This is a genomic window from Bacillus sp. PK3-067 (genome assembly GCF_056738645.1).
Map to the genome: position 1 here is coordinate 5,363,054 of NZ_CP096490.1, position 57,671 is coordinate 5,420,724.

At 35.1% G+C, this 57,671-nt stretch carries 51 protein-coding genes, 4 tRNA genes and 1 pseudogene (2 of these 56 running past the window's edge); 9 read left to right on the top strand and 47 right to left on the bottom strand.

Going from position 1 to position 57,671, the window contains the following annotated elements; genetic code table 11:
* Positions 1-1,261: the 3' portion of an MBOAT family O-acyltransferase gene (locus M1D73_RS27615; RefSeq protein WP_000232078.1), read on the top strand. It extends 134 nt beyond the left edge of the window; the window shows 1,261 of its 1,395 coding nt (coding positions 135-1,395); its start codon lies beyond the left edge, outside the window; it ends in the stop codon at positions 1,259-1,261.
* Between the two features lie 12 nt (positions 1,262-1,273).
* Positions 1,274-2,491, top strand: coding sequence for an alginate O-acetyltransferase AlgX-related protein (locus M1D73_RS27620; protein WP_098212635.1), 1,218 nt, complete (start codon positions 1,274-1,276; stop codon positions 2,489-2,491).
* 51 nt (positions 2,492-2,542) lie between these two features.
* Here M1D73_RS27620 and M1D73_RS27625 read toward each other — a convergent pair whose 3' ends face one another.
* A complete protein-coding gene (locus M1D73_RS27625; RefSeq protein ID WP_000659635.1) occupies positions 2,543-3,412 on the bottom strand; it encodes a TetR/AcrR family transcriptional regulator in 870 nt (289 codons plus the stop codon).
* Positions 3,413-3,552: 140 nt separating this feature from the next.
* On the opposite strand from M1D73_RS27625, the gene M1D73_RS27630 reads away from it, so the two are divergent.
* The gene (locus M1D73_RS27630) at positions 3,553-6,669 is read left to right on the top strand and encodes an efflux RND transporter permease subunit (protein WP_121868360.1); all 3,117 of its coding nucleotides are present in this window, start codon (positions 3,553-3,555) and stop codon (positions 6,667-6,669) included.
* 28 nt (positions 6,670-6,697) lie between these two features.
* Here the strand turns inward: M1D73_RS27630 and msrB are convergent, their stop codons facing one another.
* The 7 genes and pseudogenes from msrB to lytS all read right to left on the bottom strand — a co-directional run bounded on the left by msrB (position 6,698) and on the right by lytS (position 12,902).
* Positions 6,698-7,096 (bottom strand): peptide-methionine (R)-S-oxide reductase MsrB, encoded by a 399-nt coding sequence (msrB, locus tag M1D73_RS27635; protein ID WP_228492134.1) that lies wholly within the window; start codon positions 7,094-7,096, stop codon positions 6,698-6,700.
* A gap of 147 nt (positions 7,097-7,243) precedes the next feature.
* Positions 7,244-7,663 (bottom strand): annotated as a pseudogene (msrA, locus tag M1D73_RS27640) (peptide-methionine (S)-S-oxide reductase MsrA); the annotation flags it as partial.
* A 91-nt stretch (positions 7,664-7,754) separates the two neighbouring features.
* Positions 7,755-8,798, bottom strand: coding sequence for an AI-2E family transporter (locus M1D73_RS27645; RefSeq protein ID WP_001166010.1), 1,044 nt, complete (start codon positions 8,796-8,798; stop codon positions 7,755-7,757).
* Positions 8,799-9,122: 324 nt separating this feature from the next.
* Positions 9,123-9,815, bottom strand: coding sequence for an antiholin-like protein LrgB (gene lrgB / locus M1D73_RS27650; RefSeq protein ID WP_098212636.1), 693 nt, complete (start codon positions 9,813-9,815; stop codon positions 9,123-9,125).
* A gap of 35 nt (positions 9,816-9,850) precedes the next feature.
* A complete protein-coding gene (gene lrgA / locus M1D73_RS27655) occupies positions 9,851-10,282 on the bottom strand; it encodes an antiholin-like murein hydrolase modulator LrgA (protein ID WP_000104900.1) in 432 nt (143 codons plus the stop codon).
* A 132-nt stretch (positions 10,283-10,414) separates the two neighbouring features.
* Positions 10,415-11,155 carry a LytR/AlgR family response regulator transcription factor gene (locus M1D73_RS27660; protein ID WP_017657608.1) on the bottom strand — a complete coding sequence of 247 codons (741 nt, stop codon included), beginning with the start codon at positions 11,153-11,155 and terminating at the stop codon, positions 10,415-10,417.
* The gene (lytS, locus tag M1D73_RS27665) at positions 11,133-12,902 is read right to left on the bottom strand and encodes a two-component system sensor histidine kinase LytS (RefSeq protein WP_000933565.1); all 1,770 of its coding nucleotides are present in this window, start codon (positions 12,900-12,902) and stop codon (positions 11,133-11,135) included. Before lytS ends, M1D73_RS27660 begins: the two co-directional genes overlap by 23 nt.
* Before the next feature lie 326 nt (positions 12,903-13,228).
* On the opposite strand from lytS, the gene M1D73_RS27670 reads away from it, so the two are divergent.
* On the top strand, positions 13,229-14,527 hold the full coding sequence (locus M1D73_RS27670) for an MFS transporter (RefSeq protein ID WP_001103412.1): 1,299 nt from the start codon (positions 13,229-13,231) through the stop codon (positions 14,525-14,527).
* A gap of 52 nt (positions 14,528-14,579) precedes the next feature.
* Here the strand turns inward: M1D73_RS27670 and M1D73_RS27675 are convergent, their stop codons facing one another.
* Entirely contained in the window at positions 14,580-16,148 is a 1,569-nt protein-coding gene (locus M1D73_RS27675) for a BCCT family transporter (RefSeq protein ID WP_001242454.1), read from the bottom strand.
* A gap of 360 nt (positions 16,149-16,508) precedes the next feature.
* Entirely contained in the window at positions 16,509-17,579 is a 1,071-nt protein-coding gene (locus M1D73_RS27680; RefSeq protein WP_000047627.1) for a nitric oxide synthase oxygenase, read from the bottom strand.
* 217 nt (positions 17,580-17,796) lie between these two features.
* Here M1D73_RS27680 and sodA point away from each other — a divergent pair, with 217 nt between their 5' ends.
* Positions 17,797-18,423: a superoxide dismutase [Mn] gene (gene sodA, locus M1D73_RS27685; RefSeq protein ID WP_000094042.1), complete on the top strand. Its 627-nt coding sequence runs from the start codon at positions 17,797-17,799 to the stop codon at positions 18,421-18,423.
* An 88-nt stretch (positions 18,424-18,511) separates the two neighbouring features.
* Here sodA and M1D73_RS27690 read toward each other — a convergent pair whose 3' ends face one another.
* The 4 genes from M1D73_RS27690 to trhA form a co-directional block, all read right to left on the bottom strand.
* Complete coding sequence (locus M1D73_RS27690; RefSeq protein WP_033689455.1) at positions 18,512-19,399, bottom strand: NAD-dependent epimerase/dehydratase family protein; 888 nt, start codon at positions 19,397-19,399, stop codon at positions 18,512-18,514.
* 99 nt (positions 19,400-19,498) lie between these two features.
* Positions 19,499-20,089, bottom strand: a complete 591-nt coding sequence (locus M1D73_RS27695; RefSeq protein ID WP_000542569.1) for an AmiS/UreI family transporter — start codon at positions 20,087-20,089, stop codon at positions 19,499-19,501.
* Positions 20,090-20,534: 445 nt separating this feature from the next.
* Positions 20,535-21,551 (bottom strand): UDP-glucose 4-epimerase GalE, encoded by a 1,017-nt coding sequence (gene galE, locus M1D73_RS27700; RefSeq protein WP_000996540.1) that lies wholly within the window; start codon positions 21,549-21,551, stop codon positions 20,535-20,537.
* Between the two features lie 184 nt (positions 21,552-21,735).
* Positions 21,736-22,383 carry a PAQR family membrane homeostasis protein TrhA gene (trhA, locus tag M1D73_RS27705; protein ID WP_000995363.1) on the bottom strand — a complete coding sequence of 216 codons (648 nt, stop codon included), beginning with the start codon at positions 22,381-22,383 and terminating at the stop codon, positions 21,736-21,738.
* A 164-nt stretch (positions 22,384-22,547) separates the two neighbouring features.
* On the opposite strand from trhA, the gene M1D73_RS27710 reads away from it, so the two are divergent.
* Positions 22,548-23,108 (top strand): DUF1836 domain-containing protein, encoded by a 561-nt coding sequence (locus M1D73_RS27710; protein ID WP_000427879.1) that lies wholly within the window; start codon positions 22,548-22,550, stop codon positions 23,106-23,108.
* A 40-nt stretch (positions 23,109-23,148) separates the two neighbouring features.
* On the opposite strand, the gene M1D73_RS27715 is transcribed toward M1D73_RS27710, so the two are convergent.
* Positions 23,149-24,594: a DEAD/DEAH box helicase gene (locus M1D73_RS27715; RefSeq protein ID WP_000039351.1), complete on the bottom strand. Its 1,446-nt coding sequence runs from the start codon at positions 24,592-24,594 to the stop codon at positions 23,149-23,151.
* 475 nt (positions 24,595-25,069) lie between these two features.
* Between M1D73_RS27715 and guaC the strand changes: the two genes are divergently transcribed.
* Both guaC and pepF read left to right on the top strand, forming a co-directional pair.
* Entirely contained in the window at positions 25,070-26,053 is a 984-nt protein-coding gene (guaC, locus tag M1D73_RS27720; RefSeq protein WP_000432447.1) for a GMP reductase, read from the top strand.
* A 136-nt stretch (positions 26,054-26,189) separates the two neighbouring features.
* A complete protein-coding gene (gene pepF, locus M1D73_RS27725) occupies positions 26,190-28,007 on the top strand; it encodes an oligoendopeptidase F (protein WP_098212638.1) in 1,818 nt (605 codons plus the stop codon).
* 39 nt (positions 28,008-28,046) lie between these two features.
* On the opposite strand, the gene M1D73_RS27730 is transcribed toward pepF, so the two are convergent.
* The 25 genes from M1D73_RS27730 to M1D73_RS27850 all read right to left on the bottom strand — a co-directional run bounded on the left by M1D73_RS27730 (position 28,047) and on the right by M1D73_RS27850 (position 49,531).
* Positions 28,047-28,925 carry a radical SAM/SPASM domain-containing protein gene (locus tag M1D73_RS27730; RefSeq protein ID WP_000713633.1) on the bottom strand — a complete coding sequence of 293 codons (879 nt, stop codon included), beginning with the start codon at positions 28,923-28,925 and terminating at the stop codon, positions 28,047-28,049.
* 219 nt (positions 28,926-29,144) lie between these two features.
* Positions 29,145-31,163, bottom strand: a complete 2,019-nt coding sequence (locus tag M1D73_RS27735; protein WP_000253115.1) for a GAF domain-containing sensor histidine kinase — start codon at positions 31,161-31,163, stop codon at positions 29,145-29,147.
* A gap of 68 nt (positions 31,164-31,231) precedes the next feature.
* On the bottom strand, positions 31,232-31,711 hold the full coding sequence (gene rlmH, locus M1D73_RS27740; protein WP_001027000.1) for a 23S rRNA (pseudouridine(1915)-N(3))-methyltransferase RlmH: 480 nt from the start codon (positions 31,709-31,711) through the stop codon (positions 31,232-31,234).
* Between the two features lie 59 nt (positions 31,712-31,770).
* Positions 31,771-31,956, bottom strand: a complete 186-nt coding sequence (locus M1D73_RS27745) for a CxxH/CxxC protein (protein ID WP_001052827.1) — start codon at positions 31,954-31,956, stop codon at positions 31,771-31,773.
* 53 nt (positions 31,957-32,009) lie between these two features.
* Positions 32,010-33,185, bottom strand: a complete 1,176-nt coding sequence (locus M1D73_RS27750) for a S1C family serine protease (RefSeq protein ID WP_000008033.1) — start codon at positions 33,183-33,185, stop codon at positions 32,010-32,012.
* A gap of 63 nt (positions 33,186-33,248) precedes the next feature.
* Complete coding sequence (locus M1D73_RS27755; protein WP_000522837.1) at positions 33,249-34,043, bottom strand: MBL fold metallo-hydrolase; 795 nt, start codon at positions 34,041-34,043, stop codon at positions 33,249-33,251.
* Positions 34,027-34,869 (bottom strand): two-component system regulatory protein YycI, encoded by an 843-nt coding sequence (locus M1D73_RS27760; protein WP_000383740.1) that lies wholly within the window; start codon positions 34,867-34,869, stop codon positions 34,027-34,029. Before M1D73_RS27760 ends, M1D73_RS27755 begins: the two co-directional genes overlap by 17 nt.
* Entirely contained in the window at positions 34,850-36,166 is a 1,317-nt protein-coding gene (locus M1D73_RS27765; RefSeq protein WP_000061560.1) for a YycH family regulatory protein, read from the bottom strand. The genes M1D73_RS27760 and M1D73_RS27765 overlap by 20 nt, the downstream gene beginning before the upstream one ends.
* Complete coding sequence (gene walK, locus M1D73_RS27770) at positions 36,163-38,004, bottom strand: cell wall metabolism sensor histidine kinase WalK (RefSeq protein WP_000755367.1); 1,842 nt, start codon at positions 38,002-38,004, stop codon at positions 36,163-36,165. The genes M1D73_RS27765 and walK overlap by 4 nt, the downstream gene beginning before the upstream one ends.
* A gap of 3 nt (positions 38,005-38,007) precedes the next feature.
* Positions 38,008-38,715: a cell wall metabolism DNA-binding response regulator WalR gene (gene walR / locus M1D73_RS27775; protein ID WP_000971865.1), complete on the bottom strand. Its 708-nt coding sequence runs from the start codon at positions 38,713-38,715 to the stop codon at positions 38,008-38,010.
* A 281-nt stretch (positions 38,716-38,996) separates the two neighbouring features.
* Positions 38,997-39,069: transfer RNA gene (locus tag M1D73_RS27780), tRNA-Phe, on the bottom strand.
* A gap of 41 nt (positions 39,070-39,110) precedes the next feature.
* Positions 39,111-39,186 (bottom strand) — tRNA-Asp (locus M1D73_RS27785).
* Positions 39,187-39,207: 21 nt separating this feature from the next.
* A tRNA-Glu gene (locus tag M1D73_RS27790) sits at positions 39,208-39,279 on the bottom strand.
* A gap of 13 nt (positions 39,280-39,292) precedes the next feature.
* A tRNA-Lys gene (locus M1D73_RS27795) sits at positions 39,293-39,368 on the bottom strand.
* 143 nt (positions 39,369-39,511) lie between these two features.
* Entirely contained in the window at positions 39,512-40,801 is a 1,290-nt protein-coding gene (locus M1D73_RS27800) for an adenylosuccinate synthase (protein ID WP_000100238.1), read from the bottom strand.
* A gap of 215 nt (positions 40,802-41,016) precedes the next feature.
* Positions 41,017-42,378: a replicative DNA helicase gene (gene dnaB / locus M1D73_RS27805; RefSeq protein WP_001286148.1), complete on the bottom strand. Its 1,362-nt coding sequence runs from the start codon at positions 42,376-42,378 to the stop codon at positions 41,017-41,019.
* Positions 42,379-42,405: 27 nt separating this feature from the next.
* A complete protein-coding gene (rplI, locus tag M1D73_RS27810) occupies positions 42,406-42,852 on the bottom strand; it encodes a 50S ribosomal protein L9 (RefSeq protein ID WP_000864228.1) in 447 nt (148 codons plus the stop codon).
* Positions 42,849-44,822 carry a DHH family phosphoesterase gene (locus M1D73_RS27815; protein WP_001113785.1) on the bottom strand — a complete coding sequence of 658 codons (1,974 nt, stop codon included), beginning with the start codon at positions 44,820-44,822 and terminating at the stop codon, positions 42,849-42,851. Before M1D73_RS27815 ends, rplI begins: the two co-directional genes overlap by 4 nt.
* 78 nt (positions 44,823-44,900) lie before the next feature.
* A complete protein-coding gene (locus M1D73_RS27820) occupies positions 44,901-45,836 on the bottom strand; it encodes a YybS family protein (RefSeq protein ID WP_000814840.1) in 936 nt (311 codons plus the stop codon).
* 79 nt (positions 45,837-45,915) lie between these two features.
* Positions 45,916-46,149, bottom strand: coding sequence for a 30S ribosomal protein S18 (gene rpsR, locus M1D73_RS27825; RefSeq protein ID WP_000918873.1), 234 nt, complete (start codon positions 46,147-46,149; stop codon positions 45,916-45,918).
* A gap of 45 nt (positions 46,150-46,194) precedes the next feature.
* Entirely contained in the window at positions 46,195-46,707 is a 513-nt protein-coding gene (gene ssb, locus M1D73_RS27830; RefSeq protein ID WP_000981966.1) for a single-stranded DNA-binding protein, read from the bottom strand.
* 26 nt (positions 46,708-46,733) lie between these two features.
* Positions 46,734-47,024: a 30S ribosomal protein S6 gene (gene rpsF / locus M1D73_RS27835; RefSeq protein WP_001233778.1), complete on the bottom strand. Its 291-nt coding sequence runs from the start codon at positions 47,022-47,024 to the stop codon at positions 46,734-46,736.
* A 191-nt stretch (positions 47,025-47,215) separates the two neighbouring features.
* The gene (ychF, locus tag M1D73_RS27840; protein WP_000524657.1) at positions 47,216-48,316 is read right to left on the bottom strand and encodes a redox-regulated ATPase YchF; all 1,101 of its coding nucleotides are present in this window, start codon (positions 48,314-48,316) and stop codon (positions 47,216-47,218) included.
* Between the two features lie 115 nt (positions 48,317-48,431).
* Positions 48,432-48,629, bottom strand: coding sequence for a DUF951 domain-containing protein (locus M1D73_RS27845; protein WP_000435485.1), 198 nt, complete (start codon positions 48,627-48,629; stop codon positions 48,432-48,434).
* A 20-nt stretch (positions 48,630-48,649) separates the two neighbouring features.
* Positions 48,650-49,531, bottom strand: coding sequence for a mechanosensitive ion channel family protein (locus tag M1D73_RS27850; protein ID WP_000364814.1), 882 nt, complete (start codon positions 49,529-49,531; stop codon positions 48,650-48,652).
* A gap of 259 nt (positions 49,532-49,790) precedes the next feature.
* On the opposite strand from M1D73_RS27850, the gene yyaC reads away from it, so the two are divergent.
* Complete coding sequence (gene yyaC, locus M1D73_RS27855; RefSeq protein WP_001020714.1) at positions 49,791-50,387, top strand: spore protease YyaC; 597 nt, start codon at positions 49,791-49,793, stop codon at positions 50,385-50,387.
* Positions 50,388-50,407: 20 nt separating this feature from the next.
* On the opposite strand, the gene spo0J is transcribed toward yyaC, so the two are convergent.
* From spo0J to jag, 7 genes are all read right to left on the bottom strand, one after another.
* A complete protein-coding gene (gene spo0J / locus M1D73_RS27860) occupies positions 50,408-51,259 on the bottom strand; it encodes a stage 0 sporulation protein Spo0J (RefSeq protein ID WP_001051832.1) in 852 nt (283 codons plus the stop codon).
* Positions 51,252-52,013: a sporulation initiation inhibitor protein Soj gene (soj, locus tag M1D73_RS27865; RefSeq protein WP_000516114.1), complete on the bottom strand. Its 762-nt coding sequence runs from the start codon at positions 52,011-52,013 to the stop codon at positions 51,252-51,254. The genes spo0J and soj overlap by 8 nt, the downstream gene beginning before the upstream one ends.
* A 190-nt stretch (positions 52,014-52,203) precedes the next feature.
* Positions 52,204-53,076: a nucleoid occlusion protein gene (gene noc, locus M1D73_RS27870; RefSeq protein ID WP_121868361.1), complete on the bottom strand. Its 873-nt coding sequence runs from the start codon at positions 53,074-53,076 to the stop codon at positions 52,204-52,206.
* 105 nt (positions 53,077-53,181) lie between these two features.
* Entirely contained in the window at positions 53,182-53,901 is a 720-nt protein-coding gene (gene rsmG, locus M1D73_RS27875; protein ID WP_001019628.1) for a 16S rRNA (guanine(527)-N(7))-methyltransferase RsmG, read from the bottom strand.
* Between the two features lie 21 nt (positions 53,902-53,922).
* On the bottom strand, positions 53,923-55,812 hold the full coding sequence (gene mnmG / locus M1D73_RS27880) for a tRNA uridine-5-carboxymethylaminomethyl(34) synthesis enzyme MnmG (RefSeq protein ID WP_000541031.1): 1,890 nt from the start codon (positions 55,810-55,812) through the stop codon (positions 53,923-53,925).
* 46 nt (positions 55,813-55,858) lie between these two features.
* A complete protein-coding gene (gene mnmE, locus M1D73_RS27885) occupies positions 55,859-57,235 on the bottom strand; it encodes a tRNA uridine-5-carboxymethylaminomethyl(34) synthesis GTPase MnmE (RefSeq protein ID WP_000393757.1) in 1,377 nt (458 codons plus the stop codon).
* 226 nt (positions 57,236-57,461) lie between these two features.
* Positions 57,462-57,671, bottom strand: the final stretch of a protein-coding gene (jag, locus tag M1D73_RS27890; protein ID WP_000111516.1) for an RNA-binding cell elongation regulator Jag/EloR. The gene runs 408 nt beyond the window's last position; the window shows 210 of its 618 coding nt (coding positions 409-618); its start codon lies off the right edge, out of view — the gene reads right to left on this strand; its stop codon occupies positions 57,462-57,464.

Genomic DNA, 57,671 nt, shown 5'->3' on the forward strand with positions numbered 1-57,671 from the left:
CATTTATGTTTTTCTAATGCTATTCTCTATCCTTGTTAACTATTGGTTTGGGATTTTATTAGGGAATAGTCGCTTCACAAATGGTCAAAGAAAATTATTACTAACGTTTGCAATTGTAATGAACATCGCTATTTTAGGATATTTTAAATATGCAAACTTTTTAGTAGATAATATTAACTCTATCTTACATACCAATATTGTTCTTGAAAAAATACCTTTACCAATTGGCATTTCATTTTTCACGTTCCATGCGATGAGTTATATTATCGATATTTATAAGAAAAAAGTCGATGCTCAACGGAATATCTTTGATTTGGCCTTATACTTTACTGTATTTCCACAGTTAGTAGCAGGACCAATTGTTCGTTATAATACAATTTCTCACCAATTACACCAGCGAACTGTTGATGCCGACAAATTCTCTGAAGGTGTCCGCCGATTTATTATTGGTTTGGGTAAAAAAGTTTTAATTGCTAACCAATTAGGTGTTATAGCCGATGAAATCTTCTCAATGAATCCTTCTGATATGAGTGTATCATTAGCTTGGATGGGAGCCATTGCCTATACGCTACAAATTTACTTTGATTTTTCTGGATATAGTGACATGGCAATTGGATTAGGAAAGATGTTTGGATTTGATTTTCTAGAAAACTTTAATTATCCATATATCTCAAAATCCATTTCTGAATTTTGGCGTCGTTGGCATATTTCGCTCGGTTCTTGGTTCCGTGATTATGTCTATATTCCACTTGGAGGAAATCGCGTTACAACTTGGAAAGTTTATCGTAACCTCTTCATCGTATGGGGACTAACCGGTTTTTGGCATGGTGCTAGTTGGACCTTTATGATTTGGGGTATTTATTACGGAATTCTAATTGCACTTGAAAAAGCTGGACTCGAAAACCTGCTTCAAAAATTATGGAGTCCTCTTCAACATATTTACGTGATGTTTTTAGTTATTATTGGATGGGTGTTTTTCCGTGCAGATAACTTCAGTTATTGCTTTGAATTCCTAAAATCCATGTTCGGATTTAACAGTCCGTTAACAGATATTAACAGTTACTTCTATATAATGAATTATTGGGGAATTTTCTTATTAGCTATTATTACTGCAGCACCCGTATTCCCATGGTTACAAAAAATGTTATCGACAAAAAGATTTGCTGTTTTATCGCCAGTATATTATTTAAGTATTCTAGTCATTGTTTTAGTATTCCTAACAAATGCAACTTATAATCCATTTATTTATTTCCGTTTTTAAAGGAGGTTCACTATGAAAAAATTTCAAAACCTCACTTTAATAATGGGGTTCCTTACAGTTATTTTTGGGGTGGGTATTTGGACAGCAAAAGTTATCCTTATAGATAAAAAAACATTTTCTGAGTTTGAAAACAGGAACTTAGCTATTAGACCTGCTGTAAATGCTTCTACTATAAAGACTGGAGAGTTATTCAAGGGTATCGAAACATACTTTACAGACCATGTTGGACCTAGGGATCTCTTTCTTGAAAGCTATATAAAATTCCAACTCTCTATGAATCGAACATTTGTAAATAACATTCATGTTACAAACGATCAATTTATTTTTAATAGACCTAATATGGAAAATCATTTAAATGATGTTGATGCTGGTGTTCAGGAATTAAAAACTTTGAAAAAAGATTTTCCACAAACAGAATTCTATTTCTCTTTAGTTCCTAGTAAGCAGACAGCGTTACAGTATAAGCTTCCCTCTTACCTAAACCTTGGTTACGAACAAATTCTTAGGGATCACCTTGCTGAGAAATTGACAGCAACGAAATTCCCTATTATTGATGTATTACCAATGTTTAAAGAAAGATTTACTAAAGAAAAACTAGAACGAATGTATTTAACTACAGATCATCATTGGAATATGGAAGGTGCCTTTTATGCATATGAGGATACGATGAACTTTATTAATTCTCATTCAAATAAATATAAAGGACAACCAATAAAGAAAGACGACTACACTATTAACTGGGAAAAACCGAAAGGAAAGTTTGTTGGTAGCTGGAATAATCAATTGTACCGCTTAATTGATACTTCATCCGTACAAATCCCATATGTCCGCTATAATTTCGGTGACTCTTGGGACGACTACACAGTTTACTACGGTGCTATTAAAGATAATACCGCTAAAGAATCAATGACTCAGTTTTACGGAAAAGAAAAAGATGTTCCTGCTCCTGGATATGCTAATGTTTATCAAACAGATTTCCCTGAAATAAACATCATTAATACAAAGGCAGACAATGATTTACACCTTGTTATCTTAAAAGATTCGTATGCTGATGCTACATATCCTTTATTCGCACGTAATTTTGCTAAAACAACTTTTATTGACCCTCGTTACACGCAAGGAAAAAGTGTGAAACAGCAACTAGAAGAACAAAATGCAGATATTGTATTGTTTATATACAACGACACCAACGTTTATGGTGACATGTATAAATTTCAAAATGTAAAATAAATACTATTTTCAACTTTAATCAGTGGGAATGAAATCCCACTGATTAAAGTCTCAATTTATATAGTAATATCGAGCTAACCTCAATCTAAAATCCTTCAAATCATTATACGCTTCTAAATTCGCTAACATCCCTCGAATAACTGGAATCCTTGGATTTGGCACTCTCATTTCGGATTCTAAAACATCTAAAGTAACTAAAACCTCATCATTTTCTAGTTGGTCTGCTAATGTTCGTTTTAATATAATAATTTCATTTAAAAAATGCTCTTTTACTTGTTCTTTAATAAGCTCTGAGCTACAAAAAAATTCTCCCATTTTTGCTTCATTTAAAACAGGCCCTTCCGAAGATTCTAGAAGCCCTTCTACTAAATCGTCTACTCTTTTTAAAATAAATGAGGCAACATGAATGAAATCAATTTTTGGTTCATTTAAAATAATCAATTGTAAATAACCATGGCATATACCTTCTACCATAATTACTAAATCCAATAAATATGGCATAACCTTTTCACCATAAATGGACAATAAACTATTCCGATAAAATGCATGAGACTCTAACTTCATCCGCATCATAAATTCTTCCACTTCTTTATTAAACGGAATGGCATTTTCTCTTGCATGCATAATAATAAACTCTTTATGTTTTTGCACATCAGTAAACTGAAAGTATAATTGCTTTTCAAATTTTTCACGTGGTAATAAAGGCTCTTGTTCAATATCCAGCATTTTCTTTTGGATTTTGTCATAATAATATCGAAGTGTCGCTAATAAAAGCTCATCTTTCGATTTAAAATATAAGTAAAAAGCTCCCTTAGATATACCACTAGCTGTCACAATTTCCTGCACTGATGTCGCATTTACACCCTTAGTAGCAAATAACTTCATAGCCGATTCTATAATTAAACGCTCTTTTTCTTTCATATCTTCTCTCCTAAATTTAATCTCGCATCTTATTATAAATGTATTATACCATCTCTTTTTATTGACGATTGACCGAACGGTCAGTTATATTATGTATTAGACTGACCAGTTGGTCAATATAATAAAAAGGGAGCGCAAACATGAACAAAATCATCAATTTCTCGTTAAAAAATAAGTTCGCAGTTTGGCTACTAACCATTATTGTTACTATTGCGGGGATCTACTCTGGACTCAATATGAAGCTGGAAACAATCCCTGATATTACAACACCGATTGTGACAGTAACTACGGTCTATCCTGGTGCTACACCAGAAGAAGTAGCTGATAAAGTTTCAAAGCCGATGGAAGAACAACTACAAAATTTAAGCGGTGTTAACGTTGTGAGTTCATCATCTTTTCAAAACGCATCTTCTATTCAAGTAGAATACGATTTTGATAAAAATATGGAAAAAGCAGAAGCAGAAATTAAAGAAGCTCTCACAAATGTAAAACTCCCAGAAGGTGTTAAAGATCCTAAAGTTTCACGAGTAAACTTCAATGCCTTTCCAGTTATTTCGTTAAGCGTGGCAAGTAAGAATGAATCTTTAGCTACCTTAACTGAAAATGTAGAAAAAAATGTTGTACCAGGATTAAAAGGACTTGATGGTGTTGCATCTGTTCAAATTGCTGGCCAACAAGTAGATGAAGTACAGCTTGTCTTCAAGAAAGATAAAATGAAAGAACTAGGACTAAGTGAAGATACCGTAAAAAATGTGATTAAGGGATCGGATGTATCTTTACCACTTGGCTTATACACATTTAAAGACATGGAAAAATCAGTTGTTGTAGATGGCAATATTACAACGATTAAAGCGTTAAAAGAACTTAAAATCCCAGCTATACCTTCCTCACCTAACGGTCAAGGTAGTCAAAATGCTGGCGCTGGTGCACAAACGCCGCAAATGAATCCAGCTGCTATGAACGGGATTCCAACAGTTACATTAGACGAAATTGCTGACATTAAAGAAGTTGGGAAAGCAGAATCTATTTCTCGAACAAATGGAAAAGAAGCAATTGGAATTCAAATTGTGAAGGCCTCTGATGCAAATACAGTTGATGTTGTAAATGCAGTAAAAGATAAAGTAAAAGATCTTGAGAAAAAATATAAAGATTTAGAGATCATTTCAACATTCGACCAAGGTGCACCTATTGAAAAATCAGTTGAAACAATGCTGAGCAAAGCAATTTTCGGTGCTATCTTTGCGATTGTTATTATTATGCTGTTCCTACGAAATATTCGAACAACGTTAATTTCTGTCGTTTCAATACCACTTTCTTTATTAATTGCTGTTTTAGTCATAAAGCAAATGGATATTACGCTTAACATTATGACACTTGGAGCAATGACCGTTGCTATAGGCCGCGTTGTCGATGACTCAATTGTTGTTATTGAAAATATTTACCGACGTATGTCGTTATCAGAAGAGAAATTACGTGGAAAAGATTTAATTCGTGAAGCTACGAAAGAAATGTTTATCCCAATTATGTCTTCCACCATTGTAACAATTGCTGTATTTTTACCGCTTGGACTAGTAAAAGGTATGATTGGTGAAATGTTCTTACCATTCGCCTTAACTATCGTCTTTGCTTTATTAGCATCATTACTAGTAGCAGTTACAATCGTACCGATGCTAGCTCATTCCTTATTTAAGAAAGAGAGCATGAGGGAAAAAGAAGTACATCATGAAGAAAAACCAAGTAAATTAGCAAATGGATATAAACGCATACTTGCATGGGCTTTAAATCACAAAATTATTACATCAAGTATCGCTGTCCTTCTATTAGTTGGTAGCCTTGCACTTGTACCAGTTATCGGTGTAAGTTTCTTACCTTCTGAAGAAGAAAAAATGATTATTGCAACATATAATCCTGAACCAGGTCAAACGTTAGAAGACGTTGAAAAAATTGCAACAAAAGCTGAGAAGCACTTCCAAGATAATAAAGACGTCAAAACAATTCAGTTCTCATTAGGTGGAGAGAATCCAATGAGTCCTGGTCAATCAAACCAAGCAATGTTCTTCGTGCAATATGATAACGACACGAAAAACTTTGAAAAAGAGAAAGAACAAGTCGTTAAAAATTTACAGAAGATGTCTGGCAAAGGCGAATGGAAAAACCAAGACTTCGGAGCAAGTGGCGGTAGTAACGAAATTAAACTATACGTTTATGGAGATAGCTCAGAAGACATTAAGCCTGTCGTAAAAGATATTCAAAATATCATGAAGAAAAATAAAGACTTAAAAGATATAGATTCTAGTATTGCAAAAACATATGCAGAGTACACTTTAGTCGCAGATCAAGAAAAGCTGAGTAAAATGGGCTTAACGGCTGCTCAAATTGGAATGGGACTTTCTAATCAACATGATCGCCCTGTTCTGACAACAATTAAAAAAGACGGTAAAGATATCAATGTATATGTAGAAGCTGAAAAACAAAATTATGAAACAATCGATGACTTAACAAATCGCAAAATTACAACACCACTTGGTAATGAAGTAGCTGTGAAAGATGTTATGAATGTAAAAGAAGGTGAAACATCGAATACAGTAACACACCGAGATGGACGTGTTTATGCAGAGGTTAGTGCCAAATTAACATCTGATGACGTTTCAAAAGCATCTGCTGCAGTACAAAAAGAAGTAGATAAAATGGATCTTCCTTCTGGTGTAGATGTTTCTATGGGCGGTGTTACTAAAGATATTCAAGAATCATTCAAGCAACTTGGCCTAGCGATGTTAGCTGCGATTGCCATTGTATACTTCGTTCTTGTCGTTACATTTGGTGGTGCCCTAGCACCATTCGCAATTTTATTCTCGCTACCATTTACAATTATTGGGGCTCTTGTTGCCTTATTAATCTCTGGTGAAACATTAAGTGTATCTGCAATGATTGGTGCGCTTATGTTAATCGGTATCGTTGTAACAAACGCAATCGTGCTTATCGACCGCGTTATTCATAAGGAAAATGAAGGACTATCAACACGTGAAGCTTTATTAGAAGCTGGTGCAACACGCCTTCGTCCAATTTTAATGACTGCAATTGCAACAATCGGTGCTCTTATCCCGCTTGCATTAGGATTTGAAGGTAGTGGCTTAATTTCTAAAGGACTTGGCGTAACGGTAATTGGTGGATTAACAAGTTCAACGTTATTAACACTTCTTATTGTTCCAATCGTTTATGAAGTATTAAGCAAATTTAAAAAGAAAAAAACAAAATAACAAAAAAATAACCTCGCTAACTGCGAGGTTATTTTTTATTTCCAAACAAGATTAGGAAATCGCCATAGCCTTCTTTCTCTAATTCCTCTTTTGGAATAAATCGAAGAGCTGCGGAATTAATACAGTAACGAAGGCCATTTGGTCCTGGACCATCTGGAAATACGTGCCCAAGATGTGAATCTCCTTCTTTACTTCTCACTTCTGTACGTGTCATATTATGACTCACATCCATCTTTTCTTTCACACTTGCTGACATCACTGGTTTTGTAAAACTAGGCCATCCACATCCACTATCAAATTTATCTAGAGAAGTAAACAACGGCTCACCTGAAACGATGTCTACATAAAGACCTTCCTCTTTATGGTTCCAATACTCATTTCGAAATGGTGGTTCTGTACCATTTTCCTGTGTTACATAATACTGCATCTCATTGAGCTTTTCTTTTAAATGAGCATTATCCTTTGGCCAATGTTGCTTAATAAAAGCATCTCGTCCTGAGCCTTTACGATATAACTCATAGCGGAATGTGTTTTTCTTATGGTATCCTTGGTGATATTCTTCAGCTGGATAAAATGTAGCTGCTGGTAGTATTTTTGTCGCAATTGGTTTTGAAAAGCGTCCACTCTGCTCAAGCTCTTCTTTTGAGGCCTCTGCTTTTTTATGTTGTTCTTCATTATGATAAAAAATCACCGTTTCATAAGACTGTCCGCGGTCGTGGAATTGTCCACCAATATCGGTCGGATCAATTTGTCTCCAATATATATTTAACAATTCCTCATACGGCATTTTATTTGCATCAAATGTAATTTGTACTGCCTCATAATGTCCCGTCGTTTCTGAACATACTTCTTTATACGTTGGATTCTCTTTATGACCACCTGTATAGCCAGAAACAACCTTTATAATCCCTTCCATCTCTTCAAATGGCGAAACCATACACCAGAAGCACCCTCCAGCAAATGTAGCCAATTCTATCTTTTCATTTACAGCCATTACTTCACCCCTATTCTATGTTCTGCTTACAGTATGGCATAAGAAACATCATATTATAAAAGAAAAAGCACCGAACATCGATGCTTTTTCTTTACTTCACTTTATTTTTTCCAACATCCTTCTCCATTTCATCACTTGTCACGTCTAAAACATCTAATAAGAAGATGAAGATTGGAATACCGATAATTAATCCCCATACACCTAAGAAGTGTTCTGAGAAGATTAATACCATAAATGTATAGAAAATCGGTAAATTTGTTTTTTGCGACATAAACTTCGGGTTTAATACGTAACTTTCAAGCGCATGAATCACTGTTACGATAACCAAAATATAAACAACGTACATGATACCGCCAATATTGTAAGCAATCATACAAAGTGGGAATAACGAAATGATAACCCCCGCTACTGGAATTAAGCCCAGCAAGAAAATCATTAACGCTAAACCTAATAATTGTGGGAATCCTAATATCCATAATGCGATAACTGAAAGAACACAGTTAACAACAGCAATTAAAAATTGCGCTTCGATTACCTTTCCAAATGAACGTGCAAATTTCTTTCCGAAGTACTCAATTTCAGTATAGAAAATTGCAAGCCTGCTTTCTTTAAACTTTGCAGTAAAACCGACAATACGAGATTTTTCTAATAAGAAAAACAAACTCAAAATTAAAGAAAGTAAAACTTGAAGGCCAAATTTACCAACATTCGTAATCGATTTATACAAAATGTCTACGCCTTGTCCTACATATTTAGAAAGCTCCATATGATTGACAGCATTAACTGCATACTTAATTAGTTCACTATCTGGTGGGTTTCTTAAAAATACATTGAATTGGTAAATCAGTTGTGAAATTTGTATCGTCAATACTGGTAAATATTTAAATAGCGTAATAGCAATTCCACCAATTAACATTACATATAGAAATGCTATAATAATTTTTCGATTAATAGGCATGAAATGATCTAATTTGCGTGAAATAAACTTTTGGAATCGATCCATTAAATACGTGAGAATAAACGTAATTAATATTAAATTCAACATACTTTGCAGCCCGTATAACACGAGAGCAAGTATTACTAATACGAGTAACCTCTGAAATCCTTTGCTTTGAAACAGGTTTTTTATTTGCATAATCGACGAATACTCTCTCCTGTCCTATAAACTAAAACGTTAATAAGTAGATTTCTCTCTCTTTTCTACTTTCAATTATTCATTCATATTAAGATTTTTATAAACTCATTATATGCCTACTTTAACAGGTATATAGTAGCTTACTTCTTATTTTACAATACAATGACCTAATTCAAAACGTATTCTACATAGTATTAATGAAGATTTAAGGAAACTTACATTTTTTTAAATAGGTCTTACCACTACTGTAACATAAAAAGCAAGCTATCAGTAGAAATCTGTCCTACAAATAGCTTGCTTTTCTTATTTTTTAAGTAAGTTTTACTATCCAATGAATGACATGAACATTGGGATGACAACTACTGTTACAACCCCAACTACCGTTACAGCAATACTTGCCATCGCTGCCTCTACCTCACCCATTTCAATTCCTACTGCAACTCCTAATGCATGACCCGCTGTTCCAAGTGCTAAACCTTTTGCAATCGGATGTTTCACTCTAAATGTTTTTAAGAATAATGCTCCTAATGCGTATACGATAACTGCGTTGAAAATAACTGCAAACGATGTAATTGCTGGAATACCACCAATACTTTCTGAAATTGGTAACGCAATTGCTGTTGTTGCTGCTTGTGGTAGCATTGAATTCATTACTGCTGTATCTAAACCGATTGCTTTTGCAACAATGAACACGACAATTACTGAGCAAATAGATCCAACCACGATAGCTGATAAAATTTGCCACCAATATTTTTTCAACTTATCAACTTGTTTATATAGTGGGATAGCGAATGCAATTGTTGCTGGCTCTAAGAAGAAACTAATCATTTTTCCGCCAGTATTGTATTCTTCAAAAGTAAAGTTACCTACCTTTAGAAATACAATCCCTAATACCATCGCTACGAATAATGGTGTAAATAGGAAGAACCCTTTTGAATGCTTGAATAATAATGTTCCGATTCCGTATGCGATTAATGAAACGACGATTCCGAAATATGGAGTCATTGTGCTTGCCATGTTCATTACCTCCCAACAATATATAAATACAATGGTTACGCAACCTTTCCGTGCTTGCGTCCTTTATTTACTACTTTCAATTCTTTTATATCTTCTGTTTCTTTTTCATCTTTTCCTAAAATAAATTGTGCAAATAATCCTGTTACAGCGAGTAAAATAACTGTCGCTACAACAATTACAGTTAAAATTTGTACAAAGTATTGCCCCATTACACCAAGAGAATTAATAACTGAAATACCTGATGGGACGAATAAGAATCCAATAATACCTGTTAAAGCTGTTCCGAGTGATTCAACTTGCTCCAATTTAATAACTTTTAAACATAATAGACTAAATAAAATAACTAACCCGATTACCGATGAAGGCATTGGAATTGGTAAATGTGTTGCAATAATATTAGAAATTAACATAATAGCTGAGAATATGAATGCTTGTGATAAGAAACTATATACTTTTTTCGTACTCATTTTGGCCACCTCTTTCGATTTGGTACCTTTATTGTATAGGAGATAACCGCCTAAGTAAGCGTTTACATAACGGAACGTCAAATATACAGAATCAGTTACAAATATAAAAGGATGAAATACAAAAGCTGCTTCTTAAATACGAAGCAGCTTCTTGAGTTCTTTTGCATATGTACGACTAACAGGTACTTTTGATCCTTCTTTCATAATTAAATTATAAGTAGAGTTAAACCATGGCTGAACTTCAGTAATATGATTAATATTTGCAATAAAGCTACGATGAACACGCATGAAACTTACTTGCGGCAACTTCTTTTCCAAAATCACAAGTGTATCGTGTGTTACATATGTTTCCCTCATTGTTTTTACTGTCACTTTTCCGTCCACAAGTCCTACATATACAATATCTTCAATATTAACAAGTACGATTGATTCTTCAATTGGTAATGCTAACTTATGCATCTCTACTGTTACATCTGTCCCCTTTATTTCGTGCTTCGTTTCTATTTGCGATTGTTTTTGTTTTTTATACTTCTTTAATGTCTGCACAATACGCTCTTCATCAAATGGTTTTAAAATGTAGTCTAACGCATCTACTTCAAATGCTTGCAGCGCATATTGATCATAGGCAGTAGCAAATACAATTGCAGGTGGATTTTTCATCTTCTTTAATATATTGGCGATTTCAAATCCGTTATCATCGGATAATTGAATATCTAAAAACACAATATCTGGTCTACTTTGCATTAGTTCTTCTAATGCGTCTTCCACACAATCAGCCTCACCAATTATCTCAACTTCTTTCGTTCTCTCTAATAAATACTTTAGTTCATCACGTGCTAACATTTCATCGTCAACTACTAATACTTTTAACAATCTGTTCTTCCTCCCCTACTTTTTTTGGAATAACAAAAGTAATCTCTGTCCCCTCATTTAATTCACTTTCGATATGAAGCATCGTTTCTTTTCCAAATAATCCAATAAGACGTTCATTAATATTATATAAAGCTGTTCCAGTCCCTTTCTTTGACGAAACTACCATCTTTCCTAATTGTTCTAAACGTTCTTCCTCAATTCCCTGCCCATTATCTTTTACTTCAAAATGAACCATACCCTCTTTTTCAAAAACATGCACTTCCACTTCGCATACTGGTTGCTTCTTCGGAAAGGCGTGTCGCAACGCATTTTCAACCAATAGTTGAAGAACAAATGGTGGTACTAAAGTTGTCTTTAGCTCGTCCTCAATATACATCTTTACCTCATACTTATTTGGGAACCTTGCTTGTTCTAGGGATAAATATGCCTGTACATGGTTTAATTCTTGTTCTAGCGGAATCAATAACTGACGTGCTCCTTGCAAATTACATCGGAAATATACGCTAAGCTGTAATAATAACTTCCTTGCTTTTTCTACATCTGTTCGGCATAAAGCTGATACTGTATTAATCGCATTAAATAAAAAATGGGGGTTAATTTGTGCTTGTAATGCCTTTATTTCCGCATCTTGCAATAATTTACTTTGCAACTCAGCTTCTCCTAACTCTAACTGCGTGGAGAATATTTTTGCTAACCCTTCTGCTAATTCTTCTTCAACGCGACTTAACTGGTTAGGATTTTTAAAATACAGTTTTAATGTCCCTATCGTATTTCCATGCGAAGTTAGTGGAATAACAATCGCCGCTTGCAAAGGGCATCCTTCATGTTGACAATTAATGACCTCACGTGATTTTGCTTTCATTATTTGCCCTGTATGTAAAACTTCTTTCGACAAACCAGTTATTAAACTATGTGAAGGAATATGGTGATCTGATGCTAATCCAACATGAGCTAATATTTTCTCTGTATCTGTTAAGGATACCGCATCTGTTCCTGTAAAACGGTGAATAATTTGTGCCACATGCTTACATGATTCTTCTGTTAAGCCTTGGCGAAAATATGGTAACGTTTTATCTGCAATACGTAATACCTTATGAGTCTGAAGTGCCTTTGCGTTCTCTTCCTGACGCAAAATAGCTTGTATCATAGAAAGTAAAATAAAACTTCCAAAACTATTTACAAGGATCATTGGTATCGCAATTGTTTTCACAATGCTCATTCCATCCTCTACAATTAATAGGATCATAATCATTTCTAAAGAAACGATAAAAACACTTAAAATCGCTGAAAACTTAGGAGTAATTGTACGATTATACTTTTTGAAAATGTATCCAATATACCCCGTTATAACACCTGCTAAAATTGACGAGATTGCACAACTTAGAGCTGTCGTCCCTCCAAGCATATAACGGTGAATACCAGCAATTGATCCTACCCCAATTCCGACGATAGGACCACCAAGCAATCCACTAATTCCAACACCCATAATACGTGTATTCGCAATGGTACTCGATGATGAAACACCTTGTAACCAATTTTCATTCATAATCGTATTTCCTGCTATTTCAATCCCAGTGTAATTGCTTACAATTGTAAATACCGAAAAAATACAAATAAGCTTAAGCTTATCTACATAGCCATCCTGTTTATGAAGGAGGCGTCTGAAAGTTTTAATATGAGAGAGTAAAAATCCTAAAATAACTATAAGTCCGACTCGTTCAATCATCATGAGTACTAAATTTAGCATCTTTGATTCATTCCTTTTTATTTAGTTAGTTTTATTATGGGAAAATAATGAAGTCGGCGTCAAGAAGAACGAAATGTTTTTTGAAATATTTTACACATAATAACTTCCTCTTTATTTGACAATACATATAGAAGAGTGCTAAAAATAAAGTAATATAATACAGTCCTTTAACCCAACCCCGTGAGGTTGAGAAGGAAGTCGGAATACAATATACGTATGTTCTTTTCTTGGGGATACGTATGCTTTTTTGGCCTTCTCATCATATCAGGTGAGAAGGCCTTTTGTTATTCTTCCATAGCGACTGTAGAAAATAAGGAGGAGTAATAATGAACGTCACTACTGATGTACAACAAACAACAGAGGAGACAAAAGCGAAAAGATATAAAACATTATTTGGTTCTGCGCTAGGATATGCAGCAGAAGGTTTAGATATGTTGCTATTATCGTTCGTACTTGTCTATATTTTAAAAGAGTTTCACTTAAGTCCTGTTGAAGGCGGAAACTTAACTTTAGCTACCACAATAGGAATGTTAATTGGTTCTTATTTATTTGGATTTATTGCTGATTTATTTGGCCGTATTCGTACAATGGCCTTCACAATCTTACTGTTTTCACTAGCAACCGCACTCATTTATTTCGCAACAGACTACTGGCAATTATTAATTCTGCGCTTTTTAGTTGGAATGGGAGTTGGTGGTGAATTCGGAATCGGAATGGCCATCGTAACAGAAACATGGTCTAAAGAAATGCGCGCTAAAGCGACATCTGTTGTTGCACTTGGATGGCAATTTGGTGTACTGATTGCTTCACTCCTTCCAGCATTTATTGTCCCACACTTTGGATGGAGAGCCGTTTTCTTATTTGGATTAATTCCAGCTTTACTAGCTGTCTATGTCCGTAAAAGTTTAAGTGAACCGAAAATATGGGAGCAAAAACAACGCTACAAAAAGGAGCTATTGCAAAAAGAAGCTGCAGGTAAATTAACAACTACTGAAGCAGAACAACTAAAACATATAAAAAAATTTCCACTTCGAAAGTTATTTGCCAATAAAAAAGTAACAATTACAACAATTGGTCTTATTATTATGTCGTTCATCCAAAACTTCGGATATTACGGAATCTTCACATGGATGCCCACTATTTTAGCAAATAAATATAACTATACATTAGCAAAAGCAAGTGGCTGGATGTTCATTTCTACCATCGGTATGCTAATTGGAATTGCAATCTTTGGTATTCTAGCTGATAAAATTGGTCGACGTAAAACCTTTGCAATCTATTATATTGGCGGTACAGTATACTGTCTCATTTACTTCTTCTTATTCACAGATTCAACATTATTATTATGGGGAAGTGCATTGCTTGGATTCTTTGCAAATGGAATGATGGGAGGATTTGGAGCAATTTTAGCTGAAAACTATCCTGCTGAAGCTCGCTCTACCGCCGAAAACTTTATTTTCGGTACAGGACGTGGACTAGCTGGATTTGGGCCTGTTATTATTGGCTTACTTGCTACAGGTGGCAACCTACTTGGAGCATTGTCCTTGATTTTTATCATCTACCCAATCGGGTTAATTACAATGCTACTATGTGTACCAGAAACAAAGGGAAAAGTATTAGATTAAACGTAAAAGAGGAAGCATCTCATTTAAGATGCTTCCTCTTTTACGTTTTTATTTATTTTGATTTACTAGCCTTCTGAAATAAGAATGCAGTTTTATCTTCTTCTTTTACAATACCTTGTTTTAATGCTAATTCTCCCGCAACTTTAGGCGCTAACCATAGCATTGGGAATAACAAAATTGATACCGGAACTGCCGTCACCACGATAAACGATTGTAGCGCATTAATACTTCCTTCACCCATATATAAAAGAATTGCTGCAACTGCGCCCATAATAAGCGACCAAAAAATCCGCAAACTAATTCTAGGATCTCCGTCTCCAGTCACTGCCATTGAAATGGAATACGCCATTGAATCTCCTGTTGTCACTACAAATAAAATTGTTAATAAAAGAAATGCTGGTCCAATAATATTAGAAAGTGGCAATTGCCCTGTAATTGCAATCATAGCTGCCGGCATACCAGATTCACTTAATGCGTCCGAGATAGACCCAGGATTCATCAACTCATAAAACACGCCTGATCCACCTAATATAGTAAACCAAAATGTTGTAATAATAGGTGCGATAATTCCAATTGCAACGATGATTTCTCGAATCGTTCTCCCTCTTGAAATTCGACTCACTAAAATTGCCATCATTGGTCCGTATCCAATAAACCATCCCCAGAAAAAGATTGTCCAAGATCCTAACCAACTTGTATCACCACGGTATGTGCTCATCGGTATAAACTCATTTACATAAAATCCAAACGAAGAAACAAACGAATCAATAATAAATCCACCTGGCCCAAATAGTAATATGAATGCCATTAACACAATTGCTAATCTAACATTTAAATTACTTATAATTTGAATCCCTTTATCAATACCTGTTACTGCCGATATGGTAGACACGGCCACCACACAAACAATAATTGCTAATTGAGTAGTAAACACATCAGAAACTCCAAATAATTCTTGTAATCCATAACTTGCTTGTAAACCTAAAAATCCAATTGGGCCAATTGTTCCTGCAGCTACTGCAATAATTGCAGCTGCATCAATTATCGTTCCAAGCAGGCTCTTTCTTAATTTTTCCCCAAAAATAGGATATAAAAGTGTTCGAGGTTTTAGCGGCATATCTTTATGATAATGTCCATACATCATAACTACCGCACTAATTGTACCTAAAATCGTCCATGCTAAAAATCCCCAATGCATATAACTTTGTGCTAAAGCAGGCATGACTGCTTCTTTCGTTCCAGCAGATATACCATCATGTATTGGTGGCACCGTCATCAAATGATACATTGGCTCTGCTGCTGCCCAAAAAACGCCACCTCCAGCAAGTAATGTAGACATAATAATAGCAAGCCATTTTGCCGTACTAATCTCAGGTTTTTCTAATCCCCCAAGCTTAACTCTCCCATATTTGGAGAAAGCCATACACATCGCAACAATAAATGTACCTAATAATAAAACTTGCCAGAAGGCACCGAAATATTTAATTGAAAAAGCGAAACTTTTATTAATTGCACTCTCTACATAATACTTGTTCAAAAAAACTGCAATTACAAATAATAAAAGTGAACCACCACTAATAATAAATACAGGCCAATCAGTTTTTCGACTCTTCATCCTCATTTATACTTCCTCCTTCCTCAGCAATCTAAAAAAACAACTTTATTATGTTTTATTGTTTAAACCCAAAACATAATAATTATATATGCATAACATTTTATCGACTTCCCACATACTTATGTTGTCCCTAAAAATATGCCAAATCCCTTATTAAAAAGAAAAATTCTCTTCCTCTTACATAAAAAAGCAAAACAAAAGACCTTATATTTCTATAAGGTCTTCGAAACAGAAATTTGATTATAACATAAGGTACTCCTTGGTTCAAAAAGCCTCTTCCAAAAATAACCGAGAGTAAAGGCTTCCATTTGCTACATAACAGTAATTAAAAAAAATATATTTTGCAGAAAAAAACTGCACTAAATATTATTTATGAAAGAAATTTGGCTTCAAAATTTCATTCGGATACGGTTTATGATAAATGTGAGTGGTAGCTGGAGATAATGGCGGAATAAGCCATACCCAATTACCTGTTACAACACGACCACAAGCAGCTTCTTGCTTCTCAAATTGCTGAAATTGTTGTGCAGCAGTATGGTGATCAACAATACTAACTCCTTGTTTTTTAAAGGAGTGTAGTACGGCAATATTCAACTCAATTAGCGCCTTATCTTTCCATAAGGTACCGTTTCTCGATGTATCTAAATCCATCATCTCCGCAACAGCCGGAAGTAAATTATAACGATCATGATCTGCTAAGTTGCGCGCCCCAATTTCTGTTCCCATATACCATCCATTGAACGGAGCGGCTGTATAAGAAATACCGCCAATTTCTAAACGCATATCTGAAATCATTGGAACACCATACCATTTCACTCCAAGTGATGAAATAGGGTATTCTGGGTGTTCAATTGGCACTTCTTTTACTTCTTCTCTCGGAATTTCTTTATATGTAGGTGCCTTCCCGTTTATAGAGAACACAAGTGGCAATACATCGAAATTCGTACCTTCTCCTTGCCAACCAAGCCCCTGACAAAAGTCCGTAAATGTAGCGGAATGAGAATCACCAATCACTCCCGTTTCTGTTTTATATCCTGCATATCGAATCAATTGGTGATTATAAATTCTTATATTATTTTCTTCACCTTGATATTGCTTAAAAATCGTAATGGTTGGTTTAACTTTCCCGTCGTTCGTTGCATATTTAATATGATGAATTAATGCATTATATACACCCTCTTCATCATTTACTTCGCGCGCATCTAATATGTGCATCTTACTCCAAAATAGTCTTCCAATACATCTATTACTGTTACGCCATGCCATTCGTGAACCATGAACAAGTTCTTCAAATGTATGCTCATATGTCCCTGTCTTCTCTATCTCAATTTGAATTTCTTTTATACGTTCTTCTATCAATTGTTCTTTATGAAGCTCCTTATAACAAATCGTAATAAAATTACTTGCTTCTTCTATTAATTGTTTCGTTTTACTCATAAACAATCTCCTTCTATTTCAACAAAACCCTGCTACTTTACAGTATAAGCAAAAAGGATAGGAGTCACAAATGAAAGTGAGAGTGTTACTTTTATTGTAATATTTTTCAGAAAATTAATGGACTTACTATTGACTTATATGGAAAATGGGTGTATTTTTGACTCAGGTAAAGTATTTTTACCTAGACCAACTTTTTAAATAGAAAGGAGGTAATGTTATGTCTTCATTTCAATTGCCAAAGCTTTCATATGACTATGATGAACTAGAGCCACATATTGATAGCAATACACTTTCCATTCATCATGGAAAGCACCATGCGACATACGTAAATAATTTAAATGCTACTTTAGAAAATTATACTGAATTACATAATAAATCTTTAGAAGAATTGCTATGTAATTTAGATACTTTACCGAAGGAAATTGTTACAGCTGTACGAAATAACGGTGGCGGTCACTATTGTCATAGTCTTTTTTGGGAAGTGATGAGCCCACGAGGTGGCGGTGAGCCTAATGGAGACGTTGCAAAAGTAATTGATTATTATTTCAATACCTTTGACAACTTAAAAGATCAACTTTCCAAAGCAGCTATTAGTCGTTTTGGAAGTGGCTATGGATGGCTTGTTCTTGACGGTGAGGAACTCTCTGTTATGAGTACACCAAATCAAGATACGCCTTTGCAAGAAGGGAAAATCCCCTTACTCGTAATTGATGTATGGGAACATGCTTATTATTTAAAGTATCAAAATAGGCGCCCAGAGTTTGTTACCAACTGGTGGCATACAGTAAACTGGGACCAAGTAAACGAGAAGTATTTACAAGCAATTCAATCACAAAAACATTAGTCGTACGTATAAGGTAAATTTGGTAATGTAAAATCAGTATTGTCGAAATCCTCCAGAATCCCCCGGATTGCCACCGGGGGATTTATGATTACTTCATTGTATTTATATAATGTTTTAAAACATTTTTCATTTCTAGTTTCAGCTCTCGGAACAAAAATCCGAATTCACGAGCCTTTCCATTATGTAATGTACAGTTAGTTACCTCATTATAAGGAGCTATATTTTCCCCAGCTTTCTGAATGAGTGCTTTTATTCCTGTCTTCTCTTCTATGAAATGAATAATTTCTTCCGTAGAAACTACCCCGTTACTACAGGCGTTAATTGGCCCTTTCACATTTTCCATTCCGCACCAAGCTAGAAACTCTCCTGCCTCTTTTTCATGTATAAATGACAAAGTTCCATCTACATGATCCACAACGATAGGTTTTTGGTTCACAATACATTCAACGTAAAATTGTAACCTTTTCGTATAATCGTTTTCTCCAATAACAACTGGAAAACGAACTGCAACAACTGGGAATGTTGCTTGTTGAAATACAACGGCTTCAGCTAATCTCTTTCCTTCACCATAATTGAAGTCATTCCTATCTCCATACGCGATTGCATAATCGTACGGATTAAAGTCTTCTTCTGATAAGCTTAGGGCAGGTTCATAGACGGCCATTGAAGATGTCATAACATATTTCTTCGTTTTCCCTCGTAACACTTCACATATTATCTTCGCTGCATTCGAGCTATAGCATAAATTATCGTATACAATATCATAACTTTTTCCTTCTAGACGCTTTTCTAGTAGCTTTCCATCTTCTCTATCAATAATTATTCTTTTTACTGCGCTACCAAAAGAATCTTCAGTAACTCCCCTCGTCGCAATCGTTACATCGTGCTCCTCTTGCAAAAGTGCTTCTACTAAATGTTTACCAAAAAATCTTGTTCCCCCTAGCACCAATACTTTTTTCAACTTCATCATCCCCATTTTAGCAAATTGTAAAATACTACCTCTCTATTATAAGTGCCAACATATAAAAAGCATGGAATTCGTTTAACGATTCCATGCTTCTCTACAGAAAATATATTAACGTACTCGATATTTATAAATACAATAACAGAAGTACAAAATAGAAATTACTGATACATAAACCCATAGTTCATATACAAATCCCTCTCCCCACACTCCCATAAAATAAAAGAGTGAAGGTAAAGTCAATGTTACCCATGATTGTACGAAGGCAATCCTTCCAAGATATTGATTAATGTTCTTCTTTTGTGTATTTAATACAAAGAATAAATACCAAAGTAATGCCCACATAAACCATGTTAACGCATTAACAACATCATGGAATTGAACAAATGAAACAACCATATAGAATAAGGCTATAATTGCTACCCAAATACAAAACCATCCTAGACCACTACTATCCATTCCTTTTATAAAAGTAACACCTACATATAAATAAGTTAATCCAAATAAGAAAGTAGCCGCATATGAATACACTGTCCAATTGCTTTGGTCAGAAATCATGATCAAATAAAACGGAATAATAATTTGTAGTGCACCCACAAATAAATTAAAAACACCCGCACTTTTCATCTCTGCTTTCCCTAATATAACAAGACTATTTAAAAATAAAGCTGCCCCTGAAAGTAATAATCCTACATAACCCATATATATTCGTGTGAAAATCTTTACCTTTCACACTTTTAACCTCCCCACACTATAAAGTGATACTTATATTATTTTTCTTCCCATTTAAAACTACATACATAATTTTTCATTCAAATAAGTCAGACCTCCTACCTCAAAAAGGAGCGAACTTAAAACGCTTTCAATAATAAATAATCCTATTAAAACATGAACTAGGATTCCTTGATTATAAACGGACTCTAGCAATGATACAAGTGTTGGAATACTTTTCAATAATACGCTTTCAATTTCTATAAAAAATTAATAAAATAATACATTCCTCTATCTCATTCTACTACCTTCTAGCATAAGATATTGTAAAATCACATCATTTAAAACAGCGAACGCTCTTTTCTAGGTTCGCTAATAAAATTAATAAAAAATGACCTCTTGCTTTTATGCAAAGGTCATTTTTTTATATACATCATTAAACTTCTAAATAGCCATTTTTATTATTTGATTGCCATTTCCAAGAATCTGCACACATTTCTTCTAATCCACGTGTTGCCTCCCAGCCTAATTCACGCTTTGCTTTCGATGCATCAGCAAAACATACTGCTACATCACCTGGGCGACGCTCTGTAATTTTATAAGGAACTTTCTTGCCCGAAACTTTTTCAAACGCTTCAACCATCTCTAGTACACTATAGCCCATACCTGTGCCCAGGTTATAAGCATCTACTCCCGTTGTACTCAATACTTTCTCAAGCGCCTTTACATGACCATTTGCTAAGTCCACAACATGGATGTAATCACGGACTCCTGTTCCATCTTTCGTTGGATAGTCATTTCCGAATACGCTTAATTCTTTTAACTTACCTACCGCTACTTGCGTTACATATGGCATTAAGTTATTTGGGATTCCATTTGGATCTTCTCCGATACGCCCACTTTCGTGTGCACCAAATGGATTGAAATAGCGAAGTAATGCGATACTCCATTCTGCATCTGCAAATGCTACATCACGCATAATTTGCTCAATCATTAATTTCGTTTGACCATATGGATTTGTTGCACTTAATGGAAACTCCTCCGTAATCGGTGACGTTTCCGGGATACCATATACAGTTGCAGATGAACTAAAGATTATCTTCTTTACATTATGTTTCTGCATTACTTCACATAGCACTAACGTGCTTGTAATGTTGTTATGATAATATGTTAATGGAATCGCTACTGACTCCCCTACAGCTTTAAATCCTGCAAAGTGAATAACTGCTTCAATTGCATTTTCTTCAAAAATTGCGTCAAGCGCTTCGCGATTTAAAACATCTTCTTTATAAAACTTAAATTGTTTTCCTGTTATTTCTTTCACTCGATTTATAGATTCTACCGAGCTATTCGAAAGATTATCCACTACTATAACTTCGTAACCGCTATTTAGTAATTCTACACATGTATGACTACCAATATATCCTGCTCCACCTGTTACAAGTATTGCCATAATTATAGTCCTCCATATTTCATTCATTATAAACTTCTCAAAGTATATCACATATTTCTTATCCTATGTTTAACATGCGAACACAGAAACTTACATTTTATCCCATAATAAATTTATAACATATACGATTCTAATCAGGTAATAAAAAAACGCCACATAATTTTTATTATGTGGCGTTTTTTTATTAAATTACATAACAATATACACTTAGAAAATGCGCAAGACTACCTAATAATACAAAAACATGAAAAATTTCATGATGCCCCATATATTTAAACTCTAACCATTTTGGCTTTGTTCCATAAATAAATCCACCAATTGTATAAAAAATGCCCCCAAGTACTAAGAAAATAATGCCTCCTGTACTTAAATTCTCAGCTAACGGTGCAAAGAATAACACAATTAACCAACCCATCGTAATATAAATTGCTGTCGATAACCATCTTGGACAATTAAACCAAAACATTTTAAATACAATGCCACAAATCGCAGTTGCATAGACTAAACAAAATAATAGTAAACCACTTGCTGAATTTAATGTAATTAAGCAAAAGGGTGCATATGTACCTGCAATTAATATAAAAATCATAGAATGATCTAGCTTCCTAAAGAAGTAAATAACACGTTCATTGGCCACAACACTATGATACACAGCTGACGCCGTATAAAGGACCATCATTCCAATACCAAACAAAATAACAGCTGTAATTGCAGCAAATGATGGCATCTTGATAGAAACTTTCACAAGCATAGCTAATAAGGCAATAAATGATAATATTGCTCCACCTAAGTGAGTAAATGCATTAACCGGTTCCCTTACATAAGCATTCATAATAACACCCCTCATATAATTACATGTAGTTTTGATAACTACATGTAATTATATACACATTTCTTTTTAAGGTCAACATTTACAATTCATTTGTTTCGTAATACCATATTTAAAGATATATTAAACATTAAGTTCCACTAAGTTATAAAAGTGAGGGATTCTACGTGGAAAATATAAATGAATTACTTGAGACATTGCATTTAGAAAAAAACATTAAACTTGAGGATATTCCAAATGTTGACTTATATGTAGATCAAGTTGTTCAACTATTTGAGAATACTTATGCAGATACAACGAGAACTGATGATGAAAAAGTATTAACCAAAACCATGATTAATAATTACGCAAAAGGAAAACTATTCATCCCCATCAAAAATAAAAAGTATTCAAAAGAGCATATGATTTTAATTAGCCTAATTTATCAATTAAAGGGAGCTCTCTCCATTAACGACATAAAAAGTTCATTAGAAACTATAAATGACTCCTTATTAAATGATGATTCATTCGAATTAAATACGTTATACAAAAATTATCTTGCTCTTACTGAAAGCAATGTCGAAAGCTTTAAACAAGACGTAAATAACCGTGTTACAGAAGTAAATGAGATTTCTTCCTTAGAAGATACAAAGCTAGAAAAATTTCTACTACTAACATCCTTCGTGACTATGAGTAATATGTATAGACGTTTAGCGGAGCAACTAGTGGATGATTTAAAAGAATCATAAATAAAAAACTATCCACCTATTAAAGTGGATAGTTTTTTATTTACTTAATTGCTTCATGAACTTTTAGTTGTTTCCCTTTAATCGTTGTAGTCTTCATGACTTTCAAGACGAGTGGTCCTTTTCCATTTAATATTTCAACATAAGAAACATTATCTTGTATCGTTATAATACCTATATCTTCTGCTGTAACACCTTTAATTTTAGCAATTGTACCGACGAAATCTACCGCCCTAATTTTCTTTTTCTTCCCGCCATTAAAGTACAGCTTCATAATGCCTTTGTTGATGTCTGCATTTTTATCTTTCTTTATAATTGGTTTAGCATGTAGCTTTTCTTCAAATGCAGCTTTCTCTTTCATAACTTCTTCTTTTGAAGGTCCAATTGCCTTTGGAATTTCAAATCCAATATACTCCTCAATCTCTTCTAAAAATCTATTTTCATATGGTGTTATAAATGTAATAGCTTTTCCACTATTTCCAGCTCGTCCCGTTCTTCCAGTACGATGTACATAGCTTTCTTTTTCAAGTGGAATATCATAATTAATAACATGTGTAATATTATCAATATCAATTCCTCTCGCAGCTACATCTGTTGCTACTAAATAACGGAATTTTCCTTTTCTAAAATCATCCATGACTTCAAAACGATCTTCTTGTACCATACCACCATGTATTTTGTCACAGGGATAGTTAGCTCGTTTTAATTGTCTATATACATGATCTACATTTTCTTGTGTACGGCAGAAAATAATACAGCTATCAGGGTTCTCAATCGTTGTTACATCTTTAAGTAGTGAAAGCTTCTCGTCTTCTATCACCTCAAAAAGAGTATGTTCAATTTTATCCGTCGTAATCCCAGCCGCTTTAATTTCAATATGAGTTGGTGAATTCATATATGTACGAGACAATTTCTCAACATCTTCTGGAAGTGTTGCTGAAAATAACATCGTCATTCTTTTTGTAGGTAATTCATCAATAATTGCCTCTACTTGATCGATAAAGCCCATATTTAGCATCTCATCTGCTTCATCAATAACTAAATACTTCAAACACTCTAAAGAAAGGGTACCCTTCTCAATATGATCCAACACACGACCAGGAGTCCCAACTACAATATGTGTCTTTTGCTTTAATTCTAATTTTTGACGTGCAAATGGAGATTTCCCATAAACTGCCGCAGCCTTAATCCTTTTGAATCGACCTATATTTGTAATATCTTCTTTTACCTGTACCGCAAGCTCTCTCGTTGGTGTTAAAACTAATGCTTGTGGTTTATTCTCTTCCCACTCCACCATTTCACAAAGTGGAATACCAAATGAAGCTGTTTTTCCACTTCCAGTCTGGGACTTCACAACAAGATCCTTCTTTTGTAATGCAACTGGAATAACCTCACCTTGTACTTCTGTTGGATGATCATACCCTAACCCAGTAAGTGCCCTTACAATTTCCTTACTTAATTTATAATCAGAAAAACTTTTTTTACTCATATATTAACCTCATTTTATTCTGTATTATTTTCTTTTTTATCTTTTGTATACGTTACTATCACCCTACTTATTATACTTGAAACCTCACATAAAAGGTGAATCATGCCAGATTCATCTTTTTATATAGAAATAAACCTTTTCATTTCATATATTGTTCAACTACTTGATAACATCTTTTGCTCGTATTGTTAGCATTAACCTTTTTATAGTATCCTACATCCAATCAAAAAAATAAAAAGAATACATACAACCTTGTATAATTATCTTAATTTTTCAACCCTTCCCATAAACGAACAATAAAAACAAAAAAATGTTTTAAATTCGTTTTTAACGTTTTTTTTCAGATGTAAAATCTACTTTTTTAAAAAATGTTAAGAAATCCTTTGACTTCTTAATAAAAATAATGTAAATTATCCTATGGACGAACATTTTTGATTAATAAAAATAAAATATTCGTATTTTAGGGGTGTAAATGATGGAAAACGTATTTGACTATGAAGATATTCAATTAATTCCTGCAAAATGTATTGTAAATAGCCGCTCTGAATGTGATACAACTGTCACTTTAGGAAAACATAAATTTAAATTACCTGTCGTGCCTGCAAATATGCAAACGATTATTGATGAAAGAATTGCAACTTATTTAGCTGAGAACAACTACTTTTATATCATGCATCGTTTCCAACCAGAGAAACGAATCTCATTCATTAGAGATATGCAATCACGTGGATTAATCGCTTCTATCAGCGTTGGTGTAAAAGAGGACGAATATGAATTCGTACAACAATTAGCTGCTGAGCAACTTACACCTGAATATATCACGATTGATATCGCACACGGTCATTCTAATGCTGTGATTAACATGATTCAACATATTAAAAAACATTTACCAGAGAGCTTCGTTATTGCTGGAAACGTTGGAACTCCAGAAGCGGTAAGAGAATTAGAAAATGCTGGTGCCGATGCAACAAAAGTTGGTATTGGACCTGGTAAAGTTTGTATTACTAAAATTAAAACAGGCTTCGGAACTGGTGGTTGGCAGCTAGCTGCACTTCGCTGGTGTGCAAAAGCTGCAAGTAAGCCAATTATCGCTGATGGTGGTATTCGTACACACGGCGACGTAGCTAAATCTATTCGCTTTGGGGCAACTATGGTCATGATCGGTTCTCTATTCGCTGGTCACGAAGAGTCTCCAGGGGAAACAATTGAAAGAGATGGAAAACTTTATAAAGAATACTTCGGTTCTGCTTCTGAATTCCAAAAGGGTGAGAAGAAAAACGTTGAAGGTAAGAAAATGTTCGTTGAGCATAAAGGTTCTTTAGAAGATACGTTAATCGAAATGGAACAAGATCTTCAATCTTCTATCTCTTACGCTGGCGGAACAAAATTAGACGCTATTCGTACTGTAGATTATGTTGTCGTGAAAAACTCGATTTTCAATGGTGACAAAGTATATTAATTCTTAAATTAACTCGAAGGACAAGCATTTTCATGCTTGTCCTTCTTTTTTGTATATGAAAATGTAAAACATTTTAATTTAACTGAATTTTCTAGTATTATGTGTTTAGATAGTCTTAATAAGGGGGAGATACGACTTGAAAAATGTAATAGAAAATCGCCTTAATCGCGCAGAGGTACCCGCTGAACTAACATGGGATTTATCCGATTTGTATAATTCTGATGTCGAATGGCATACTGCATTAAACGCATTGGAAAATGATATACAGAAACTTGATTCATTTAAAGGGCATTTACATACTAGCTCCCACACTTTATTAAATTGCCTACTTTTAGAAGAAGAGCTTTTAATGACGTTAACAAAACTGTACTCATATGCAAATTTAAAAGAAGCTACTGATCGTACAAATCCAAGTATTCAAGCGAACTCTTCCAAAATTTCTGCTTTATGGACGAAAGTACATACTGCACTATCCTTTATTCATAATGAAATCCTCTCATTCGACGAAGGAACAATTGAAAGATGTTTAACTGAAGAAACAAAACTCGAACCTTTCCGTAAATCTTTACTAGAGATACTACAAAAAAGACAGCACACACTCTCTCCTGAAACAGAAGAAGCACTTGCTGCACTTGGCGAAGTTCATAGTTCTCCATACAAAATTTACGGCATGACTAAATTGGCCGATATGGATTTCACTTCTATACAAGACGAACAAGGAAACGAACTTCCTGTTTCATTCTCATTATTTGAAAGCAAATATGAATTTTCTCCAAGCACATATATACGTCGAAAAGCATATTCATCATTTGTTTCCACACTAAAACGATATAAAAATACAATTGCCACAACATATGCTACTGAAGTAAAAAAACAAGTAACACTTTCTCGTTTACGTAAATATGAATCCGTTACTCATATGCTATTAGAACCACAAAAGGTTCCACTTGAAATGTATAACAACCAACTTGATATTATTTATAAAGAACTAGCACCTCATATGCGCCGTTTTGCAGATTTAAAAAAGAGAGTATTAGGACTCGATCAAATGCTTTTCTGTGACTTACATGCACCTTTAGATCCCGAATTTAATCCGGCGATTACTTATGAAGAAGCAGGCACGCTCATTCAAGATTCTTTAAAAGTATTAGGCGATGAATATAGTTCCATAATCCAAAAAGGATTCAAAGAAAGATGGGTAGATCTTGCAGATAACGTAGGCAAATCAACAGGGGCATTTTGCTCAAGTCCATACGGCTCTCATCCCTATATTTTAATTACATGGCAAAATACGATGCGTGGATGCTTTACATTAGCACATGAATTTGGACATGCTGGTCATTTCTATTTAGCAAATAAAAACCAACGTATCATGAACATACGCCCATCTATGTACTTTGTTGAAGCACCATCAACCATGAATGAATTACTATTAGCTCAGCATTTACTAGCGACTACTGACGATAAGAGAATGCGCAGATGGGTCATTCTACAACTACTTGGCACATATTATCACAACTTTGTTACTCATTTACTTGAGGGTGAATATCAACGTAGAGTATATGCTCTAGCAGAAAAAGGACAGGCCCTTACAGCTACAACTTTAACTGAAATTAAAACAAATGTCCTTTCGACATTCTGGGGAGATTCTGTAGAAATCGATGAAGGTGCGGGCTTAACTTGGATGCGTCAGCCTCATTATTATATGGGTCTATATGCTTATACATATTCCGCAGGCCTCACTGCATCCACTGCAGTAGCTCAAATGATTAAAGAGGAAGGACAACCTGCTATTGATCGCTGGTTAGATGTGCTTCGTGCTGGTGGTACAATGAAACCACTTGAACTAATGAAACATGCCGGAGTAGATATGTCAAAAACAGATGCAATCCGTAAAGCTGTTTCTTACGTTGGTTCATTAATTGATGAATTAGAGCATTCTTATCAAGAATAAAAAAATAAGCCCTCGCTTTAATGAGGGCTTATTTCATATTTACTTCCCAAACCGTTTGCGATATCCACATTTCCTGCAAAGTTCTTCAACCGCAACTCTTTTCGAAAATCCATCGACAATGTTTGTTGCTCTTTCACCTTCAATAATGTTAGAAAATGAATCATTATTAATATTCCCAAGGTTAATAATCCCTTCACCATCTAAACAACAAGGAATAACTGTTCCATTCGCTAAAATACCCGCTTGATTACGAAGTCCATGACAGAATCCTTTCCCATCATCCTCTTCCTCATGTAATGCTGGCCACTGGAATTCATAGTCTTGATTAATAAAGACACGTTCTGCAATTTTTATACCTTTTCCTGGTGTAAGCTTCTCTTCAATTTGATAAGATAGATCAAATTCATTTTCAATTATAGATAATAACTCTCTATTTTTCTGGATTTCAGCATTTGTTTTATTATCCTGAGTTAAATTCCATAACCTTAACGATACAATTAAATCTGATTGACTTGTCGCTTCCCTAATGAAGGAAAGTATACTCCTTACATAGCCCTCTTTATCTTGCGAACCTGGATGTCCATCAAAACTATGCAGTGAAAAATTCATTTGTCTTAACGCAGGCTTATTTAACAGCCTATGTCTTCTCTTATTAATTAACGTTCCGTTCGTTGTAATATTAACTTTAAACCCTTTTTCATGACTTAAGTCTAATAGTTGATCTATTTTCGGATGGAGCAACGGCTCACCCTTCACGTGCAAATAAATGTAGTCTGTGTGAGGTTTAATTTGGTCTAATCTTTTAGCAAAATCCTCCACAGAAATGAATTGCTTCTGCCTTTCCGTCGGCGGACAAAAGCTACACGCAAGATTACATACACTCGTAATCTCCAAGTAAAACTTCTTAAACTTCTTCACCTTTAATTCCTCACTTCTCTAACTACTTATACTTTTTCCTCTTCATATTACAGCATATTTTTATGGAAATAGAAACATACTTATTTTAGGAAATCTACATACCATCTAATAATATTTAAAAGACCATCGGTAATTTTTGTCCAATGGTCTTTTTATCCTTTTATATACAAAGAATAAATTTATTTATGATACGGTTCATCGTAACTATTCTAAATAAGGTTATTTTTTATTATTTTCATAATTAAATTTAACAAAAAAGGTAGTGCCTTCCGATCCTGTTTGAATTTCTATTTTTGCATTATGGCGGGCAGCAATGGCATAACATACACCTAACCCCAATCCAGTTCCATTATCTTTGGTCGTGTAAAACGGCGTGCCCAGTTTCTCTAATACTTCAGGCCTGATACCTTTTCCTTGATCCCGCACTGCAAGCACCACACAATTTTGACCTTCCTTGTAAGTGCTAATGGTTAGAACTTTCCCTGTATTCATCGCTTCTAAGCCATTACGATATAGATTCATTAATAATTGCCGTATCTCATTACGATTTAAAAGTAATTCTGGAATGTCATTTGTATCGACTTGAATATATTTATTTTGATTGTACGTATCAATCTTTATTAAAGGAATAATATCGCGGATAATTGAATTTAAATCTAACATCTGCAAATCCAATTTCCTTGTATTACCCATTGAGAGAAATTCAGTAATAATAGAATTGGCACGGTTAAGTTCTTCAATCATTAAATAAAAGTACTTATTATGTTTCTCATAGGTATTCTCTTCTTTTAATAACTGTAAAAATCCCAGTACTGTTGTCATTGGATTTCTAATTTCATGGCTGATACCTGCTGCCATTTGCCCTATTAAATCTATATTGGATAATCGTTTCAATTCCTGTTCATATTTCTTTTTTTCCGTTATGTTTTTAAAAATACAACAAATACCATCATCATATGGGTATGCAATAACTTCGTGCCAATATTCATCTGCAGTAGAAAGAAATTCGAAATGAACTGTAGTTCGCTCTGACATCGCACGATGAAATTCCTTATACATAACTGTGTCAATTTCACTCGGGAAAACATTCCATATATTCTTTCCTAATACATCTTTTGCTGTTTTTCTTTGCGGAAAATATTGGTGCTTATTTACGTACGTAAATTCCCATTTATTATTTAAAATAAAAAATCCATCCGTAATACATTCAATCACACTTGTAACTTTTTCATTAGCAGCAGCTAACTCTCTCGTTCGCTCTTCCACTATGCTCTCTAGTTGATCCATATACAACAAATTCGAAAACGTAGGGGCTGTGGCATCAACGATAGATTTTGCTAGTTGAAGTTGGGAATCATCATAATTGTGAGCTTTTCCTTCTTTGCCAACGACGATTACCCCTAATACTTCTCCCATCGAAACCAATGGAATCATCAATAGACCCTTACTATCTATATTTTTTGTTTGAATAACCTCTTGGATCTTGGCTTCATAGCTTTTCTCTGTCCAATCCGCTTCTGTCCAATGACAGTCCTTACTTAATTTCGTTGTTTTAATTGTTGTTTTGTCTAGCGGATCTAGAAGATGAGCAGTCATATTTTTACTCTCTAAAATCTGTTCTAGGTAAAAAAAGCATTTATCAAAACTCTCCTGTATCGAGGAACACATCGATAAATCACGTGTAACATTTAGTAACAGTTGTTTCTCAGCAATAAGGTTTTCCTTTTGTTTTAAATTATTTGCGTTTTGAATTGCAACCGCAGCCATATTTACATAAGCTTCAACACTTTGAATTTCTGAATCTGTTAAGTTCATCGGAATTCCATAATCAAATAAAAAAACCAGACCAAATAACTCTTGCCCAAATGAGATAGGCAGAGCTAATAAGGACTTAATTTTGAATGCATTAACCGGTCTCGGATCTGGTCGATGATCCTTTGAGGTATCAGGAATATAGATGGTTCTTTTCGTTTCAATAACTTCTTTTGCCAGTAAGTCTATTTCAGGATCAATTACTTGAGTATCGAGCGTTACACCATTTATAGTCTCTGGTTTTCCTGCAAACCCTCTAAATGTTCCATCTTCCTGGGGTAAATAAATTCCAACAGCGTCGCACCTAACAATCTCCTCTGATATCGCCATTGTCACACGCTGCAATACGTCACGTAGTTCTAATTTCGTATTTATTATTTTTGTTATATTCGCGAGCCTAGAATATCTCGTCTGATCACTTACCATTCACATAGCCTCCAGTTATAGGCATAATAAAATAAATATGATAATATCAGTGTTTTATATAGAATACATTACTTATGATACGGTTCCCCACGATTAATCCGAAACGCTCTATACACTTGCTCAAGCAACACTAATCGCATTAATTGGTGTGGTAATGTCATCTTTGAAAAAGAAAGTGATTCATTTGAACGCTTCATCACTTCTGAGCTTAGTCCAAGTGATCCACCAATTACAAATGCGACTTTACTCTTTCCGTATGTAGCAAGGCGATCTAGACTTATCGCGAATTCTTCTGATGACTTTTGCTTTCCTTCTATAGCTAATGCAATCACATGTGTGTCATCAGAAATTTTATCCAGTATACGTATACCTTCTTTTTCCTTTACAATTAACATTTCTGCTTCACTTAAATTTTCTGGCGCCTTTTCATCAGGCAATTCAATTACTTCTACTTTTGCGTATGCAGATAATCGTTTTAAGTATTCTGCTATACCTTGTTTCAAATATTTTTCTTTTAATTTCCCAATTGAAATAATCGAGATATTCACACGTATCCTCCACCTTACAAACATGTTATCCACAAAACTTATCCACATATCCACAAATACTACCCACATATTGTGTGAGAATCTGTGTTCGATACAACATATGTCGCCTCATTTTGACAAAATTCACATGTTTTTTTCTCTTTTTCCGAGTTATCCACATTGTTGATAACTGGCGCAACTTCACACTCATCCACAATAATATCTAACGCTAATTCAACATGCTCTAAACAACAAGGTAAATTCATTTTCTTCACCTCACTTTTCTACAATAGAAAACAGGAGGTAGGCCCTCCTGTTTTTAATACTTTTGAATGCCTAATTTCACTGTTGTTGTTACTCTTTTTGTGCCACGATAAAACGTAAGAGTCATTTTATCATTAATTTCCTTATCATATAAGGCCGTACGGAATCCAATAATATCGCGAATCGGTTTTCCATCTACCGCCACAATAACATCATGTTCTCTTAAACCAGCATCCGCACCTGGCGAAGGACTTTTCACATCCAAAATACAAACTCCCTCTGTTACAGTACCTGGTAAATGTAATGTTTTTGACCAATAATAGTTTGGAATTTCATTTAATGACCTAAGTTCAATCCCAACATATGGTCTTCTTACTTTTCCATACTTCTCAAGTTCATTCATAATCGGAACAGCTCTAGTCACCGGAATAGCAAGGCCGATTCCTTCTACTTCTTTTGCAGCAATTTTCATTGAATTAATACCAATTAATTGTCCTGCTGCATTTACAAGCGCACCGCCACTATTCCCCGGATTAATCGCTGCATCTGTTTGTAACACTTCTACTTGCCAATCATAATGTCCATCTTGATCTAAATCTACAGGGACAATACGTTCATTAGCTGAAATAATACCTTGTGTAACTGTTCCAGAAAATTGCAGTCCAAGCGGGTTTCCAATCGCAATAACTGGCTCTCCTCTGCGAACAGTATTAGAATCGCCAATTTCAATTATTTTTTTCACATGCTTTGCATCTATTTCTAATACAGCTAAGTCTGTGACTACATCGGTTCCTAATACTTTTCCAGGAACCTTCTTACCGTCACTTAGACTTACTTCAATACGATTCGCTCCAGCTACAACATGATTATTCGTTACAATATAAGCTTGACCATCTGTCTTTTTATAAATTACTCCTGATCCTGTACCGGCCTCTGAATCTGCCTCTGAAAAGTTATCTCGTTGAATGTTAATAACACCCACAACAGCTTCAGATGCACGATCAACAGCATCTACAAAGCTAATCTGTTTAATCCCTTGAGTTTCGGCCATATTACTTCCGCTTGCTTCAGCTTGCGGAAGCGTATCAGCAGAATTTGAAAATAAAGGCGCTCCAAACGCGAATAAAGAAGCTCCTACAATTGTTCCCGCTATACTAGAAAGAACTATACCTTTGTGCTTCTTTTTTCCTGCACGTTTCATACGATAATTTTCTTCATCAATAAAGGACATATTTGTTCACCTATCTTCCTGAAAACAACTATATTCACCTTTATTGTTTACTAAAATGAAGAATTATACGTATTGAATTTTTGTAGGCATTTTTGGATCTGTATCGTGAATTTCAAAGGATTCACCCACTCCAAATCCTTTTTCCTCTAGTACTTGTGATACTGACATACGCGCTAGTTCTTTCATGTTATTATCTAAGCTTAAATGGGCTAAATAAATATGCTTTGTCTCATCTGTAATTACATCTGCCATCGCTAATGCAGCATCCTCATTACAAACATGCCCAACGTCACTTAAAATACGTCGTTTAATGCTCCATGGATAACGTCCCATACGAAGCATTTCTACATCATGATTACTTTCAAATACGAAAGCATTAGCTCCCTTAATAACGCCTTTCATACGGTCACTTACGTATCCCGTATCTGTAATAAGCGCTAACTTCCTATTATTGTTATGGAAAGCATAAAACATCGGTTCTGCCGCATCATGAGAAACTCCAAATGACTCGACTTCAATATCACCAAAGGTTTTCACATCACCAACTGAGAAAATAAACTTTTGTTCAGTTGGGATATTTCCTATTAAATGTTCCATTGCATTCCATGTTTTCTCATTCGCATAAACAGGTAAATCATATTTACGTGCCAGTACACCTAAACCTTTAATATGATCACTATGCTCATGCGTTACAAGAATACCTGATACATCATTTATATTCAGTTCTGCTTGTTTAAATAAAGCCTCTGTTGCTTTACCACTTAAACCTGCGTCGACTAGTAATTTTTTTTCATCGGTTCCTACGTATAGCATATTTCCTGTACTTCCACTTGCAAGTACGCTAAAATGCAACCCCATTCTTTCTCACTCCAGTATGTTCATCAACCACTTGATTTTCCTTTTCTCCTAATTCCATAACTTGTCCTTCAATTGCATTCACAAAGAAGTCCTGCTTCTGCTCCGTTTTCAAATTCCACGTTGGAGCCAGTACTTGGTTATTAGAAGTAGATGCGGTAAGAGTGGCATAACCAATTTGCGCTTCTTTAACATGCGTATTTCCATGAATTTTATTTTTTAAATACAAATTTTCTAAAGCTGTTTGAGCCGTAATAATTTCTTGCTCTTTCGTTTTTTCACCTTCGCCCATTTCTTTTAAATCAGTTAGCATTGTCTGCGTATATGAAACAAGTTCATTTTTTTCATTTAATTCCACAACAATCATCGCCTGATTATTATAGAAAATAGGCTTATCTTTATATTTTTGGAAGAAATAAATTTTAGAGTCTTTCACCGCTCCAAATTCATACTTTTGTCCATCCAATACATAGTTCTTCAAAAATTCATTATACTTATCTTTTGATAATGATTTCGTATTTAAAAAAGGCTCTTTTAGCTTACTTTCTATCTTGTACATATTTTGTATATGCACCGTTTGATTTTTCAAAGACTGTATATCTTCTTCTTTAAAAGCTTTATTTTCTGCTCTAATAAATGACTCTTTTTTCGGTTCTTTAGGGATATTTCCCATCGTAATTTTGTTTGCTTTTAATTCTTGATCTATCTTTGTTTCTGCAATAAGCTCCAATTGATTACTATCTTGCTTTTGAATGAATTGGAAAATGAGAAAGAGGTCCAAAACAAAAAAGGTCACAATAAATATGGTTTTAATCCGATCCCAATCCATTTAGTCCTCCCTCACTCCACTCATAGATTTTCTGTTTACCTGTTTCATCTTCAACAAGCTTTACATACCAAATTGGTTGTAATCGAACTACTTGTCCATCTAGTGATAACTTGTATCCAATACCAATATCCTTAATTACTTGTTTCTTTATCTCTGGATTATTTTCTAGGGATGCTATTACAACATGCCCTGACGGAAGAGTAACCTTCTGTTCTATACCTTTAGTATTTAAAGACAGCAACGGTCTTTCATATTCCATTACTTCTTCTGATCCCCATATTTGTCTCAATTCAGCTAATCCATCTTCATTGAATACTGAATATCCATCTTCATTTAAACGAAATACTGTCTCTCCTTTATTCATATAGTCCAAACGATATGAATCCAAACTTCCACTGTGACCACTTACGAATTCAAAGCTTTTTTGTAAAAGCATTAAATTATCTATCGTTTTCTCAGTTAAGACAGAAGAGTTTTTATACTTTAGCATGTGACGATCGTTTTCAATTTCCATGGATCTAATACCATCTGTAAATGTTTCTTTCGACATCTCGGTAATCGGACTTAAATAACGAGGATCACTAAACAGAGCATTCTTAAACGTATCAACTGCTAAATTAGATGAAATATATGTTATATTGTTTAACTCTGTCGTTCCATCTGGTAAAAATAACTTTTTCATATCATTAAGTTGATAATCAAAATAAGGCTTTGCTGATACTATAAATTGATTTTGGGCATTTACAATATCTTTTAAATACACGCCACTTAATTTTGCCTCGTATATTTTAAAGTTATCACCATCAGAAACAAAGTTAATTTTAATTTCTTGATCCTTACTTCGAGAAGGATCGAGGAGAATACGATTAAAATGTTTAGGCTTATCTGTACTCTTCTCTTTCATGTTAAACATGGATTTTACTGCATCAAATGGGATATCGGTAGGGAAAACAAGTTCAACTTTCCCTTCACCATGCACATATGAAAGGAAATCACCCTTAGTGATTGATATCTCTTTAAAATCATGTAGTTCCCCTACTTCCAGAGGCTTATAGATTGATTCTATATCTGCCTCTCTTCTGCTCCCATAATGATTTTTATCTTTATGCACGATGATAGAAGTAGGACGGACAACATCGGAAATTTTAGTTTGGTTCATTCCTTCATTTCCCTGCACAAATTTCGCGTTTTGCATGGATGTAGAATCTGGCACATACGTCCATAGGTTAAAAGTAAGAAATAGGCTAATTACAACTAGGTTAATTAAAACTATTGTTTTAAAGTTTTCCATACTCATTCCCAATCGTCCTCTTCATCTGCTGCCATTGGTAACGTGAAATAAATAGTTGTCCCTTTTCCTTCTTCACTCTTCGCCCAAATAGAGCCACCATGTGCCTCAATCATTTCTTTTGCAATTGCTAATCCAAGCCCAGTACCACCCATTTGTCTTGAACGAGCTTTATCTACGCGATAAAAACGTTCAAAGATTTTATCAACGTTTTCTTTTGGAATACCCATTCCTTGGTCACTTACACTAATTTCTAATAAATCACCGCGATCACGTAAACGATATGTTACTGTTCCACCTTCTGGTGAATACTTTAATGCGTTAGAAATAATGTTATACAGCACTTGAGTAATTTTGTCAGTATCCATATCAATAAATCTAGATTTCTTAGAGAAAGATCGTTTGAAACTTACATTTTGCTCTTTAGACATTTCAAAGCGATCAATAATATTATTAAAGAAATCAGTAAAGTCGACCCATTCTTTCATTAAACGATGCTCTGTACTATCAAGTTTAGATAGCTGTAACAACGCATTTACAAGTCTAATCATTCTTTCTGTTTCTTCTTGTGTAACCGTTAAAAATTGTGGTGCAATATTTGGATCCTGCCATGCTCCATCTGTAAGTGCCTCTAAATAACTGCGCATCGTCGTTAATGGCGTCCTTAATTCATGAGAGACATTCGCCACAAACTCACGGCGTTCCCGTTCTATACGCTCCTGCTCTGTTACATCATATAGTACAGCAATTAAGCCGTTTGCCTTCCCTGTTTCTTTTTGAATAACAGAGAAACTAGCACGTAAAATATATGGTTCGTTTCTCGTACTAAAATCTAATAAAACAGAATCTGGCTCTTCATATAAATGATCGAGCGTAAATTCTTCCTGTATCCCTAATACCTCTAAAACAGATTGATCGAGCGCTGTTTCACGAGAAACATTTAACATCTTTTCCGCAGGATCATTTAGTAAAATAATATCCCCTTTTCGGTCAGTAGCAATTACTCCATCTGTCATATGTGATAAAACAGATGATAATTTACGCCTTTCACTTTCTGTAGAAGAACGAGCTTGTTGTAATTTTTTTGATAAATTATTGAAGGATAATGCCAGTTGTCCAATTTCATCATGGCTATGCACTTTTACTTTTCTCGAATAATTTCCTTTTGCCATTTCGATTGCTTGTCTCCGCATATCTGAAATTGGTCTTGTAATTGTTTGAGCCAATAAAATCCCAAGTACGGCCGTTACTAATAAAGCAATTACTGTTCCCGTAGCAAAAATTTGATTTATATCCTTCATTTGTTTATATACATCTTCCATAGATGCCACAATGTAAATAACACCAAGCGCATCCTTACCGTTATCATCTAGAATCGGAGTAAGCATAACTTGAACACGATGACCTGTACTACCATCCTTCTCAATTTTCACTTCCGGCTTTTTTTGTACTAACACTCGCTGAACAGCTATATCAGTTGATGTTCGATTCACCTTATTCTGCTTTGATTCATCTGAAATAGCCAGTAACTTTCTGTGCGAATCAAATACACTTACCTCTTGTATAACTTTCTTCTGATCAGAGGCAAATTTTCGAATTGAAGTTTTAATCGTTTCATCTGTTGACTCTGTTTCTGCTTTTGTATAACTTTTTTTAAACTCTTGCTTCAAATTATATGATAATAAGTTTGTTTGCTGCGTTAAAGAATCCCTAAAACCTTGTACTAAGCTCTTCTCTAATTCCCTTACGAAATATACTCCAATAACTTGCATCGCTATTAATATTAATAGCATATATATAAGCACAAATTTTAAATGAATAGATTGAAAAAAACCAACTTTCTTCATATACTATTCCTGCTCTGGGTCACGCAAGTAATACCCTACTCCACGTCTAGTTACAATTAAAGTAGGATGGCTTGGATTATCTTCAATTTTTTCACGCAAACGACGTACTGTAACGTCTACTGTGCGCACATCTCCAAAATAGTCATAACCCCAAACTGTTTGTAATAAATGTTCGCGTGTCATAACTTGTCCTAAATGTTTCGCTAAATAATGTAGCAACTCAAATTCACGATGTGTAAGCTCGATATTTTCCTCGCGCTTCGTTACACTATATGCATTTGGATTGATCACAATTGGTCCAATAACCATTTCTGTATTTTCTTCTTTTTCCGCAGCACCACCTTGTTGATGGCGGCGTAAATTCGCCTTCACACGAGCAAGTAATTCCCTCGTACTAAATGGCTTCGTTACATAATCATCTGCCCCAAGCTCGAGCCCTAATACTTTATCAATCTCAGAGTCCTTTGCTGTAAGCATAATAATCGGCATTTCTGAGCTTTTACGTATTTCACGGCAAACCTCTAAGCCATCTTTACCTGGTAGCATAATATCTAATAAAACCATATCTGGTTGCTCTTCATTAGCCTTTTCAATTGCTTCATCACCATCATGCGCCATTACTATTTCAAAACCTTCTTTTTCTAGGTTAAACTTCAAAATATCTGCAATCGGCTTTTCATCATCAACTACTAAAATTTTCTTTCCCATCATCGTCTATTTCCTCCTTATAAAAATATGGTCAATAATCCCTAAACATATTGATGTTTACATAGTATGTCCTATATGACCGCATCCTTTGTTTAAGTATTTTCTCCTCTATTCTCATAGACTCATGTATGATCCACTTTTACACGGCATCCTATACGATCTATAGAAAAACCTCTAGCTTCAACTGCTAGAGGCTCCTCGTTCTATTTTAAAATAACTACTCAGTTTTGTAAAATTACATAAATAAAAAGGATATTAAGTGGGCCCACTTAATATCCTGAGAGTGGCTCGGGACGGAATCGAACCGCCGACACGAGGATTTTCAGTCCTCTGCTCTACCGACTGAGCTACCGAGCCAAAACTATATATAAAACCACTAATGGTGGTATAAACAAAAGTGGCGGTCCCGACCGGGGTCGAACCGGCGATCTCCTGCGTGACAGGCAGGCATGTTAACCACTACACCACGGGACCAAAAATAAGCAAAAAAAAACATGACCCGTACGGGATTCGAACCCGTGTTACCGCCGTGAAAGGGCGGTGTCTTAACCACTTGACCAACGGGCCACGAAAAATAAAATGGTGAGCCATGAAGGACTCGAACCTTCGACCCTCTGATTAAAAGTCAGATGCTCTACCAACTGAGCTAATGGCTCATACTCACCAACGTCATATTTTCGTGACGACAAGATGTATCATAACATGTATTCTGTATTTATTGCAATACTTTTTTTGTTTTTTTATAAAAGAATAAGAAAAAAACTCATGCAGACATGAGTTTTTTTTCAAAAAATGTTAATTAAGCTTCGTATACGTTACGTACAATATTTGTTTGGTTACGATCTGGTCCAACTGAGAACATAGATATTTGAATTCCTGTTAACTCAGAAACACGTTCTACGTATTTTCGTGCATTTTCAGGAAGTTCATCTAATGATTTTACACCAGTAATATCTTCTTCCCAACCTGGAAGCTCTTCATATACAGGCTCACATTTCGCTAAAATGTTTAAGTTAGCTGGAACTTCATCAATAACTTCGCCATTGTATTTGTAAGCTACACAAATTTTAAGAGTTGGAATACCTGTTAAAACGTCGATAGAATTTAATGATAGATCCGTTAAACCACTAACACGACGTGCATGTCTTACAACAACGCTATCGAACCAACCTACGCGGCGTGGACGACCAGTTGTCGTTCCATACTCGCGACCAACTTCACGAATTTGATGACCAATTTCATCATGAAGCTCAGTAGGGAATGGACCATCACCAACGCGGCTTGTATATGCTTTACATACACCTACAACGCGAGTAACTTTCGCAGGACCAACTCCAGTTCCAACTGTTACACCACCAGCAATTGGGTTAGAAGATGTAACGAACGGGTACGTACCGTGGTCAATATCAAGCATAACACCTTGCGCACCTTCAAATAATACACGGTGATTATTATCTAATGCATCATTTAATACAACAGACGTATCACATACATATTGCGCGATTTGTTGCCCGTACTCGAAGTACTCTTCGAAAATTTCTTCTACAGTGAAACCTTCTGTATCGTACATTTTTTCAAATAAACGATTTTTTTCTACTAAATTGCGCTCAAGCTTCTCTTTAAATGCTTCACGGTCTAAAAGATCAGCCATACGAATACCAATACGAGCAGCTTTATCCATATATGCAGGACCGATACCTTTTTTCGTTGTACCGATTTTGTTATCACCTTTACTTGCTTCTTCTAACTCATCTTGTTTTAAGTGGTAAGGTAAAATAACATGTGCACGGTTACTTACACGTAAATTATCAGTACTTACACCACGATCGTGTAAGTATTTTAACTCTTCAAGTAATGCTTTTGGATCTACTACTAATCCGTTTCCGATTACACAAATTTTCTCTTTATAGAAAATACCAGATGGAATTAAGTGTAATTTATATTTAACTCCGCCGAAAACAATTGTATGTCCCGCGTTATTTCCACCTTGATATCTTGCAACTACTTCCGCATGCTCAGAAAGAAAATCAGTGATTTTACCTTTTCCTTCGTCGCCCCATTGTGTTCCTACAACTACTACTGAAGACATTATTAAAGCACCTCCGCAATTTTCAAACGATCTATTCAAACAATATAATTGTACCAAAACCGAAAGAGAAGTCAACCGAAAAGCGAACATTTTTTCACAAAAAAACATTTTCGTTCGTAAGAATTATATATTTAACTTATGAAAGCCTTATCTTTCTTAAAAAAAAAAAGAAACACATCTTATTATAAGAAATGTGTTTCTTTTTTATACTGCCTTTATGCCGGTGGAGCATGTCCATCCTCAAAACGACGTTCTAAGTTAACGAACTTATTGAACTCTTTGACGAATGCAAGTTCCACTGAACCTACTGGACCGTTACGTTGTTTTGCAATAATAATTTCAATTGTATTTTTGTTTTCCGTTTCTCGATCATAGTAGTCTTCACGATATAGGAAAGCTACAATATCAGCATCCTGCTCAATACTTCCAGATTCACGAATATCAGACATCATCGGGCGTTTATCTTGACGAGATTCTACACCACGAGATAACTGTGATAAAGCAATAACAGGCACTTGCAATTCACGCGCAATCCCTTTTAAGGTACGAGAAATCTCAGATACTTCCTGCTGACGGTTTTCTCCTGATTTCCCACTTCCTTGAATAAGCTGCAAATAGTCAATCAAAATCATACCAAGACCTTGTTCTTGCTTTAATCTACGGCATTTTGCTCGAATCTCATTTACTTTAATACCTGGCGTATCATCAATATATATACCAGCATTTGAGAGACTCCCCATTGCCATTGTTAATTTTGCCCAATCATCGGAAGTTAATGAACCAGTACGAAGTCTTTGTGCATCAATATTCCCTTCTGCACAAAGCATACGCATAACAAGCTGATCAGCACCCATCTCCAAACTAAAAATCGCTACATTTTCATCCGTTTTCGTCGCTACGTTTTGTGCAATATTTAATGAAAATGCCGTTTTCCCTACTGATGGACGTGCTGCCACGATAATTAAATCATTTCGTTGAAAACCTGCTGTCATCTTATCTAATTCAGTAAACCCAGTTGGTATCCCAGTAACTTCACCCTTTTGATTATGCAAAAGTTCAATTTTGTCATAAGCATCTACAAGAACATCTTTAATGTTTTGGAATGCTTTTGCATTCGTTTGATGGGATACTTCTAATATTTTTTTCTCAGCCTCGTTTAAAAGACCATCCACATCATCTTCTCTCTCGTATCCATCCGATACAATATGAGTCGCCGTGCGAATTAAACGACGTAAAAGCGCCTTTTCAGCGATGATGCGTGCGTAATATTCTACGTTAGCTGCAGTTGGCACAACTTCTGCTAACTCTGCTAAGTAAGAAACCCCACCAACCTCTTCTAGTAATCCTTGATCAGCCATTGCTGATGTCATCATTACTAAGTCGATCGGCTCTCCCTTATCAGATAGCCCAAGCATGACTTCAAAAATCTTTTGATGTTTCGTTCGATAGAACGAATCAGGTACCAATAACTCTGATGCTGAAGTTAACGCATCTTGATCAATCAATATGGCCCCTAAAACCGCCTGCTCAGCCTCTATATTATGCGGAGGGGTACGATCAGCAAGTACATCACTCATACGCAATCCTCCTTGCTTAATTTATTTTTATTGTTCACTAACATGAACTTTTACTGTTGCTGTTACTTGTGGATGCAATTTCACAGTAACGTTTGTATAACCTAACGCGCGGATTGCATCGTCCATTTCAAATTTACGTTTATCAAGTTTAATCTTGTGTGATTTTTGCATTGCATCTACGATTTGTTTGCTTGTGATAGAACCAAATAAACGGCCACCTTCTCCAGATTTCGCCTTTAATTCTACAGTTAATTTCTCTAAAGTCTCTTTTAACTCTTTTGCATTTTCAAGCTCTGCTGCTGCATCTTTTTCTTCTTTACGCTTTTGAGCTTCTAAAGTTTTCATACTGCTATTTGTTGCTTCAGCAGCTAATCCTTGTTTTAGTAAGAAGTTGTTTGCATAGCCATCTGGTACGTTTTTTACTTCTCCTTTTTTACCTTTACCTTTTACGTCTTTTAGAAAAATTACTTTCATGATTGTGTGCCTCCCTGTAAATAGTCATCAATAACAAATCGAAGCTTCTCCTCAGCTTCATCTACTGTAACATTTTTCATCTGTGTGGCTGCATTCGTCAAATGCCCGCCACCGCCTAAGTTTTCCATAATTAGCTGCACATTCACTTCACCTAAAGACCTGCTGCTAATTCCAATGAGATTCTCGCCACGTTTCGCAACAACAAATGATGCAATAATCCCTGTCATCGTTAATAACGTGTCTGCCGATTGCGCAATAAGCACTTGATCGTAGTAATCATCACTATCAACTTTAGCAATCGCAATTCCATTTTTATAAATGTACGCATTTTTTATAGCTTTTGCAACCCGTAAATACTGATCCATATCTTCCTTTAAAAGTTCTTGTACAAGTACAGTATCTGCACCATGTGAGCGTAAATAAGAAGCAGCATCAAATGTACGAGCCCCTGTCCGGAATGTGAAACTTTTCGTGTCGACAATAATACCCGCTAACAATGCCGTCGCTTCTAACATTGTCATCTTTAAATTTTTAGGTTGATACTCAAGTAATTCTGTAACCAATTCTGCCGTTGAAGAAGCATATGGTTCCATATAAACTAGCAATGGGTCTTCAATAAAATCTTCTCCACGGCGATGATGATCAATAACTACTACATTTTCAATTTTATGTAACAGTTTTTGCTCCATCACCATAGAAGGTTTATGCGTATCGACAACAACAAGTAACGACTCATCATTTGCAAATTCCATCGCTTGCTCTGGAGTAATAAAATGAGACCATAACTCCTCATTTTGTTTCACTTTGTCCATCAAACGCTTAATTCCTTTATCGGAATCATTTTCATCTAACACAATATATCCTTTACGCTCATTTAATTGAGCCACTTTTAAAATACCAATCGCAGCACCAATTGCGTCCATATCGGGAGCCCTATGCCCCATAATAATGACATTACTACTTTCTAATACTAAATCCTTTAACGCATGCGAAATGACCCTGGCGCGTACACGGGTACGTTTTTCAACCGGATTTGTCTTACCTCCATAGAACTTAACTTTACCTGTCGCTTGTTTAATAGCTACTTGGTCTCCCCCACGCCCAAGCGCAAGATCTAAACCAGATTGAGCCATTGCTCCAAGCTCTGATAAAGGTAAATCACCTGATCCGACACCCACACTTAATGTAAGTGGTATATTCCTTTTAGATGTTTCTTCACGCACCTGATCTAAAATGCTAAATTTCCCTTTCTCCATCTGCGTCAAAATACTTTCATTTAGCACAACGAAGAATCTTTCTGAAGATGCACGTTTTAAATAAGCACCATACTTAAGTGCCCATTCATTTAGTCGCGATGTCACAAGACTTGTTATATTCGTACGTAATTGATCATCTAATCCTTGTGTAACTTCATCATAATTATCCAAATAGATGACAGCTAAAACAGTCCTTTGATCCTCGTACATCTTTTCGATTTCTGTTTGTTCCGTTACATCAAAGAAATAAATTAACTTTTCTTCTTTCCTTACAAAAACGCGAAACTTTCGATTATTTAAAGAGACTATATCATCAGAAGTTTCTCCTTTAATGAAAAGAAGTAATGTTTCTGATACATCGTAAAGGTGCCATCCAGCTAATGCGTGCTGTCCCAGACATGAAGATAAATAAGGATTTGCCCAATCAATCCCATAATCCTTATTGTATAACAAAATACCAATCGGCATTTGGTTAAATGCTTCATTACTTACTTTCTTTACTCTTGTAATCATATCTGTCGTATGCTTTTCGAAATTCCTTTGAAAATTAAGTTCAAATCGTATAACGATAAAGAATACGATACAAAAAATGACAAAAGCAGCTATACCCATAATTAAATGAAAATAACAGAGAATTGAAATGAGCACAAACACAAAAAATGCCAATACATAAACAGGATATAAAAACCACTGTTTCTTATCAAATTCAGGCATGTATACAACTCCTATAAAGTAAAACTAACTTACCTTCCAGTTAGTTAAACAGATTAAAATAGTATAAGGAATATTATTTTATCCCCCTATTTTAGAACGCAATGAAATCCCTAAGTCAATTATACCTAAGATTGTCACAAGAGGAAACAGCATCGGAATAAACATGCATGCAATAAAACTAATAATAGGAACCCCTTTAGTAAAACCTTTTCTATACGCTAAAAAGGCGATAAATGTCAGACCTTGCAGTACAAGCAATAGTGCAAATATGACATTTAGGTTAGAAAATACCATATGTAAATATGATGTTGGTTCTACTTTTATAAAAGTTGCTAACAAAATAAATATAACGTAATACCAAATGATACTCTTTGGTAATTGTATATCTTTAAATTTAGGCCAAGATATAACTTCATGTTTTAACTTTTTCAAAACACTACCTGATATTATCACTGTAATCCAAGAAAAACATACTGAAACTAGCACAAGTATACTTGGAAGTAACGATTGTAATATATCATTCATTTGTGCAAGTAGCTCTTTTTGTTCCTTACTAATCGGCATACCTGTAGCACTTACTATCTTTTCGCTTTTCGCCATACTTTCACTAAACATACTTTGCATTTGCTTCATTATATCTATGTTGAAAAACTTTATACTCGCAACATAAATAAGTACAAAACCAATTAAGTATGCAAGCGTCCCCGCTATTAAGATTTCAACTGGCTTTTTTCTTGTTTTATACATATATCCTAAAACAATCCCTATCAATCCAAACATAATTGTCTTCACTAAATTCAGCGGTTGACTCACAATAATAGTAACAAAAAGTGCTGCTACAAAAACCACGAGCACATTAGATAGTTTATGTCTTATCATTAATAGTATAAATGGTAACGGCAACGCAAAAGTTACAACTGTACCCAAAATCGGAACATACATAGATATAAGCAATAAAATTGCATATATAGCTAATAATGCTGCACCTTCTGTAATAAACTTTGTTTGTTTCACATTTTAACCTCTCTTTCAAAAAGAAAAGCATAGCAAAATGCACAGTAGAGTCCGACTCTACTGTGCATTTCATACGCTATTATTCACCAACATATGGTAAAAGTGCCATTTGACGAGCACGTTTAATTGCAACTGTAAGTTTGCGTTGGTATTTTGCGCTTGTTCCTGTTACACGACGAGGTAAAATTTTACCACGCTCAGAAACGAAACGTTTTAATAAATCAACATCTTTATAGTCAATGCGAGTGATGCCGTTAGCTGTGAAGAAACACACCTTACGACGTTTCGCACGTCCACCTTTGCGTCCTGCCATGTCTATTTCCCTCCATTCTTTGTTAAAACTAACAAATTTACTGTATTAGAACGGTAAATCGTCGTCGGAAATGTCGATCGGTTGACCTACATTTGAAAATGGATCGTCATTCTTCGTAAATCCAGAGTTACCTTGGTTACCTGAATTACTAGATTGACCAAATGGGTTAGAGCCTTGGTTACCGAAACCAGCTCCTGATGGTTGCTGATTAAATGAACCACGTTGCTCCCCACCGCCATTACGCGGCTCTAAAAATTGCACGCTTTCCGCAAGAACTTCTGTTACGTATACACGTTTACCATCTTGTCCCTCGTAATTACGAGTTTGAAGACGCCCATCTACGCCTGCTAAGCTACCTTTTTTCAAATAATTTGCTACGTTTTCTGCTTGTTTACGCCATATTACACAATTAATAAAGTCAGCTTCACGCTCACCTTGCTGATTGGCAAATGCGCGATTCACAGCTAACGTAAAAGTAGCTACTGCGACACCATTGGGCGTGTAACGTAAGTCAGGGTCCTTAGTTAAACGACCAACGAGGATAACACGATTCATCAATCGAACCACTCTCCCTTATATATCAATTATTTTTCTTCTTCTTTAACAACGATATGACGAAGGATGTCTTCGTTGATCTTAGCTAAACGGTCGAATTCGTTAATCGCTTCTGCGTTAGATTTCACGTTTAAGATCATGTAGAAACCTTCACGTAAGTCGTTGATTTCGTAAGCTAAACGACGCTTACCCCACTCTTTCGTGTTAATGATTTCTGCACCATTGTTTGTTAAAACACCTGCAAAACGTTCAACTAAAGCTTTTTGAGCTTCTTCTTCAACGCCAGGACGAATGATGTACATAATTTCGTACTTTCTCATTACACTTTCACCTCCTTTTGGTCTAAACGGCCCGTAATGGGCAAGGAGCAATTAATTTATAGTAATTACTCACGAGTTTAGATTATATCATAGTAAGTTATATGAATCAACTCACCAATACATAAAAAACTTGGCAAACATATAATATATTTGCCAAGTTCATATCTTTATTTTTCCTAGGAAATATTAAATTAAACGTTAAAACGGAAGTGCATAACATCTCCGTCTTTTACGATATATTCTTTTCCTTCTAAACGTACTTTTCCAGCTTCTTTTGCAGCTGTCATAGAACCGTTTGTCATTAAATCATCGTAAGAAACTGTTTCTGCACGAATAAATCCACGCTCAAAGTCTGTATGAATAACACCAGCACATTGTGGTGCCTTCATTCCTTGTTTAAATGTCCAAGCACGTACTTCTTGAACGCCAGCTGTAAAGTACGTAGCAAGTCCTAATAGGTCATATGCTGCACGAATTAATTGATCTAAACCAGACTCTTCAATTCCTAATTCTTCAAGGAATACTTTTTTCTCTTCTTCGTCTAATTCAGCGATTTCTGATTCAATTTTTGCACATACAACGATTACTTGAGAATTTTCATTTGCTGCAAATTCTTTTACCATTTGTACGTATTTATTTTCCGAAGGATCGATAATATCGTCTTCACTTACATTCGCTACGTATAACATTTCTTTTGTTGTAAGTAAATGAAGGCCTTTAACAATCTTCATCTGCTCTTCTGTAAATTCAACAGTACGAGCTGGTTTTCCCTCTTCAAAAGCTTCTTTTAAACGAACTAAAATTTCATGCTCATATACCGCTTCTTTATCTTTTTGTCTTGCTAATTTCGCAACACGCTCGATACGCTTATCAACAGACTCTAAATCCGCTAAAATTAGCTCTAAATTGATTGTTTCAATATCATCAATTGGATCTACTTTCCCTGAAACGTGCGTAATATTTTCGTCTTCAAAACAACGAACAACTTGGCAAATTGCATCTACTTGACGAATGTGAGATAAGAATTTATTTCCTAAACCTTCACCTTTACTAGCACCTTTTACGATACCTGCAATATCAGTAAACTCGAATACAGTCGGAACAGTCTTTTTCGGTTCTACTAATTCCGTTAATTTATTTAAACGCTCATCTGGTACTTCTACAATCCCTACGTTTGGATCAATTGTACAGAATGGATAGTTCGCAGATTCTGCTCCTGCTTGTGTAATTGCATTAAATAAAGTGGACTTCCCTACGTTAGGTAATCCAACAATCCCAGCCGTTAATCCCATATTTTTCACTCCTATGTCTCAATCTTTCATCATTATAGATAGTAACGAAAAAAATGACAAGTTTCCGCCAAACGAAAAAAAGTAACAGTTACCTACTGTAACTGTTACTCTCCCTCTATTCTTCGTGCTTCACAAGTATTTTTTTCACCTTACGATCAAACTCTCTTCGAGGAATCATTACTGAATGGTCACACCCCTCGCACTTAATGCGGATATCCATTCCCATACGAATAATTTTCCAACGATTCTCGCCACATGGATGGGCTTTCTTCATTTCCACAACATCATACAAGTTATATTCCTTTTGCTCCATTCTCCAAACTCCTCTCCATACTAAATTGCTTTTCCACTAACTAATTCTTCACGATTATATAAAACCATACGTGGATATGGAATTTCAATTCCATGTAAATCAAGACGATTTTTAATCTCTTTACGAAGTGCCCTTGCAATAACTGCATGTTGCATCGGTTCTACCTCAGCAATAACACGTAATATAACTTCTGATGCAGCTAATGTTTGCACACCTAATAATTGAGGCGTTGTTACCATTTTTTCGTACTTTGAAGGTAATTCTACTAATAAATCTTCAATAACTTGCTCTGCTTTCGCAATATCAGCCTCATATGAAATAGATACATCAACAAACGCTACACTATTACTAACTGAGTAGTTAGTAACTTGAATAATACTTCCATTTGGTAAAGTATGAATTTCACCTGTCCAACTCTTTACTTTCGTTGTACGAAGTCCAATTTCTAAAACGACTCCTTCAAATTGACCGATTTTAACATAATCGCCAACTGAAAACTGATCTTCTAACAAAATAAATAAACCTGTAATAACGTCTTTCACTAAACTTTGAGCACCAAATCCGACCGCTAAACCAATTACCCCAGCACCCGCTAATAAACCTGATGCATTAATATCAAATACACCTAAAATCGCAATTAGCATAATGAACATAACAACGTACGCTACAATATTTTCAAGTAATTTCGCTACTGTAACTGTACGACGTTCTGAAATTTGAATTGGAGAACGACTCCCCATACGAAACGCATTTCGTACAACCGCCCTTGCAATTCGCACAACAACTGCACCAATTGTTAAAATAATACATATTTTTAATGTCGCAACTCCAATATGAGCCCAACGATCAGCATCTAATAAATACTGTTTCATAGAATTAAACCACTTCGCTAATAAATCCATGTACCTCTACCTCTCTAGCTAAAATTTCTTTTTAGTTACCCTTATTATTGTATCAGAAGTCCCCTAATTGCTGAAAAAATTTTATGATTTTAATCCTATTTTATCCCCGACATCCAGGTATAAAATGGAACGAATATATATATACTAGTACTATTATTTCCGTTTTCATTCACATTTTGCAAAAATTACGCACTTATAACTTTCCATTTTCCTCACCATATAACATATATTGAAAATTTATTAAAAGGATGGGTGCTTCATGAATATTGGAAGTTTTCGCTTACCATTTTTTGAGAAAGAAACTCAAAACGTTATGCACCAAGATCTAGAAGCCTCTGAAATAATCAGTAATTTCTTACTTACCCATATTCCTATTAAAACTAATATACCACTCATTCTCGTTTGTATCGGCACAGATCGCTCTACAGGTGACGCACTCGGCCCATTAGTTGGTACAAAACTTGAACAAATAGACATCCAAAACCTCCAAGTATTCGGTACACTAGATGAGCCAGTACATGCGCTAAATTTAGAAGAGAAAATTCAGAATATACAGAAAGAATATCCTACTGCATTTATAATTGCTGTTGATGCATGTTTAGGAAAGTCCCAAAATATCGGATCAATCACTACTGGAAAGGGACCTAGTAAACCTGGAGCTGCTATGAATAAGAAATTACCTGCAGTTGGTGATTTGCACATACACGGTATCGTCAATCTAAATGGGTTTATGGAGTTTTTCGTTCTTCAAAATACAAGATTAAGTTTAGTCATGAAAATGGCTGATGTAATCGCAAAAAGTATAAAAGAGACGGATCAAAAATTATCCGCATTAAAAAAAGCAAACCATCTATAAATAATAAGATGGTTTGCTTTTTAATTTTTCTGTGCTAATAGTTCTAAAATACGATTTAAATCTTCTTTATTAAAAAATTCAATTTCGATTTTACCTTTTTCTTTTTTCGTCTCTTTAATTTTCACATCTGTGCCAAACTTTTCTCTTAAGAACGTTTCACGTTCTACGAAAAATATATTTCGCTCTTTTTTCACTTTTTTTGTTTCACGTGAAACGTGTTGATTAATCTCTTGAACGATTTTCTCTAATTGACGAACATTTAATCCTTCTTTTTCAATGCGTTTCAATAAGGACTTCAATTGTTCTTCATCTTTTATCGTAAGTAAAGTTCTCCCATGAGCCATTGAAAGTTGACCATTTGCAATCATATCTTGTACGAAAGAAGGTAGGCTTAATAACCGAGTATAATTTGCAATGTAAGGTCTGCTTTTACCAAGACGTTTCGCTAATTGTTCTTGCGTTACATTTAGCTCATTCATTAACATCTGGTATGCCATTGCCTCTTCCATAGGATTTAAATCTTCTCGTTGTAAGTTTTCTAACAAAGCAAATTCCATCATTTGCTGTTCAGTTAATTGTCTTACAACCGCAGGTACTTTTTCTAAACCAGCCTCTTTTGCAGCACGAAATCGTCTTTCACCTGCAACAATTTCATATCCTTTAATACTCTTCCTAGCAATTAATGGTTGTAGAATACCGTGTTCCTTAATCGAAATTGCTAATTCCTGAATCGCCTCTTTATTAAAGTGTTTACGCGGTTGATATGGATTCGGCCTTAATTCAGTTACAAGAATCTCCTGAATTGTTTCCTCTTCTTTCACATCTAAATCAGGAAAAAACACATTAATTCCTCTTCCTAATCCTTTAGCCACCTGCAATCACTTCCTCTGCTAAATCTATATACACTTCTGCTCCTCTTGATTTAGCGTCATACTGCATAATAGGTTTCCCATGACTTGGAGCCTCGCTCAAGCGTACATTACGCGGAATAATCGAGCGATATACTTTATCCCTAAAATACTTTTTCACTTCATCTATAACTTGAATCCCTAAATTTGTACGGGCATCCAACATTGTTAACAATACACCTTGAATTGCTAAATTTTTATTTAAATGTTTTTGTACAAGTCGAACTGTATTTAATAGCTGACTTAACCCTTCTAGTGCGTAATATTCACACTGTACAGGAATAATAACAGAATCTGCTGCTGTTAATGCATTAATCGTTAATAACCCTAAAGATGGGGGACAGTCGATAATAATATAGTCATATTCATCACGAACTGGCTGTAATGCTCTTTGCAAACGTACTTCCCGGGAAATAGTCGGTACCAATTCAATTTCAGCACCAGCCAATTGAATTGTAGCGGGTAGAACATCTAAGTTTTCAGTTGCGGTTTTCTGTATAACCCCTTGAACATCTGCATCTTCCACAAGAACGTTGTAAATACATTGATCTAATTCAGATTTTTCAATTCCCACACCAGTCGTTGCATTTCCTTGAGCATCAATATCTACAAGAAGGACTTTTTTACCTACTTGCGCCAATCCAGCCCCTAAATTAACAGATGTTGTTGTTTTTCCAACACCGCCTTTTTGATTAGCAATAGCAATGATTTTTCCCATGATGTCACCTACTTTCAACCTTTCTATCTTATTCTAGTAACAATTACGTTTATTGTAACATGAAATAAAACTTTTTCTTTTACGTCCTTTATTAAACTTCAAAATTTATTTCTAAACTCCTTCTTCATTTAACAAGAAAATATAGTAAAAGAGACCTCTCCAATAGGATAAGGTCTCTAGCACGTCATTATTATTTTTTCTTTGGAATTTTAATTGTAATTTGATAGTACTCATCAAATTCTTCTTCCTCAGAATTAACATTCAAACCACTTTCAGTAACCATTTGTAAAGATTGTCTAATTGTATTCATAGCAATCCTCGTATCTCGACTTACTGCTTTTTGCTTTGCCTTACGCTTCGGTTTCGCTTCCTCTAGTAACTTCGCAATTCGTTCTTCTGTTTGCTTTACATTTAGTTGTTTCTCAACAATTTCCTGTAAAACCTTCAGTTGTAATTCCTCATTTTTTAAAGGAATGAGAGCGCGGGCATGACGTTCTGTAATGCTTTTTTCTAATAATGCACTTTTTATTTCTTCAGGCAACTTTAACAAGCGCAACTTATTTGCGATTGTAGATTGTCCTTTTCCAAGTCGTTGTGCCAATGCTTCTTGTGTTAAATTATGTAACTCAATCAGCTTTTGATATGCCACAGCTTCCTCGATTGCCGTTAGTTCCTCACGTTGCAAGTTTTCAATTAAAGCTACAGAAGCTGTCTCTGTATCATTTAAATTCTTTATAATTGCAGGAACCTTTTCCCAACCTAACTTTGTTGCCGCGCGAAAACGTCTTTCTCCAGCAATAATCTCGTACTTATCATTCTCATATTGCCTTACAACAATCGGTTGAATAAGTCCATGTGTACGAATTGTTAATGCTAGCTCATCAATACGCGCATCATCAAAAACTGTTCTTGGTTGATAACGGTTAGGGGTAATATTTACTATCGGAATTTCTTGTATTTCTTCATATACCTTTTTATCTATCTCTTCATGGCTTTCGTCTTGTAATTCGAATTCGCTCTCTTTATCTCCAAAGCCAAATAAACGAGAAAACGTATTTTTCATACATATTCCACCACCTTTTAGGCCTATTGACTATTCTCCATAAAATGTTTCCTATGAAACATTTACGTTTTCATTTATATAATTTAATCTTACGTCTAATAAGATTTATTTTTCAATAGGTAATTTATTGGGTGTTCCCGGTTTGCGTGGATATTTCTTTGGTGTCTTGCGCTTTTTCTCGATTAATAAAATATTACGTTCACTCTCTTCAAATGGTAATTGGAAAGTAGACATCTCTTTCAACTCTCCGCCTAGCACCTCTAAAGCATACTTGCCATTTTCAATTTCTTCGTTTGCTGCTGCACCTTTCATTGCAATGAATGTTCCTCCAACTTTTACAAGTGGTAAACATAGCTCACTTAATACAGAAAGACGCGCAACTGCACGTGCCATTACAATATCGTATGATTCACGTACACCTTCTTTTTTCCCAAATGTTTCTGCACGATCGTGACAAAATGCAACATCACTTAATTCTAACTTTTGGGCTAAGTGATTTAAGAAATTAATACGTTTTTGCAATGAATCTACAATTGTTACTTTTAAGTGCGGGAAACAGATTTTTAAAGGAATACTTGGGAATCCAGCCCCTGCACCAACATCACAAATTGAGAATGGTTTTGAAAAATCATAATAAAAAGCAGCTGTAATGGAATCAAAAAAGTGTTTTAAATATACTTCTTCTTTTTCTGTAATAGCCGTTAAGTTCATTTTTTCATTCCACTCTACTAATGTTTCAAAGTAGATTTTGAACTGCTCTAACTGTCTAGAAGAGAGGGTGATTCCCTTCTCTTCTAGCATAGATTGAAATTGTTCTATGTTCATCTAGCAATATCTCCTTACTATTTATTGGTTCGATACGCGTGCAATTTTTCCTTGTTCTATATACACAAGTAAAATGGAAATATCCGCTGGATTTACGCCAGAAATACGTGAAGCCTGCCCCATTGAAAGTGGACGAACATCTTTCAATTTCTGTCTAGCTTCTGAAGCAAGGCTAGAAATCGCATCATAATCAATATCTACAGGGATTTTTTTACTCTCCATTTTCTTCATACGCTCTACTTGCTGTAAAGATTTTTCAATATACCCTTCATACTTAATCTGAATTTCAACTTGTTCTTTAACTTCATCACTTAATTCTACTTCACTTGGTACTAAAAGATGAATATGCTCATATGTCATCTCTGGACGACGTAATAAGTCACTTGCACGTATTCCATCTTTCAATTCACTTCCGCCAATATTGCGAATTAATTCTTGAACTTCAGGACGTGGTTTAATAATAATGCTGCTTAAACGTTCCTTTTCCTGTTCAATTTGTAATTTTTTATTTGTAAATCGCTCATAGCGCTCTTCTTTAATTAATCCAATTTCACGACCAACTTCAGTTAAACGAAGATCAGCATTATCGTGGCGTAATAATAGACGGTATTCTGCACGAGACGTTAATAAACGATATGGTTCATTTGTACCTTTCGTTACAAGATCATCAATTAAGACGCCAATATAAGCATCCTCGCGACCTAAAACAACTTCTTTTTTACCTAAAGAACGGCATGCTGCATTAATTCCAGCCATAAGCCCTTGTCCTGCCGCCTCTTCGTAACCAGAAGTTCCATTAATTTGTCCTGCTGTATATAAATTTTTAATCTTTTTCGTTTCAAGTGTTGGCCATAGTTGTGTTGGCACAATTGCATCATATTCAATTGCATAACCTGTACGCATCATTTCAACATTTTCTAGGCCTGGAATTGTTCTAAGCATGTCACGTTGTACATCTTCTGGTAAGCTTGTGGATAAACCTTGTACATATACTTCTTGTGTATTACGCCCTTCTGGCTCTAAGAAAATTTGATGACGTGGTTTATCATTAAATCTTACTACTTTGTCTTCAATAGAAGGACAGTATCTAGGGCCTGTTCCTTTAATCATACCAGAATACATAGCTGAACGATGTAAATTTTCATCTATTAAACGGTGTGTTTCTGTACTTGTATATGTCAACCAACATGGAATTTGATCCATAATAAATTTCGTTGTTTCAAAAGAGAACGCACGTGGCTTATCATCACCTGGTTGAATTTCTGTTTTACTGTAGTCAATTGTATTACTGTTTACACGCGGAGGTGTCCCTGTTTTAAATCTAACAAGATCAAATCCAAGTTCCTCTAAATGCTCAGATAATGTAATAGACGGTTGCTGATTATTTGGACCGCTTGAATATTTTAAGTCGCCCATGATAATCTCGCCGCGTAAAAATGTTCCAGTTGTAATTACAACGGTTTTTGCTGTATATTCTGCACCAGCTTGTGTAACTACCCCTTTACATACACCTTCTTCAACGATTAAACGCTCTACCATTCCTTGGAACAACGTTAAGTTTGGTGTTTCTTCAATTGTTTTCTTTAATTCATGTTGGTAAGCGAATTTATCAGCTTGCGCTCGAAGTGCACGTACGGCTGGTCCCTTACCTGTATTTAGCATACGCATTTGAATATGAGTTTTATCAATATTACGTCCCATTTCTCCGCCTAATGCATCAATTTCACGAACAACAATCCCTTTTGCTGGTCCACCAACAGAAGGGTTACATGGCATGAATGCTACCATATCCAAGTTAATTGTTAACATTAATGTTTTTGAGCCCATTCGTGCTGCCGCAAGACCAGCTTCACATCCTGCATGACCTGCACCGATTACTATGACATCGTATGAACCGGCATTGTATCCCATTGTTTATTCCTCCTAATAATCTCTATCTTTCTACAACTTCACTATATTATTTTCCTAAACAAAATTGAGAGAACAACTGGTCAATTAAGCTTTCATGCACTGTGTCCCCAGTAATTTCACCAAGTATTTCCCACGTTCTTGTTAAATCAATTTGTACCATATCAATTGGTACACCATTTTCAATCGCCTCAACTGCATCACCGATTGTTTTTCCTGCTTGTGTTAATAATCCAATATGTCTCGCATTAGAAACATATGTCATATCTGCAGAATCGATTGTTCCTTCAAAGAATAAATCAGCTATTGCCTTTTCGAGTTCATCTATTCCTTGTTCCTCAATTAAGGATGTTGTAATAACACGATTTCCCGCGGCTAACTCTGTAACACGTTCCATATCAATCGCTTGCGGTAAATCAGTCTTATTCACAATAACAATAAAGTCTTTTCCTTGTACCGCACGGAATAGATCTTCATCCTCATTTGTTAAAGCCTCGCTATAGTTGACAACAACTAATACTAAATCCGCTTGGCTCATCATTTCTTTTGAACGTTCCACACCAATTCGTTCAACAACATCTTCTGTCTCCCGAATACCGGCTGTATCTATAAGTTTAAGAGGTACACCACGCACGTTAACGTACTCTTCAATAACATCACGAGTTGTTCCTGCAATATCAGTTACAATTGCCTTTTTCTCCTGAACAAGACTATTTAATAACGATGATTTCCCAACGTTAGGTCTACCGATAATTGCTGTAGCAATACCTTCACGTAAAATTTTCCCCTGTTTTGATGTTTCTAATATTTTTTCGATTTCCGAACGAACATGCGTCGCTTTCTCAATTAAAATATTATGTGTCATCTCTTCTACATCATCGTATTCTGGATAATCTATATTTACCTCAACATGAGCTAATGTTTCTAATATTTCTTGACGCAAAAGACCAATTAATTTAGATAATCGCCCTTCCATTTGATTAATTGCTACATTCATCGCACGATCTGTTTTTGCTCGAATCAAATCCATAACAGCTTCTGCTTGTGATAAGTCGATACGTCCATTTAAAAAAGCACGTTTTGTAAATTCGCCCGGTTCTGCCAATCGTACTCCTTGTGCTAGAATAAGTTGCAATACTTTATTTACTGAAACAAGTCCACCGTGACAGTTAATTTCCACTATATTTTCACGTGTAAAAGTCCTTGGTGCGCGCATAATAGACACCATAACTTCTTCAATAACTTGATTTGTATCTAAATCAACAATATGACCATAATGAATAGTGTGAGAAGGAACCTCTGTTAAATCCTTCCCCTTAAAAATACGATCAACTTTCTCAACCGCATCATCCCCACTTACTCGAACAATGGCAATTGCACCCTCTCCAAGCGCTGTGGAAATCGCAGCAATTGTATCAAATTCCATGTCCTTTCACCTCACTTGCTTATTTATCTCTATTTCAACATGATTATTTCTTTCACTAAATTATTAGGATACCATAACGAACCTATCTACAAAAGAAGAATAACTCATTTTATTATATCCCCATGTAAAAAACACTAAACTTATTCACAGTGGATAAGTTTAGTGTTTTTTAGTTATCCACATCTATTTTCCGCTCAAAAAAACCGGCACTCATTTGAGCAACCGGTCATTTAGGAGATATTACAACATGCCGATGTGGTTCATTTCCTTCAGAAGTTGTATTGATACCTTGATGATTTGATAATGCCTGATGAATAATTTTTCGTTCAAAAGATGGCATCGGTTCTAAAATAACTCTTTTTTTCGTATTAAATACTTGTTTCGCTAATCGATAAGAAAGTGATTCTAACGTACTTTTTCTTTTACTACGATAATT

Bases quoted from the DNA above. Each gene is read 5' to 3' on its own strand.
- walR (WP_000971865.1), bottom strand. From the start codon at position 38,715: ATGATGGGAAAGAAAATTTTAGTAGTTGATGATGAAAAGCCGATTGCA.
- M1D73_RS27675 (WP_001242454.1), bottom strand. From the start codon at position 16,148: ATGAGGATGAAGAGTCGAAAAACTGATTGGCCTGTATTTATTATTAGT.
- rpsR (WP_000918873.1), bottom strand. From the start codon at position 46,149: ATGGCAGGACGCAAAGGTGGACGTGCGAAACGTCGTAAGGTGTGTTTC.
- M1D73_RS27750 (WP_000008033.1), bottom strand. From the start codon at position 33,185: ATGTCCTTTATTGATGAAGAAAATTATCGTATGAAACGTGCAGGAAAA.
- msrB (WP_228492134.1), bottom strand. From the start codon at position 7,096: ATGCAGTATTATGTAACACAGGAAAATGGTACAGAACCACCATTTCGA.
- galE (WP_000996540.1), bottom strand. From the start codon at position 21,551: ATGGCAATACTTGTAACAGGTGGAGCAGGATATATTGGTAGTCATACA.
- M1D73_RS27715 (WP_000039351.1), bottom strand. From the start codon at position 24,594: ATGAGTAAAAAAAGTTTTTCTGATTATAAATTAAGTAAGGAAATTGTA.
- sodA (WP_000094042.1), top strand. From the start codon at position 17,797: ATGTCTTCATTTCAATTGCCAAAGCTTTCATATGACTATGATGAACTA.
- rpsF (WP_001233778.1), bottom strand. From the start codon at position 47,024: ATGAGAAAGTACGAAATTATGTACATCATTCGTCCTGGCGTTGAAGAA.
- M1D73_RS27645 (WP_001166010.1), bottom strand. From the start codon at position 8,798: ATGCAAATAAAAAACCTGTTTCAAAGCAAAGGATTTCAGAGGTTACTC.
- M1D73_RS27850 (WP_000364814.1), bottom strand. From the start codon at position 49,531: ATGGATTTATTAGCGAAGTGGTTTAATTCTATGAAACAGTATTTATTA.
- dnaB (WP_001286148.1), bottom strand. From the start codon at position 42,378: ATGAGTGATGTACTTGCTGATCGTACCCCTCCGCATAATATAGAGGCT.
- M1D73_RS27630 (WP_121868360.1), top strand. From the start codon at position 3,553: ATGAACAAAATCATCAATTTCTCGTTAAAAAATAAGTTCGCAGTTTGG.
- lytS (WP_000933565.1), bottom strand. From the start codon at position 12,902: ATGCTAAATTTAGTACTCATGATGATTGAACGAGTCGGACTTATAGTT.
- M1D73_RS27670 (WP_001103412.1), top strand. From the start codon at position 13,229: ATGAACGTCACTACTGATGTACAACAAACAACAGAGGAGACAAAAGCG.
- noc (WP_121868361.1), bottom strand. From the start codon at position 53,076: ATGAAAAATACGTTTTCTCGTTTATTTGGCTTTGGAGATAAAGAGAGC.
- M1D73_RS27735 (WP_000253115.1), bottom strand. From the start codon at position 31,163: ATGGTAAGTGATCAGACGAGATATTCTAGGCTCGCGAATATAACAAAA.
- rsmG (WP_001019628.1), bottom strand. From the start codon at position 53,901: ATGAACATAGAACAATTTCAATCTATGCTAGAAGAGAAGGGAATCACC.
- M1D73_RS27745 (WP_001052827.1), bottom strand. From the start codon at position 31,956: ATGAATTTACCTTGTTGTTTAGAGCATGTTGAATTAGCGTTAGATATT.
- M1D73_RS27815 (WP_001113785.1), bottom strand. From the start codon at position 44,822: ATGCCTGAATTTGATAAGAAACAGTGGTTTTTATATCCTGTTTATGTA.
- M1D73_RS27760 (WP_000383740.1), bottom strand. From the start codon at position 34,869: ATGGATTGGGATCGGATTAAAACCATATTTATTGTGACCTTTTTTGTT.
- M1D73_RS27625 (WP_000659635.1), bottom strand. From the start codon at position 3,412: ATGAAAGAAAAAGAGCGTTTAATTATAGAATCGGCTATGAAGTTATTT.
- soj (WP_000516114.1), bottom strand. From the start codon at position 52,013: ATGGGAAAAATCATTGCTATTGCTAATCAAAAAGGCGGTGTTGGAAAA.
- guaC (WP_000432447.1), top strand. From the start codon at position 25,070: ATGGAAAACGTATTTGACTATGAAGATATTCAATTAATTCCTGCAAAA.
- M1D73_RS27755 (WP_000522837.1), bottom strand. From the start codon at position 34,043: ATGGGGTTGCATTTTAGCGTACTTGCAAGTGGAAGTACAGGAAATATG.
- walK (WP_000755367.1), bottom strand. From the start codon at position 38,004: ATGAAGAAAGTTGGTTTTTTTCAATCTATTCATTTAAAATTTGTGCTT.
- ychF (WP_000524657.1), bottom strand. From the start codon at position 48,316: ATGGGATTAACGGCTGGGATTGTTGGATTACCTAACGTAGGGAAGTCC.
- lrgA (WP_000104900.1), bottom strand. From the start codon at position 10,282: ATGAGTACGAAAAAAGTATATAGTTTCTTATCACAAGCATTCATATTC.
- trhA (WP_000995363.1), bottom strand. From the start codon at position 22,383: ATGAATGCTTATGTAAGGGAACCGGTTAATGCATTTACTCACTTAGGT.
- mnmE (WP_000393757.1), bottom strand. From the start codon at position 57,235: ATGGAATTTGATACAATTGCTGCGATTTCCACAGCGCTTGGAGAGGGT.
- mnmG (WP_000541031.1), bottom strand. From the start codon at position 55,812: ATGGGATACAATGCCGGTTCATACGATGTCATAGTAATCGGTGCAGGT.
- rplI (WP_000864228.1), bottom strand. From the start codon at position 42,852: ATGAAAGTAATTTTTCTAAAAGACGTAAAAGGTAAAGGTAAAAAAGGA.
- lrgB (WP_098212636.1), bottom strand. From the start codon at position 9,815: ATGGCAAGCACAATGACTCCATATTTCGGAATCGTCGTTTCATTAATC.
- M1D73_RS27765 (WP_000061560.1), bottom strand. From the start codon at position 36,166: ATGAGTATGGAAAACTTTAAAACAATAGTTTTAATTAACCTAGTTGTA.
- yyaC (WP_001020714.1), top strand. From the start codon at position 49,791: ATGAATATTGGAAGTTTTCGCTTACCATTTTTTGAGAAAGAAACTCAA.
- M1D73_RS27690 (WP_033689455.1), bottom strand. From the start codon at position 19,399: ATGGGGATGATGAAGTTGAAAAAAGTATTGGTGCTAGGGGGAACAAGA.
- M1D73_RS27620 (WP_098212635.1), top strand. From the start codon at position 1,274: ATGAAAAAATTTCAAAACCTCACTTTAATAATGGGGTTCCTTACAGTT.
- M1D73_RS27680 (WP_000047627.1), bottom strand. From the start codon at position 17,579: ATGAGTAAAACGAAACAATTAATAGAAGAAGCAAGTAATTTTATTACG.
- M1D73_RS27800 (WP_000100238.1), bottom strand. From the start codon at position 40,801: ATGTCTTCAGTAGTAGTTGTAGGAACACAATGGGGCGACGAAGGAAAA.
- M1D73_RS27695 (WP_000542569.1), bottom strand. From the start codon at position 20,089: ATGGGTTATGTAGGATTATTACTTTCAGGGGCAGCTTTATTTTTAAAT.
- M1D73_RS27845 (WP_000435485.1), bottom strand. From the start codon at position 48,629: ATGGAGCAAAAGGAATATAACTTGTATGATGTTGTGGAAATGAAGAAA.